The organism is Halobacillus faecis (assembly GCF_007991335.1).
Taxonomy (GTDB): domain Bacteria; phylum Bacillota; class Bacilli; order Bacillales; family Halobacillaceae; genus Halobacillus; species Halobacillus faecis.
The window spans coordinates 1-56,469 of the sequence record NZ_BJYD01000032.1; the positions used below are offsets into that span (position 1 = coordinate 1).

71 protein-coding genes and 2 other annotated features (1 of these 73 only partly in view) are annotated in these 56,469 nt (G+C 44.9%); of the genes, 2 read left to right on the forward strand and 69 right to left on the reverse strand.

The features are described 5' to 3' along the window. Positions 1-364: 364 nt before the first annotated feature. Entirely contained in the window at positions 365-586 is a 222-nt protein-coding gene (locus HFA01_RS16750) for a hypothetical protein (protein ID WP_146818428.1), read from the reverse strand. A 118-nt stretch (positions 587-704) separates the two neighbouring features. Here HFA01_RS16750 and pdaB point away from each other — a divergent pair, with 118 nt between their 5' ends. Continuing rightward, positions 705-1,463, forward strand: a complete 759-nt coding sequence (pdaB, locus tag HFA01_RS16755; protein WP_146818430.1) for a polysaccharide deacetylase family sporulation protein PdaB — start codon at positions 705-707, stop codon at positions 1,461-1,463. 43 nt (positions 1,464-1,506) lie between these two features. Here the strand turns inward: pdaB and HFA01_RS16760 are convergent, their stop codons facing one another. Next, positions 1,507-2,106: a KinB-signaling pathway activation protein gene (locus HFA01_RS16760; RefSeq protein WP_146818432.1), complete on the reverse strand. Its 600-nt coding sequence runs from the start codon at positions 2,104-2,106 to the stop codon at positions 1,507-1,509. A gap of 141 nt (positions 2,107-2,247) precedes the next feature. Between HFA01_RS16760 and gerD the strand changes: the two genes are divergently transcribed. Then, on the forward strand, positions 2,248-2,895 hold the full coding sequence (gene gerD / locus HFA01_RS16765; RefSeq protein ID WP_146818434.1) for a spore germination lipoprotein GerD: 648 nt from the start codon (positions 2,248-2,250) through the stop codon (positions 2,893-2,895). 55 nt (positions 2,896-2,950) lie between these two features. Here the strand turns inward: gerD and salA are convergent, their stop codons facing one another. The 67 genes from salA to clpC all read right to left on the reverse strand — a co-directional run. Further along, positions 2,951-4,003 (reverse strand): iron-sulfur carrier protein/transcriptional regulator SalA, encoded by a 1,053-nt coding sequence (gene salA, locus HFA01_RS16770; protein WP_146818436.1) that lies wholly within the window; start codon positions 4,001-4,003, stop codon positions 2,951-2,953. An 81-nt stretch (positions 4,004-4,084) separates the two neighbouring features. Continuing rightward, positions 4,085-4,810 (reverse strand): N-acetylmuramoyl-L-alanine amidase CwlD, encoded by a 726-nt coding sequence (gene cwlD, locus HFA01_RS16775; protein ID WP_146818438.1) that lies wholly within the window; start codon positions 4,808-4,810, stop codon positions 4,085-4,087. A 125-nt stretch (positions 4,811-4,935) separates the two neighbouring features. Next, a complete protein-coding gene (locus HFA01_RS16780) occupies positions 4,936-5,784 on the reverse strand; it encodes a VOC family protein (RefSeq protein WP_146818440.1) in 849 nt (282 codons plus the stop codon). A 257-nt stretch (positions 5,785-6,041) separates the two neighbouring features. Further along, a complete protein-coding gene (gene rpsI / locus HFA01_RS16785) occupies positions 6,042-6,434 on the reverse strand; it encodes a 30S ribosomal protein S9 (RefSeq protein ID WP_075038155.1) in 393 nt (130 codons plus the stop codon). Between the two features lie 18 nt (positions 6,435-6,452). Further along, positions 6,453-6,890, reverse strand: a complete 438-nt coding sequence (gene rplM / locus HFA01_RS16790) for a 50S ribosomal protein L13 (RefSeq protein ID WP_146818442.1) — start codon at positions 6,888-6,890, stop codon at positions 6,453-6,455. Between the two features lie 216 nt (positions 6,891-7,106). Then, positions 7,107-7,847, reverse strand: coding sequence for a tRNA pseudouridine(38-40) synthase TruA (truA, locus tag HFA01_RS16795; RefSeq protein ID WP_146818444.1), 741 nt, complete (start codon positions 7,845-7,847; stop codon positions 7,107-7,109). Between the two features lie 16 nt (positions 7,848-7,863). Continuing rightward, positions 7,864-8,661 carry an energy-coupling factor transporter transmembrane component T family protein gene (locus tag HFA01_RS16800; protein WP_146818447.1) on the reverse strand — a complete coding sequence of 266 codons (798 nt, stop codon included), beginning with the start codon at positions 8,659-8,661 and terminating at the stop codon, positions 7,864-7,866. Next, the gene (locus tag HFA01_RS16805; protein ID WP_146818449.1) at positions 8,654-9,526 is read right to left on the reverse strand and encodes an energy-coupling factor ABC transporter ATP-binding protein; all 873 of its coding nucleotides are present in this window, start codon (positions 9,524-9,526) and stop codon (positions 8,654-8,656) included. Before HFA01_RS16805 ends, HFA01_RS16800 begins: the two co-directional genes overlap by 8 nt. Further along, a complete protein-coding gene (locus HFA01_RS16810) occupies positions 9,502-10,341 on the reverse strand; it encodes an energy-coupling factor ABC transporter ATP-binding protein (RefSeq protein WP_146818451.1) in 840 nt (279 codons plus the stop codon). The genes HFA01_RS16805 and HFA01_RS16810 overlap by 25 nt, the downstream gene beginning before the upstream one ends. Positions 10,342-10,530: 189 nt before the next feature. Further along, positions 10,531-10,890, reverse strand: a complete 360-nt coding sequence (gene rplQ, locus HFA01_RS16815; protein WP_146818453.1) for a 50S ribosomal protein L17 — start codon at positions 10,888-10,890, stop codon at positions 10,531-10,533. A gap of 45 nt (positions 10,891-10,935) precedes the next feature. Further along, positions 10,936-11,880 carry a DNA-directed RNA polymerase subunit alpha gene (locus HFA01_RS16820; protein WP_089654419.1) on the reverse strand — a complete coding sequence of 315 codons (945 nt, stop codon included), beginning with the start codon at positions 11,878-11,880 and terminating at the stop codon, positions 10,936-10,938. Positions 11,881-12,060: 180 nt separating this feature from the next. Further along, complete coding sequence (gene rpsK / locus HFA01_RS16825) at positions 12,061-12,456, reverse strand: 30S ribosomal protein S11 (protein ID WP_146818455.1); 396 nt, start codon at positions 12,454-12,456, stop codon at positions 12,061-12,063. 30 nt (positions 12,457-12,486) lie between these two features. After that, complete coding sequence (rpsM, locus tag HFA01_RS16830; protein ID WP_146818457.1) at positions 12,487-12,852, reverse strand: 30S ribosomal protein S13; 366 nt, start codon at positions 12,850-12,852, stop codon at positions 12,487-12,489. A 24-nt stretch (positions 12,853-12,876) separates the two neighbouring features. Continuing rightward, on the reverse strand, positions 12,877-12,990 hold the full coding sequence (gene rpmJ, locus HFA01_RS16835) for a 50S ribosomal protein L36 (RefSeq protein ID WP_002509257.1): 114 nt from the start codon (positions 12,988-12,990) through the stop codon (positions 12,877-12,879). 28 nt (positions 12,991-13,018) lie between these two features. Then, on the reverse strand, positions 13,019-13,237 hold the full coding sequence (gene infA, locus HFA01_RS16840) for a translation initiation factor IF-1 (RefSeq protein ID WP_008636026.1): 219 nt from the start codon (positions 13,235-13,237) through the stop codon (positions 13,019-13,021). Then, positions 13,215-13,550 carry a KOW domain-containing RNA-binding protein gene (locus tag HFA01_RS16845; RefSeq protein ID WP_035511657.1) on the reverse strand — a complete coding sequence of 112 codons (336 nt, stop codon included), beginning with the start codon at positions 13,548-13,550 and terminating at the stop codon, positions 13,215-13,217. The genes infA and HFA01_RS16845 overlap by 23 nt, the downstream gene beginning before the upstream one ends. Positions 13,551-13,566: 16 nt before the next feature. Continuing rightward, the gene (map, locus tag HFA01_RS16850) at positions 13,567-14,313 is read right to left on the reverse strand and encodes a type I methionyl aminopeptidase (protein ID WP_146818459.1); all 747 of its coding nucleotides are present in this window, start codon (positions 14,311-14,313) and stop codon (positions 13,567-13,569) included. After that, complete coding sequence (locus HFA01_RS16855) at positions 14,310-14,963, reverse strand: adenylate kinase (RefSeq protein WP_146818461.1); 654 nt, start codon at positions 14,961-14,963, stop codon at positions 14,310-14,312. The genes map and HFA01_RS16855 overlap by 4 nt, the downstream gene beginning before the upstream one ends. Positions 14,964-15,006: 43 nt before the next feature. Further along, positions 15,007-16,299 carry a preprotein translocase subunit SecY gene (secY, locus tag HFA01_RS16860; RefSeq protein WP_146818463.1) on the reverse strand — a complete coding sequence of 431 codons (1,293 nt, stop codon included), beginning with the start codon at positions 16,297-16,299 and terminating at the stop codon, positions 15,007-15,009. Continuing rightward, entirely contained in the window at positions 16,299-16,739 is a 441-nt protein-coding gene (rplO, locus tag HFA01_RS16865; RefSeq protein ID WP_089654425.1) for a 50S ribosomal protein L15, read from the reverse strand. The genes secY and rplO overlap by 1 nt, the downstream gene beginning before the upstream one ends. A 30-nt stretch (positions 16,740-16,769) precedes the next feature. Then, positions 16,770-16,952 carry a 50S ribosomal protein L30 gene (gene rpmD / locus HFA01_RS16870; protein ID WP_089654426.1) on the reverse strand — a complete coding sequence of 61 codons (183 nt, stop codon included), beginning with the start codon at positions 16,950-16,952 and terminating at the stop codon, positions 16,770-16,772. 18 nt (positions 16,953-16,970) lie between these two features. Then, positions 16,971-17,465, reverse strand: coding sequence for a 30S ribosomal protein S5 (gene rpsE, locus HFA01_RS16875; protein ID WP_326315280.1), 495 nt, complete (start codon positions 17,463-17,465; stop codon positions 16,971-16,973). Positions 17,466-17,488: 23 nt separating this feature from the next. Continuing rightward, positions 17,489-17,851 carry a 50S ribosomal protein L18 gene (gene rplR / locus HFA01_RS16880; RefSeq protein ID WP_115895005.1) on the reverse strand — a complete coding sequence of 121 codons (363 nt, stop codon included), beginning with the start codon at positions 17,849-17,851 and terminating at the stop codon, positions 17,489-17,491. A gap of 35 nt (positions 17,852-17,886) precedes the next feature. Beyond that, positions 17,887-18,423: a 50S ribosomal protein L6 gene (gene rplF / locus HFA01_RS16885; protein ID WP_089654428.1), complete on the reverse strand. Its 537-nt coding sequence runs from the start codon at positions 18,421-18,423 to the stop codon at positions 17,887-17,889. A gap of 30 nt (positions 18,424-18,453) precedes the next feature. Further along, positions 18,454-18,852 (reverse strand): 30S ribosomal protein S8, encoded by a 399-nt coding sequence (gene rpsH, locus HFA01_RS16890; RefSeq protein WP_089654429.1) that lies wholly within the window; start codon positions 18,850-18,852, stop codon positions 18,454-18,456. A 30-nt stretch (positions 18,853-18,882) separates the two neighbouring features. Continuing rightward, positions 18,883-19,068 (reverse strand): type Z 30S ribosomal protein S14, encoded by a 186-nt coding sequence (locus tag HFA01_RS16895; protein ID WP_035511674.1) that lies wholly within the window; start codon positions 19,066-19,068, stop codon positions 18,883-18,885. 26 nt (positions 19,069-19,094) lie between these two features. Beyond that, positions 19,095-19,634: a 50S ribosomal protein L5 gene (gene rplE, locus HFA01_RS16900; protein ID WP_146818465.1), complete on the reverse strand. Its 540-nt coding sequence runs from the start codon at positions 19,632-19,634 to the stop codon at positions 19,095-19,097. 26 nt (positions 19,635-19,660) lie between these two features. After that, positions 19,661-19,972 carry a 50S ribosomal protein L24 gene (rplX, locus tag HFA01_RS16905; RefSeq protein WP_075038175.1) on the reverse strand — a complete coding sequence of 104 codons (312 nt, stop codon included), beginning with the start codon at positions 19,970-19,972 and terminating at the stop codon, positions 19,661-19,663. Positions 19,973-20,012: 40 nt separating this feature from the next. Continuing rightward, positions 20,013-20,381, reverse strand: coding sequence for a 50S ribosomal protein L14 (gene rplN / locus HFA01_RS16910; RefSeq protein WP_035511677.1), 369 nt, complete (start codon positions 20,379-20,381; stop codon positions 20,013-20,015). A gap of 42 nt (positions 20,382-20,423) precedes the next feature. Further along, positions 20,424-20,687 (reverse strand): 30S ribosomal protein S17, encoded by a 264-nt coding sequence (rpsQ, locus tag HFA01_RS16915; RefSeq protein WP_035511679.1) that lies wholly within the window; start codon positions 20,685-20,687, stop codon positions 20,424-20,426. 24 nt (positions 20,688-20,711) lie between these two features. Then, complete coding sequence (gene rpmC / locus HFA01_RS16920; RefSeq protein WP_008636054.1) at positions 20,712-20,912, reverse strand: 50S ribosomal protein L29; 201 nt, start codon at positions 20,910-20,912, stop codon at positions 20,712-20,714. Continuing rightward, positions 20,902-21,336: a 50S ribosomal protein L16 gene (gene rplP / locus HFA01_RS16925; protein WP_027953416.1), complete on the reverse strand. Its 435-nt coding sequence runs from the start codon at positions 21,334-21,336 to the stop codon at positions 20,902-20,904. Before rplP ends, rpmC begins: the two co-directional genes overlap by 11 nt. 18 nt (positions 21,337-21,354) lie before the next feature. Beyond that, positions 21,355-21,996, reverse strand: a complete 642-nt coding sequence (gene rpsC, locus HFA01_RS16930) for a 30S ribosomal protein S3 (protein ID WP_035511682.1) — start codon at positions 21,994-21,996, stop codon at positions 21,355-21,357. A 3-nt stretch (positions 21,997-21,999) separates the two neighbouring features. Next, complete coding sequence (gene rplV, locus HFA01_RS16935) at positions 22,000-22,341, reverse strand: 50S ribosomal protein L22 (protein ID WP_035511684.1); 342 nt, start codon at positions 22,339-22,341, stop codon at positions 22,000-22,002. Positions 22,342-22,361: 20 nt separating this feature from the next. Next, entirely contained in the window at positions 22,362-22,640 is a 279-nt protein-coding gene (gene rpsS / locus HFA01_RS16940; RefSeq protein WP_035511685.1) for a 30S ribosomal protein S19, read from the reverse strand. A gap of 57 nt (positions 22,641-22,697) precedes the next feature. Beyond that, positions 22,698-23,531, reverse strand: coding sequence for a 50S ribosomal protein L2 (gene rplB / locus HFA01_RS16945; RefSeq protein WP_146818467.1), 834 nt, complete (start codon positions 23,529-23,531; stop codon positions 22,698-22,700). Between the two features lie 36 nt (positions 23,532-23,567). Beyond that, on the reverse strand, positions 23,568-23,855 hold the full coding sequence (gene rplW / locus HFA01_RS16950; protein WP_146818469.1) for a 50S ribosomal protein L23: 288 nt from the start codon (positions 23,853-23,855) through the stop codon (positions 23,568-23,570). After that, complete coding sequence (rplD, locus tag HFA01_RS16955; protein ID WP_089654433.1) at positions 23,855-24,478, reverse strand: 50S ribosomal protein L4; 624 nt, start codon at positions 24,476-24,478, stop codon at positions 23,855-23,857. Before rplD ends, rplW begins: the two co-directional genes overlap by 1 nt. A gap of 21 nt (positions 24,479-24,499) precedes the next feature. Further along, complete coding sequence (gene rplC / locus HFA01_RS16960; protein WP_089654434.1) at positions 24,500-25,135, reverse strand: 50S ribosomal protein L3; 636 nt, start codon at positions 25,133-25,135, stop codon at positions 24,500-24,502. 32 nt (positions 25,136-25,167) lie between these two features. Then, positions 25,168-25,476 carry a 30S ribosomal protein S10 gene (gene rpsJ / locus HFA01_RS16965; RefSeq protein WP_089654435.1) on the reverse strand — a complete coding sequence of 103 codons (309 nt, stop codon included), beginning with the start codon at positions 25,474-25,476 and terminating at the stop codon, positions 25,168-25,170. A gap of 582 nt (positions 25,477-26,058) precedes the next feature. Further along, positions 26,059-27,249, reverse strand: a complete 1,191-nt coding sequence (gene tuf, locus HFA01_RS16975) for an elongation factor Tu (RefSeq protein ID WP_089654436.1) — start codon at positions 27,247-27,249, stop codon at positions 26,059-26,061. A 130-nt stretch (positions 27,250-27,379) separates the two neighbouring features. Next, positions 27,380-29,458 (reverse strand): elongation factor G, encoded by a 2,079-nt coding sequence (gene fusA / locus HFA01_RS16980; RefSeq protein ID WP_146818471.1) that lies wholly within the window; start codon positions 29,456-29,458, stop codon positions 27,380-27,382. A 42-nt stretch (positions 29,459-29,500) separates the two neighbouring features. Next, positions 29,501-29,971 carry a 30S ribosomal protein S7 gene (gene rpsG / locus HFA01_RS16985; RefSeq protein ID WP_146818473.1) on the reverse strand — a complete coding sequence of 157 codons (471 nt, stop codon included), beginning with the start codon at positions 29,969-29,971 and terminating at the stop codon, positions 29,501-29,503. A 52-nt stretch (positions 29,972-30,023) separates the two neighbouring features. Further along, entirely contained in the window at positions 30,024-30,443 is a 420-nt protein-coding gene (gene rpsL, locus HFA01_RS16990; protein WP_146818475.1) for a 30S ribosomal protein S12, read from the reverse strand. Between the two features lie 93 nt (positions 30,444-30,536). After that, on the reverse strand, positions 30,537-30,788 hold the full coding sequence (locus HFA01_RS16995) for a 50S ribosomal protein L7ae-like protein (RefSeq protein ID WP_146818477.1): 252 nt from the start codon (positions 30,786-30,788) through the stop codon (positions 30,537-30,539). Positions 30,789-30,931: 143 nt separating this feature from the next. Further along, on the reverse strand, positions 30,932-34,543 hold the full coding sequence (gene rpoC / locus HFA01_RS17000) for a DNA-directed RNA polymerase subunit beta' (RefSeq protein ID WP_146818479.1): 3,612 nt from the start codon (positions 34,541-34,543) through the stop codon (positions 30,932-30,934). Positions 34,544-34,619: 76 nt separating this feature from the next. After that, a complete protein-coding gene (gene rpoB, locus HFA01_RS17005; RefSeq protein WP_146818481.1) occupies positions 34,620-38,147 on the reverse strand; it encodes a DNA-directed RNA polymerase subunit beta in 3,528 nt (1,175 codons plus the stop codon). 311 nt (positions 38,148-38,458) lie between these two features. Continuing rightward, positions 38,459-39,133, reverse strand: a complete 675-nt coding sequence (locus HFA01_RS17010; RefSeq protein ID WP_371860347.1) for a class I SAM-dependent methyltransferase — start codon at positions 39,131-39,133, stop codon at positions 38,459-38,461. A gap of 83 nt (positions 39,134-39,216) precedes the next feature. After that, positions 39,217-39,582, reverse strand: a complete 366-nt coding sequence (rplL, locus tag HFA01_RS17015) for a 50S ribosomal protein L7/L12 (RefSeq protein ID WP_089654443.1) — start codon at positions 39,580-39,582, stop codon at positions 39,217-39,219. Positions 39,583-39,632: 50 nt separating this feature from the next. Beyond that, positions 39,633-40,133, reverse strand: a complete 501-nt coding sequence (gene rplJ, locus HFA01_RS17020) for a 50S ribosomal protein L10 (protein ID WP_089654444.1) — start codon at positions 40,131-40,133, stop codon at positions 39,633-39,635. A gap of 42 nt (positions 40,134-40,175) precedes the next feature. Then, positions 40,176-40,322, reverse strand: a sequence feature (ribosomal protein L10 leader region). 51 nt (positions 40,323-40,373) lie between these two features. Continuing rightward, positions 40,374-41,069, reverse strand: a complete 696-nt coding sequence (rplA, locus tag HFA01_RS17025; RefSeq protein ID WP_146818485.1) for a 50S ribosomal protein L1 — start codon at positions 41,067-41,069, stop codon at positions 40,374-40,376. A gap of 117 nt (positions 41,070-41,186) precedes the next feature. Next, positions 41,187-41,612, reverse strand: a complete 426-nt coding sequence (rplK, locus tag HFA01_RS17030; RefSeq protein ID WP_035511717.1) for a 50S ribosomal protein L11 — start codon at positions 41,610-41,612, stop codon at positions 41,187-41,189. Positions 41,613-41,765: 153 nt separating this feature from the next. Next, a complete protein-coding gene (gene nusG / locus HFA01_RS17035; RefSeq protein WP_146818487.1) occupies positions 41,766-42,302 on the reverse strand; it encodes a transcription termination/antitermination protein NusG in 537 nt (178 codons plus the stop codon). A 129-nt stretch (positions 42,303-42,431) separates the two neighbouring features. After that, on the reverse strand, positions 42,432-42,608 hold the full coding sequence (gene secE, locus HFA01_RS17040; RefSeq protein ID WP_146818489.1) for a preprotein translocase subunit SecE: 177 nt from the start codon (positions 42,606-42,608) through the stop codon (positions 42,432-42,434). Positions 42,609-42,648: 40 nt separating this feature from the next. Then, positions 42,649-42,798 (reverse strand): 50S ribosomal protein L33, encoded by a 150-nt coding sequence (gene rpmG, locus HFA01_RS17045; protein WP_074736204.1) that lies wholly within the window; start codon positions 42,796-42,798, stop codon positions 42,649-42,651. A gap of 79 nt (positions 42,799-42,877) precedes the next feature. Then, positions 42,878-43,534 (reverse strand): RNA polymerase sporulation sigma factor SigH, encoded by a 657-nt coding sequence (gene sigH, locus HFA01_RS17050; protein ID WP_146818491.1) that lies wholly within the window; start codon positions 43,532-43,534, stop codon positions 42,878-42,880. 81 nt (positions 43,535-43,615) lie between these two features. Beyond that, positions 43,616-44,125, reverse strand: coding sequence for an NYN domain-containing protein (locus tag HFA01_RS17055; protein WP_146818493.1), 510 nt, complete (start codon positions 44,123-44,125; stop codon positions 43,616-43,618). A 3-nt stretch (positions 44,126-44,128) separates the two neighbouring features. Further along, positions 44,129-44,872, reverse strand: a complete 744-nt coding sequence (gene rlmB / locus HFA01_RS17060; protein ID WP_146818495.1) for a 23S rRNA (guanosine(2251)-2'-O)-methyltransferase RlmB — start codon at positions 44,870-44,872, stop codon at positions 44,129-44,131. Then, positions 44,872-45,276: a Mini-ribonuclease 3 gene (locus HFA01_RS17065; RefSeq protein WP_146818497.1), complete on the reverse strand. Its 405-nt coding sequence runs from the start codon at positions 45,274-45,276 to the stop codon at positions 44,872-44,874. The genes rlmB and HFA01_RS17065 overlap by 1 nt, the downstream gene beginning before the upstream one ends. A 4-nt stretch (positions 45,277-45,280) precedes the next feature. Continuing rightward, positions 45,281-46,681, reverse strand: coding sequence for a cysteine--tRNA ligase (gene cysS / locus HFA01_RS17070; protein ID WP_146818499.1), 1,401 nt, complete (start codon positions 46,679-46,681; stop codon positions 45,281-45,283). After that, a complete protein-coding gene (gene cysE, locus HFA01_RS17075) occupies positions 46,671-47,327 on the reverse strand; it encodes a serine O-acetyltransferase (protein ID WP_146818519.1) in 657 nt (218 codons plus the stop codon). The genes cysS and cysE overlap by 11 nt, the downstream gene beginning before the upstream one ends. Before the next feature lie 77 nt (positions 47,328-47,404). After that, positions 47,405-47,624 (reverse strand) — a binding site (T-box leader). 44 nt (positions 47,625-47,668) lie between these two features. Further along, entirely contained in the window at positions 47,669-49,138 is a 1,470-nt protein-coding gene (gene gltX / locus HFA01_RS17080; RefSeq protein ID WP_146818501.1) for a glutamate--tRNA ligase, read from the reverse strand. A gap of 57 nt (positions 49,139-49,195) precedes the next feature. Next, positions 49,196-50,386: a bifunctional 2-C-methyl-D-erythritol 4-phosphate cytidylyltransferase/2-C-methyl-D-erythritol 2,4-cyclodiphosphate synthase gene (locus tag HFA01_RS17085; protein ID WP_146818503.1), complete on the reverse strand. Its 1,191-nt coding sequence runs from the start codon at positions 50,384-50,386 to the stop codon at positions 49,196-49,198. A 98-nt stretch (positions 50,387-50,484) separates the two neighbouring features. Then, on the reverse strand, positions 50,485-51,579 hold the full coding sequence (locus HFA01_RS17090; RefSeq protein ID WP_146818505.1) for a PIN/TRAM domain-containing protein: 1,095 nt from the start codon (positions 51,577-51,579) through the stop codon (positions 50,485-50,487). Between the two features lie 154 nt (positions 51,580-51,733). Next, positions 51,734-52,807 (reverse strand): DNA integrity scanning diadenylate cyclase DisA, encoded by a 1,074-nt coding sequence (gene disA, locus HFA01_RS17095; protein ID WP_146818507.1) that lies wholly within the window; start codon positions 52,805-52,807, stop codon positions 51,734-51,736. Continuing rightward, entirely contained in the window at positions 52,808-54,187 is a 1,380-nt protein-coding gene (gene radA / locus HFA01_RS17100) for a DNA repair protein RadA (protein WP_146818509.1), read from the reverse strand. A gap of 255 nt (positions 54,188-54,442) precedes the next feature. Next, positions 54,443-56,469: the 3' portion of an ATP-dependent protease ATP-binding subunit ClpC gene (gene clpC / locus HFA01_RS17105; protein WP_146818511.1), read on the reverse strand. The gene runs 433 nt beyond the window's last position; only the last 2,027 of its 2,460 coding nucleotides appear in the window; its start codon lies off the right edge, out of view; its stop codon occupies positions 54,443-54,445.

Sequence of the window (56,469 nt, forward strand, 5' to 3'; positions counted from 1 at the left end):
AAATGTCTTGCCCGCCGCTTTGTCAGCGACTTTATCAGTTTATCACTTTCAATTGTTTGTGTCAACAACTTTTTTGTGATGTTTTTTTCTGTGTCGTTTTGGCGACAAGTAATAATTTATCATGTCTGCCTTGCAGTGTCAACAACTTTTTTCGAAAGAAATTCTGTTGTTTCGCTGCGTTGTTTTGTTTTCCGACAACGTTTAATAATATATCACAGACTAAAAAAGAAATGCAATGCCTTTTTTGAAATTCTTTTTAAAAAGTTGGTTCAATAAGCAAATATGCATATGAAAAGCCCTGATCAACATTCAGGGCTTAATTTTTGACCTATAGCATTATTGATAAGCTGAAATGATTATAGCATTAATTTTGCTTCTTCTTCCTGGGCATATACTGTAGACATTCTTCTCTGGTTGCAAATCTGCGGAAGATTTGAAAAAGAACATCATACCTTTCTTCCATCGCTTTTTTCAGTCCTTGGTCGATTCTGTGGTCTCCGAGGTCAAACGTGATTTCTTCCATTTCTCTCTTTAGCAAGTATTCAATTTCACGACGTTCCTGTTCATTAATCATTAAACCATGCACCTTAAAGGACCTCCCTTGAACAACTCTCTATATTTTTACCCTAAATCTTGTGTTTTTAGCATAGGTTGTCCTTTTTTTCATATGTATAGAACATATTGGAAGGAAGGTGAACCGTGCAATGAGTTTCTACTCTTGGAAAGCTGAGCGGGTGAAACGCTATGGCGTGGTGGTGGCTTTGGCATTTTTTTGTGCCCTCTTCTTGTGGATCGGACAATGGAGTCAACTCCCCGTTTTTTCTAATGAAGGATCGCCCCGTGCGTTAACACAAGGAAGTGATAAAAACCCGAACGTTGCACTGACATTTAATATAAGCTGGGGAACAGAGAAGGTCCACGATGTGTTGAAACAGCTAGAGGCAAACAAGGCCCAGGCAACTTTTTTCGTAAGTGGAGAATGGGCGGAGCGTCACCCCGATATTATTAAGACGATTCATGAGGGAAAGCACGAAATTGGAATGATGGGTTATAAATACGAAAGTTACCTTGAACAGAAACCTGCACAAGTACAGCAAGACTTGAACAATGCAAAAGAAGCATTTGGGAAATTAGGGTTTGAAGAGATCAAATGGATCCGACCTCCTCATGGTCATATGGATAAAGAGGTCTTAAAAATCATTGAAAACGAGGGATTGCAAGCGGTGCAATGGAGTATCAACCCTAGAGACTGGGAGAATCCAGGAACCAATACCATCATAGATACCGTCCTAAATGAGGGTTCTGAAGGAGATATCATTTTGATGCACGCTTCTGACTCAGTAAAGCAGACAGCGAAAGCACTTGAGGTCATCTTACCCGGTTTGAAACAAAAAGGACTGAAATTTGTAAGTATTACAGAGCTGGTTAGTGGCACAGAATCAGAAACCACTCAAATTGAATAATGCTTAAAAAACAACCACCGCTTTTTTTGGCGGTGGTTGTTTTTTAAGCAGCTTTTTCAGATGGTTTTGTTATACGGTGGAGTAAAATGAGTTGATAGGCATTACAGATAAACAAAGGAATAATCATCAACCACACATAATCACTCCCCTGAGCCCTTAAAGCAGGGACCCATTCTACACTCGTGACTACGACCATAAAGAACAGTGCAGGAAGAAACGCGTGCCACTTCGTTTCCTTTGCTTTTATGTAAGCAACGACCATGGATAGACCAAGCAGACCTATGGCTGTCCATAAAAATGGCCAGATCGATGCGCCTTCTGCTGCTTGATATCTAAAGTACACAAGATCAAATAGTGTAAAGGCGATTAAGAAGATCTGGACAGGTACCCACAATGAACGGAAAATTCCCTTCCCGAACTGATTGACTGTCAGGTAGGCGAAGAAACCCATCTGACTAATGATACTGAATATAAATCCAAGGCCCGCAAAAAATAACAATAAGCCAAAGAGCTCAAAGAGTTGAAACGGCTTCAGCACTTCAGCATAAGAATCATATTTAAAAACAAAACTGATGATCAACGTTGTCAAACCGCCAATCCATAAGGTCGTTAAAAACAACCTGACCCATTTACGACTATTCACGGAATTTCCCCCTATATATACAAAAGACTTTTCCACCGTATTTTACCACGAAGTCGAGCTTTTTTCCTCCAGTCTTCGTATAAAATCTGCCGAATCGCAGATAGTAAACGTAAGGAGAACTTAAGAAAGGGGACATGCAAAATGTCCAAACTCCGATTCTTATGTCCCGTCCTGCTCCTTGTACTACTGGCTGCTTGCAGCGGCGCATCCAGTGCAAGTGAACAGACGGATTATGATACAACGAAAAAGATGATCGTTGATATTCTGAAATCGGACGACGGGAAGAAAGCAATGACTGAAGTCCTTTCTGATGAGAAAATGCAGCAACAGATGGCCCTTGAGTCAGAAGTTGTATCGCAGGCAGTCCAAAAGACACTGGTATCTGAAGAAGGAAAAGCTTTTTGGAGTAAATTGTTCTCCGATCCGAAGTTCGTCCAAGAGTTCAGCAAAGTCCTTGAAGATCAGCAGAAAAAGCTGATGAAAGGGTTAATGAAAGATGCCGAGTACCAAAAATTGATGATTGAGCTTTATAAAAACCCTGAAATGATGAAGGAAATGGTTACCGTCATGGAAGGGCAGCAATTCCGTGCGCATCTGCAAAAAACAATTGAAGAGACATTGAACAGCCCTGTTTTCCAAGCGAAAATGAGTGAGACCTTATTGAAAGCAGCGGAAAAAATGCAGAGTGGTGGCGGAGAGAAATCTGATTCTTCCGGTGAAGGTGGAGGAAGTAGCAGCGAAGAACAATCTGGCGGTGGCAGCAGTGGTGAAGGCGAAAAAAGTCAGTAAGGTTGACCACAAGTCAAAAAAACACGCACTTCTTTGAGAAGTGCGTGTTTTAGTATTAATACTTATCGATTACTTTTGCAGCCATATTACGGTAAATAACACCGATTGGATGATCTGCCTGATAGACGGATGGTGCGAAAACGTCCTCTTCTTCATACGGCTGTTGAAGCGGCACATGTCCAAGTACTCCTGTCTGCAGAGTTTCTGCGAGCTTCACGCCGCCTCCTCGACCGAAGACGAACTCTTTGTTCCCTGTCTCTCTACTTTCAAAATAAGCCATGTTTTCAACGACACCAAGAATTTCATGTTCCGTTTTCAGCGCCATTTGCCCAGCACGTGCAGCTACAAAAGCGGCCGTTGGGTGCGGAGTCGTGACGATGATTTCTTTAGAAGACGGAAGCATCGTGTGTACATCCAATGCCACATCCCCTGTTCCTGGCGGCAGATCAAGAAGCAGATAATCGAGGTCGCCCCATTCTACTTCTTTGAAAAAGCTCGTCAGCATTTTACCGAGCATAGGTCCACGCCAAATAATCGGAGAGTTATCTTCCACAAAGAAGCCCATCGATACGAGCTTGACCCCGAAACGTTCGACAGGAATGATCTTTTCCCCGCGAACGACTGGTCTTTCTTCCACACCCATCATATCCGGCACACTGAACCCATAAATATCTGCGTCGATAATTCCGACTTTCTTACCTAAACGTGTTAAAGCTACAGCAAGGTTGACCGTGACTGTAGATTTTCCTACGCCGCCCTTACCACTCGCAATGGAGATGAATTTCGTCCCTGAATTTCCACCTAGGAGAGAAGCTTCTTGCTCCTGCTCCGCTTCTGGTTGGAACCTTTGGATCACTTCATCTGGAAGCTGATCGAAACGTAAGCCGACCGTTGCCGCTCCACCGCTTTTCAGCGCATTGACAATTGTCTGCTGCAATTCCATTTGTTCAGCCGTGTTTGTCTTTCCGATCAAGATCTTTACGCTGACGTGATTTTTTTCTTCCTTGATTTTTATCTCTTCAACTCCACCGGTTTCTTCCAACGTTTTATGTAAAAACGGGTCTTCGATTGAATGGAGGATTTCTAGTACTTTTCCTTCTGTCAACAAGCCGGTTCACCATCCTTAGAAATATGTTTCACTATGGCTAGTATAACATATATGAAACGCTTTCTAAGTGATTTGCTTCAATCAGTCTTCAGAAGGCCGCTCTCTTTCTGTGACATAGCGGAGCACTCCTTGATAGATGGACGCTGACATTTTTCTTTGGTAGTCATTATCCTTTAACAATTCTCGCTCCCCTGGGTTTGATAAAAATCCGGCTTCCACTAAAACCCCCGGGGCTTTCGCGTGCTTTAGAATATAGATACTGGACAAACCAAAAGCTCCACGATCCGTGTTCCCTATATTCTCTTTGATTTCAGATTGAATAAACTTGGCCAAAGTTTTACTTTCTTCATTCTTTGGATAATAAAAGGTCTGGGCCCCACTCCATTTTTCAGAGGGAATTGCATTCAAATGTAAACTGATGTATAAATCCGCTTCTTTTTCTTCGATGTACTGTACCCTGTTCCTGACATCTTCCGCCTGCCTGCGCCGCGCTCTTTCCGCTTCATCTGATGCAAGGTCATTGTCATCATCACGTGTGAGATACACGAGTGCTCCTCCTTGCTGCAAATAATCACGAAGGTACTCAGCCATTTGCAAAGTAATAACTTTCTCTTCCGTACCATCTTTGCCAGAAGCACCAGCATCAGGCCCTCCATGCCCTGGGTCCAGTACAATCACTTTCCCGGACAGGGGAGACGACCATACCGTCCACGCATCCTTCGCTTCCTGAATCGGATAGGACACAGCGCACACCAGTACAATGATCCCTGCTAACCATAAAAATGTCTTCAGCCTAGGTTTTCGCATGCCTCACACTCCCTTATACTCCTCCCTTTTTCACTATATGGGACAAGGTGGACAAATATGAGAAAGCATGAGGAAGCTTTTTTCAGCAAGGGGAAGGGACTCGCAAACCCCGCTTTCATTTCATTTCAGACAAGCAGCCTGATGCGGTTTTTTGAAGGGTCTATGGTGTAAATCACCCTTTCATGTTCAGCGACATCACCCCCCATTCGTCGAATTCTATCCATCGCTTCTTTCCTAGAGTGGTCATGAGGAAAATGAATATCAAACCATTTCAACCCTGCTTCCTGACCCCCTGCAGGCGGGGCATCGGCACCCTTCCATGTGTTGAGGCCGATATGGTGATGATAGTTAGCCGTTGATATAAACAAGGCCTCATCGCCGAGCCTGCTTACTACATCGAATCCTAAACCTTCACAATAAAATTGCTTCGCTTTTTCAAGATCAGCGACATGAAGATGTATATGTCCCATCACCGTCCGATCCGGAACCCCCATCCACCCAGTGTTGGTTTCAAAGCGGAACAATACCTCAAAATCCAATGGGTCAACAGTCATCTTCACCTCACTCCCGGACCATTCCCATAATGACGAGGGACGATCGATATAGACTTCCATGCCATTACCATCAGGATCAGCAAAGTAGATCGCTTCACTAACGAGATGATCTGCGGATGCTACCTGGATGTTATTCCTGATCAAGTGTTTGACCAAATCGGCAAGGTCTGCCTTTTCCGGCAAAAGGAGAGCAAAGTGATACAGTCCTGTTGCTTTTCTGTTTGGGGGGTTAACATCCTTATCCTCCTCAAGGACGAGAAGCGGCTTTTCTTCCCCTGCACTTAAGTAAACAGTATCACTGGAGCGCTTCCATATCTGAAAACCGATGATGCTTGAGTAAAACTCCAACGATCGTTTCATGTCCACGACTTTTAAAGTGACCTGTGTGACATGGGTGTTTTCTTTTTCATGAAAAAGCATGTGAACCCCTCCATACGGATATCTTTCCCTCAGTATATCGGAATAGGAAACCTACAGGTATTCATATGCTTTTAAGCATGCCTGACCCCGGTTTTGCTTTCATTGGTGCCAGGCACCTGTCCGCGAGATTCAGTGCCTGGCACCAATGAAAGCAACCAGTTTATAGCATGGCATACTCGATGGAGACCACGCTGAGCAAAGAACATAAAAAAAGACTCCCAACCGAGTCGGTTGAGAGTCTTTTGTATAAGCATCGATTAACGCTTGGAGAATTGTGGAGCGCGACGTGCACCTTTAAGACCGTATTTCTTACGCTCTTTCATACGTGCGTCACGAGTCAATAGACCAGCGCGCTTCAATGGTGTACGGTATTCAGGATCCGCTTGTAACAATGCACGAGCGATTCCGTGACGGATTGCACCAGCTTGTCCTGTGAATCCACCGCCATCTACGTTTACATATACATCATAGTTACCTTCAGTTTCTGTAACAGCTAGAGGCTGTTTCAGAATCATACGAAGAGTTTCATATGGGAAAAAGTCTTCAGCATCACGTTTGTTTACTACTACACGACCAGTTCCTGGAACAAGACGTACACGAGCTGTTGAGCTCTTACGACGACCAGTACCTGAGTATTGTACTTGTGCCACTAAGATTACCTCCTTTGATTATCCGCGAAGTTCGTAAACTTCTGGTTTTTGTGCTTCATGCTTGTGGTCCGCACCAGCGTAAACATGAAGTTTCTTGCCCATCTTACGTCCAAGACTTCCTTTTGGAAGCATACCTTTAACAGCAAGCTCTAGCATTTGCTCAGGGTATTTCGTACGCATTTCGTTAGCCGTACGGGATTTCAAACCACCTACGTGGTTAGAGTGACGATAATAGATCTTATCGTTGATTTTGTTACCTGTAAGTTGGATCTCACCTGCATTGATGATGATGACGTGGTCACCTGTGTCAACGTGTGGTGTGTATGTTGGTTTATTTTTACCGCGAAGGATCGCAGCAACTTCGCTCGCTAAACGGCCGAGTGTTTGCCCTGCAGCATCCACAACATACCATTTACGTTCAACGTTGTTTTCATTTGCCATGAAAGTTGTGCGCATATCGGTTTCCCTCCTGAAATGTTTGATTTCTCATAGACTTCGTTACTACTTTATCATTTATCTCAAATACGATTAGTTTTCCGGGGCTAACCGTGGTACAGAAATAAAATGCCATAGAATATAATATAACACCTTGTAACTATATGTCAAGGGCATGCACACCTGGATTCGTTGTTTTTTTAAAAAGGCGTACATCTTTTTTTGGGTAGAATCCTCCTAGTAGAATACTTCCCATAAGAATAACCCTTGCGGTGGTGCCGTTTTCCCTGCTTCGTTACGGTTCTTCGCTTCGATGATCCTCTTAACATCTTCGGGCTTACGTTCGTGTCTGCCGATTTCCAACAAAGTTCCCACAAGAATCCGGACCATATTGTAGAGAAAACCTGAACCTCGGAAGACAAACACAAGGCTACTTCCCTCTTTTGTGACCTCGGCATGATGAATCGTCCGAACCTTGGTCCCTTTGATGTCTGTCTTTGGTGAGCAAAAAGAAGTGAAGTCATGCTCTCCCTTTAGATACCTGCACGCTTCCTGCATCCTTTCGACATCAAGTTCTGCCCGGACATGGTGCGTATAATGACGGCGGAAGAGATCGGGCTCATGAGCCTCATGCACATAATAGCGGTACTCTTTTCCCTTTGCATCATACCTTGCATGAAATTCTTCAGAAACCTGGTCCGCAGAAACGACTTGAATATCATCAGGAAGAAGCGAGCCTAACGCTCTTTTCCAATTAGCCATAGGAATGTGCAGGGGGGTATCGAAGTGGATCACCTGACCGAGCGCATGAACACGTGCATCCGTCCGTCCAGAAGCGACCACTTTTACCTGGTCCCCTTTATGCATTTTCCTTAATGCTTTTTCAAGCTCTGCCTGAATGGTGTTTCCATTGGGCTGAACTTGATAGCCGGCGTAATTCGTCCCATCATAACGGATGACCACACGAATTCTTTTCATAAAAAGTTCCTCCCCGTCAGCTTCTCGTCATGAATAGGGCGATGACTAATAGACCGAACAGGACATACAAAGAAATATCAAGCTTCGATATCCTCAGTTCCCTGAGCTTTGTACGACCTTCCCCTCCTTGATAACCACGTGCTTCCATGGCCATAGCAAGCTCCTCCGCGCGTTTGAAGGCGCTCACGAACAACGGGACTAAGAGAGGGACAATCGCCTTCACACGGTCCTTTAACGCGCCTGTGCGGAAATCTACCCCTCTGGAGGCCTGGGCTTTGGAAATCTTCTCTGTCTCCTGCATCAATGTTGGGATGAAGCGGAGAGAGATCGACATCATCAACGCCAGTTCATGGACAGGGAACTTCACTTTTTTCAAGGGGCCTAACAACTCCTCGATGGCATCTGTAATTTCAATCGGCGTTGTTGTCAATGTTAGCAGCGAGGTCACAAGGATCAGCAGGAAGAACCGTAATGAAATAGCTCCCCCCTGGACAAGACCTTCTCTGTAGACATCCCAACCCAATATAGAAAACATGACGTCTCCTTCCCTCGTGACAATCAAGTGGAGAAGGAACGTAAACACAATAAGGAACCATACCGGTTTCAAACCTTTCATGATGTACCGGAATGGCACCCGGGAAAGCAACGCACTTCCAACAGCAAAGAGTGCAAGTACCCCGTAGCTCATAACAGAGTTAGCAAAAAATACGATCACAACATAAAAGAAAATGATAGCGATTTTTGAACGAGGGTCAAGGCGGTGGATCACGGAATCTGTCGGTATATATTGGCCGATAATCAAAGAACTACTCATGATCGCTGCCCCCTCTCACTTTGCGGGCTAATTCTTTTGCTAACTCAGCTATGGTCTGTCCTTTATATTCAAGTTCAATCCCATACTCTTTCTCCGCTTTACTCAAGAAAGCAATGACTTCCGGAACATCCAACTGTACATTTTCAAGTTCTTCCTTCTGGCGAAAGATCTCCAATGGTGTCCCTTCTTTGTAAAGTTCCCCTTGGTTCATAATTAAAATATAATCCGCATAGGCAAGGGCATCTTCCATACTGTGAGTGACTAAGATGGTCGTCAGTCCCTTTTCATGATGAAGGTCATGAAACATGTCCATCACTTCTCTCTGCCCGCTAGGATCCAGGCCTGCGGTCGGTTCATCCAAAACAAGAACCTTGGGATCCATCGCCAGCACCCCTGATATAGCTACCCGGCGCATCTGGCCACCACTCAAGTCGAATGGTGAACGTTCGAGCAAATCTTCAGGCAGCTTTGTCGCTTTAACCGCAGCTTTCGTACGTCTCTCAATTTCTTCTTGGGGAACCCCGAAATTTTGCGGACCGAAGGCAATGTCTTTGGCGACTGTTTCTTCAAACAATTGATGCTCAGGATATTGAAAAACAACCCCGACTTTTTCACGCAGGTCTCTCAGGTTCTTGTTTTTCACTCCAGCCTCAATAGAATAATCACCCAGTTGTATTTTTCCTTCGGTTGGCTGCAGCAGTCCGTTTAAGTGCTGGATCAATGTCGACTTTCCTGAACCTGTGTGGCCGATGACAGCTACAAAAGATCCAGATTCTATCGCAAACGTCAAATCATTCAGTGCTTTGTGTTCGAATGGGCTGTTCGGTTGATAGGTATAGCTTACGTGGTCAAACGAGATGTGCATAAGTCCTCCAACAACTCCTGGTGATTGAGTGGCTCACGAGATAGGCTTAAACCTTCTTCTTTAAGGTGATCAGCCATTTTACTTACAAACGGAGTATCCAAGCCAATTTCAGTCAACTGTTCTTTTCTTGAGAATACGTCTCTGGGTGGCCCTTCCATCCAAACCTCTCCACCATTCATGACGATCACTCTTGAAGCCATCGTCACTTCTTGAAGGTCATGGGTGATGGTCACTAATGAAAGATCTCTTTCCCGCTGGACGTCGCTTACGGTCTGCATGATTTCTTTTCTACCCTTTGGATCAAGCATGGCGGTTGCTTCATCAAGAATAATGAATTCAGGTGATACAGCTAGGACGCTGGCGATTGCAACCCGCTGTTTTTGACCTCCGGATAATCGGTGGGGTTCATGTCTCTCGTATGCTTCCATACGGACAGAGTCCAGGCTTTCTTTGATGCGCTCAACCATAAGTTCCCGGGGCATGCCGTGGTTTTCCATTCCGAACGCAACGTCATCTCTAACCGTGGTCCCTACAAACTGGTTATCAGGATTTTGAAAAACCATCCCGACCTGTTTTCTGACTTCCCACACCGTCTCAGGTGTCACCTTCATTCCATCGACAATAATTTCCCCTTCCTGAGGAAACAAAAGTCCATTCATTAATTTAGCAATCGTCGACTTGCCTGAACCATTGTGACCGATGATGGCTACCCACTCGTCCGGACCTATGGTAAAGCTCACGTCCTTTAATACCCAGGGCATGTCTTCCTGGTATTTAAAAGACACATGACGAAACTCGACTTGTCTCTCTCCCATCTGTGTTCCTCCTCTGCTCATCTGACTATTTCCCAGGAAATATGACATCATTTCCTATCAACCGAAGGATGGGTCATCTAAAGATCGACGCCATCCACATGGTATTTCCATCGATTTGGATATAAAAAAAGGGCTGGATGTAACCTCGCGATGAGATTCAGTCCTGCCCTTTAACCCTCATGCTATTCATTAAACTAGTTCAATGATCGCCATTTTCGCTCCATCACCTTTACGCTCGCCTAGCTTAAGTACGCGAGTGTAACCACCTTGACGGTCTTCATAGCGTGGGCCGATGTCAGAGAATAGCTTTTGCAAAGCTGTTTGCTCTCCTTCTTCGTCCGCTTGCGCATTGTAAAGGAATGATTCAGCTTGACGACGGGCATGTAGATCGCCGCGTTTCCCTAGTGTAATCATTTTTTCTACAACAGATTTAAGCTCTTTCGCTTTAGCTTCTGTTGTTTCCAAACGTTCGTGAATGATCAAGTCTGTCGCTAAGTTACGAAGTAGCGCCATACGTTGATCCGTTGTACGTCCTAGTTTTCTAGCCATTGATAATCCCTCCCTTATCTGAATCTCTTAGATGTGTTCTATCAATCAATCGTCTTTTCTTAGACCTAATCCAAGTTCGTCCAACTTGTGCTTCACTTCTTCAAGTGACTTGCGACCAAGGTTACGTACCTTCATCATGTCTTCTTCCGACTTATTCGCAAGTTCCTGCACTGTATTAATGCCAGCGCGTTTCAAGCAGTTGTAAGAACGTACAGATAGATCAAGTTCTTCGATCGTCATTTCTAGAACTTTTTCTTTTTGGTCCTCTTCTTTTTCAACCATGATTTCAGCTTTTTGAGCTTCATCTGTAAGGCCTACAAAGATATTGAGGTGTTCCATATAGATTTTAGCCCCAAGAGAGATCGCTTCTTCCGGACGAATGCTGCCATCCGTCCATACATCCAACGTCAACTTATCAAAGTTAGATGTTTGACCGATTCTAGTGTTCTCTACTTGATACGTTACACGGGATACCGGTGTAAAAATAGAGTCAACTGGAATAACGCCAATTGGTTGATCCTCATGGTTGTTTCCTTCAGCCGGACGATATCCTCGGCCGCGTTCTGCTGTAATACGTGCACGGAAGCTGGAGTTGCTATCTAATGTCGCGATGTGAAGATCTGGATTAAGAACTTCTACATCACTGTCGTGCGTAATGTCAGCCGCTGTAACTTTTCCTTCACCCTGTACATCAATCTCCAAAGTCTTCTCTTCGTCGGAATAAACCTTCAAAGCTAGTTTCTTCAGATTAAGAATGACTGTGGTTACGTCTTCGACGACACCTTCAATGGTTGAGAACTCATGAAGGACCCCGTCAATTTGAACTGATGTGACAGCAGAGCCGGGAAGTGAGGATAATAGGATACGACGCAAGGAGTTCCCTAGAGTTGTACCATACCCACGCTCAAGCGGTTCTACGACGAACTTACCAAAAGTAGACTCATCGCTGATCTCGACCGTTTCAATCTTTGGCTTTTCAATTTCGATCATTTACACTAAACCCTCCTTCAAAACGTCGAAACCCCGGTTAGACAATAGGTCTAACCGAAATTCCTCAGGTAGGCAGTCCCGATAAAAAGACAACTGCATATTTTCTCTGTCTACGGCGGTGATGATATAAAAGCTATCATAACCCATTATAGACAGGGTGACAAATTCTATTCAGAACTATTATACGCGACGACGTTTTGGTGGGCGGCAACCATTGTGTGGTACTGGAGTTACGTCACGGATTGCCGTAATTTCAAGACCTGCTGCTTGTAGAGAGCGGATTGCTGCTTCACGACCAGCGCCAGGGCCTTTAACTGTTACTTCAAGAGTTTTCATACCGTTGTCCATAGCGTCTTTCGCTGCAGCTTCAGAAGCCATTTGAGCAGCGAATGGAGTAGATTTACGGGAACCTTTGAAACCAAGGGATCCGGCACTGCTCCATGCGATAACGTTACCTTGAACATCAGTGATCGTTACGATTGTGTTGTTGAAAGTAGAGCGGATGTGTGCCACACCGGTCTCTATATTCTTTTTCACGCGACGTTTACGACTACGAGTGTTTCCTTTACGTGCCATATAGTTAGCTTACCTCCTTTGTGTTGCTTATTATTTACGTTTGTTAGCCACGGTACGACGTGGGCCTTTACGTGTACGAGAGTTGTTTTTCGTCTTCTGTCCGCGAAGTGGAAGTCCACGACGGTGACGGATTCCGCGATAAGAACCGATCTCAATCAAACGCTTGATGTTAAGAGAGTTCTCACGACGAAGGTCACCTTCCGTGTTGTGTTGTTCCACTGCTTTACGGATTTTACCTAGTTCGTCTTCTGTAAGATCGCGAACGCGAGTGCTTTCAGAAACGCCAGCTTCAGCTAGTACGTCTTTGGCAAGGGATTTACCGATACCGTAAACGTAAGTTAGGGATACGACTACTCGCTTGTCACGAGGAATATCTACACCTGCAATACGTGCCATAAGTTACGTGCACCTCCTTCAGTTTTAGCCTTGTTTTTGTTTATGCTTAGGGTTTTCACAGATAACCATGACTTTACCTTTACGTTTGATGACTTTGCATTTTTCGCAAATTGGTTTTACAGAAGGCCTTACCTTCATCATCCATACCTCCTTTAAGATCGGAGTTTTATTTATAACGGTACGTAATACGTCCTTTAGTTAAGTCATAAGGGGAAAGTTCTACCGTTACCTTGTCTCCTGGTAAGATTCGAATGAAGTGCATGCGAATTTTACCGGAAACGTGAGCTAAAACGGAGTGACCGTTCTCGAGTTCAACCTTGAACTGTGCGTTCGGTAAGGTTTCAACGACGGTCCCTTCTACTTCAATTACATCGTCTTTCGCCATCGAGTTGATCTCCCTTCTTCAAATCAGTCACTGCTTCATTGACATATTTTGATACGGCAAATCGAAGCTTGCCATTTGTGACACGACCAGTTTCCAGAAGGCTGTCCTGGACTTCCGGAGAGATGAAATCCATAAGCTCAACATGTTGCAAATTCTTTTTCTTTGGTCGATCATACTTACGTTTCTCTCCGTCGGCAAGCAGCACAAAGCGGCCATCCAGTACATCGATTACTACCGCGTACTGTCCTGCCTCACGCCCCTGCACAATACGAACAATTTGACCTATTCGCGGACTCGACTCAGATTCGTTCAAAAACGATCACCTTCATTTAGGATTTTGTAAGGATTTCATATCCTTCATCCGTAATTGCTATCGTGTGCTCAAAGTGAGCGCACTTTTTACCATCTTGAGTGACTACCGTCCAATGATCTCCGAGCGTTTTTACGTAACGAGAGCCTGCGTTCACCATCGGTTCTACAGCCAATACCATACCAGGTTTTAGGCGTGGACCTTTGTTTGGCGGGCCGTAATGAGGAATTTGAGGGTCCTCATGCAGCTCCTGCCCTACTCCGTGTCCCACATACTCTCTTACGATTGAAAAGCCTTCAGGCTCAACAAAGCTCTGGATTGCATGGGATATATTTGAAAGGCGTACACCTGGTTTTGCTTCATCAAGTCCTTTAAACAATGATTGCTCAGTAACTTTCAACAATTCCATGGTTTCGTCATCTACGGTACCGACCGGATACGTCCAGGCCGAATCTCCGTGATAACCTTTATATTTGGCACCAATATCGATGCTGATGATATCACCTTCGTTCAACACCCTGTCTCCAGGAATGCCATGAACGAGTTCTTCGTTGACAGATGCACAGATACTTCCACGGAATCCATTATAACCTTTAAAAGATGGGATTGCATCCATACTGCGTATGAATTCATCTGCAATCTTATCCAATTCCCCGGTTGTTATACCTGGTTGGATCTTTTGTTCCAACTTTTGGTGCGTCAAGGCGACGATCCGCCCTGCTTCTCGCATAATATCTAATTCCCGTGAAGTCTTACAAATAATCATTCAGCCAGTTCTCCCAGCTTTTGATCGATGTCTTGGAATACTTCGTTGATATCTTTGTCACCTTCGAATGATACCAAGTACCCTTTCTCTTGGTAGAAATCAAGCAGAGGTTGTGATTGCTCAACATTGACCTCCAGGCGCTTTCTTACGGTGTCAGGCTGATCGTCTTCGCGCTGAATCAACTCAGAGCCATCGTGATCACATTTGCCGTCTTCTTTCGGTGGGTTGAAGACCACGTGATAGGTAGCACCGCACGTCGGGCAGATGCGTCGTCCAGTAAGACGCTCGATGAGTTGCTCCTTAGGAACATCAATATGAAGAACATAGTCCAAGGACTCTTCCATATCAGTCAAGAGGTTCTCAAGGGCTTCTGCTTGGGCGATTGTCCTTGGGAAACCATCTAACAAGAATCCTTTTTGACAATCGGGTTTACTTAGACGCTCACGAACGATTCCGATGGTCACTTCATCGGGAACCAATTCGCCTTTGTCCATATAGGATTTGGCTTCTTTGCCCAGTGCTGTTCCTTCTTTGATAGCTAATCGGAACATATCTCCAGTTGAGATATGAGGGATGTCATATTTTTCGACTATCTTCTCAGCCTGAGTACCTTTACCGGCACCAGGGAGACCCATCAGAATTAAATTCAACGTGTTCCCCTCGCTCTCATTTATTCATTAGCTTTCACACTAATTATTTAATGAATCCTTGATAATGGCGTTTTACAAGCTGACTTTCCAGCTGCTTCATAATCTGAAGGGCAACCCCTACAACGATTAGAAGACCGGTTCCTCCGATTTGAATACTTGGCGGCAACTGCGCAGCAGAGCCCAAGATGATCGGTAGGATAGAGACAGCTGCAAGGAAGATGGATCCTACGAACGTTAATCGGTACATCACACGAGTCAAGTACGTTTCCGTATTAGCTCCAGGACGTATCCCCGGGATATACCCGCCTTGCTTCTTCAAGTTTTCAGCCATTTGTTCCGGATTGACCTGAACAAAGGTATAGAAATAAGTGAAGGCAATGATCAACGCAACATAGATAATCATTCCAGGCCAGTTTTGATAATCAAATATATATTGAATGACGGAGGCGACTTCACTGTTCTCAAAAAGACCAGCGACGGTTCTTGGTGCGATAATGAAAGATATCGCAAAGATGACCGGGATGACTCCTGCAGCATTCACTTTTAGTGGTAAGTGAGTGGAATGCCCACCTACTGGCGAACGGTTAACCAAACGCTTTGCATATTGAATAGGAATTTTACGAAGGGCTTGTTGGATGAAGATGACTCCCACAACCACCGCAATAATAACAAGTACAATCAGAGCGATGATGACCAAGTTAATGAACAACTCTTCTCCGGCACCGGAGATGTATTGATCATACAACTGGTTCACACCGGTCGGGATTGCAGCAACAATTCCTGCAAAGATTAGAATGGATATACCATTTCCAACGCCGTGTTCAGTGATTTGCTCACCAAGCCACATTAGAAACGCTGTACCGCCTGTCAAGACAAGAGCAATGATTAAGAATTTCGCAAACCCTGGATCAGCGATCAATTGACCACCCGCCAGAGCGTTAAAACCTATAGACATGCCGATGGCTTGAATGAAAGCGAGCACGATCGTTCCATAGCGGGTAAACTGAGCTAATTTTCGACGGCCGACTTCACCTTGCTTCTTCCATTCCGCAAACTTAGGAACGACGTCCATCTGCAACAATTGCATGATGATGGAGGCAGTAATGTAGGGCATGATCCCCATAGCGAAGATGGAGAAGTTTTGCAATGCCCCGCCTCCGAATGTGTTCAGGAAACCGAACGCATTCTGTTCATCCATGAAATTGATGGCTTCTCTATTTGTAAAAGGAACCGGGATGAATGTTCCCAGGCGAAAAACAATGAGCATCAACAAAGTGAAAATAATCTTCCGTCGAATATCACCCACGCGCATAAAATTGGAGATTGTCCGGAACATTAAATCACCTCAGTTTGACCGCCCGCTGCTTCAATTGCTTCTTTCGCGGAAGCAGAGAACTTGTGAGCTTTCACTGTAAGTTTCTTTTCGATTGAACCTTTAGCTAGTACTTTGATTCCGGCTTTTTGGTTGCTTACCACACCAGACTCAAGCAATAGCTCAGGAGTAACCTCTGTGCCTTCTTCGAAGCGATTCAGTGCATCAAGGTTGATAATCGCAAATTCCTTACGGTGAACGTTAGTGAAACCACGCTTAGGCAGGCGTTGGAAAAGTGGCATTTGACCACCCTCGAAACCTGGGCGAGTTTTGCTTCCTGAACGCTGGCCTTGACCTTTGTGTCCACGGCCGGAAGTTTTACCGTTACCAGATGCCATACCACGACCTACGCGGTTACGTTCTTTACGAGTACCTTTAGCAGGTTTTAGTTCATGCAGTTTCATGCGTTGCACCTCCTTATATCTTTTGTAGAATTAAACTTCTTTAACCGAAACTAGGTGAGACACCTTATTAGCCATACCTCGGATCGCTGGGTTATCTTCAAGTACGACAGTTTGACGGATCTTGTTCAGACCTAGCGCCTTGACAGTAGAGCGCTGATCTTGCGGTCTACCAATAACACTGCGCGTGAGGGTAATTTCTAACTGTTTAGCCATTTTATTTCCCTCCTTATCCTACAGTTCTTCTACTGATTTACCACGAAGTTTAGCGACGTCTTCTGCACGCTTAAGCTCGCTAAGTCCAGTGATTGTAGCACGTACCATGTTGATTGGCGTGTTAGAACCAAGTGACTTAGATAGGATGTCTTGAACACCTGCAAGCTCAAGTACCGCACGGACAGGTCCACCAGCAATAACTCCGGTACCTTCTGCTGCTGGTTTCATAAGAATGTTACCTGCACCAAAACGTCCGTTGATTTCGTGTGGAATTGTCGTGTTCTTCACTGGTACTGTGATTAGATTTTTCTTAGCATCATCAATGGCTTTTTTGATCGCTTCCGGTACCTCTTGGGCTTTTCCTGTACCGAATCCGACATGACCATTTTTATCTCCTACTACTACCAAAGCAGCAAAACGGAAACGACGTCCACCTTTAACTACCTTAGCTACACGGTTGATGGTAACTACGCGTTCTTCAAGATCAAGTTTGTTAGGGTCGATGTTTGTAATCATTTATGTCCCTCCTTTAACTATTAAAATTCTAGGCCGGCTTCGCGAGCGGCTTCAGCTAGTGCTTTCACACGTCCATGATACAAGTAACCTCCACGGTCGAATACAACAACTTTAAAACCGTTGTCGATCGCACGCTTAGCCACTAATTCACCGACTTTTTGAGCAGCCTCGACATTGCCTGTAGCATCAAGGTTGAAGTCATTGTCGACAGTAGACGCACTTGCTACTGTTACTTGGCTTTCATCGTTGATTAGCTGAGCATAAATGTGTTTGTTAGAGCGATATACGTTCAAGCGTGGGCGTTCAGCGGTACCAAAGACATTCTTACGAACGCGTGCATGACGCTTTTTACGTACGACATTTTTATCTGCCTTCGTGATCATCAGGGTCACTCCTTTCTATACGTTAGCTACGAAACTTACTTAGCTGTTTTACCTTCTTTTCTGCGTACATATTCGCCTTCGTAGCGAATTCCTTTACCTTTATAAGGCTCTGGAGGACGGATCGCACGGATTTTCGCAGCTACAGCACCTACAAGTTCTTTGTCGATCCCTTTAACTGTTACTTTCGTGTTGGATGGTACTTCGATTTCGATACCTTCGTGGTTATCGACTTCAACAGGGTGAGAGTAACCAGCGTTGATTACAACATTTTGACCCTGTTTTTGCGCACGGTAACCTACACCGATGATTTCAAGACTCTTCTCATAGCCTTTAGAAACACCTTCAACCATGTTACCGATCAGGCTGCGTGTAGTACCGTGAAGAGCACGGTGTTCTTTGTGGTCGCTCGGACGAGCTACAGTAAGAACGTTGTCCTCAACTTTAACTGTGATGTCCTTGTGGAATGTACGAGTCAATTCCCCTTTAGGACCTTTAACTGTAATCGTGTTGTTATCCTGGATGATTTCTACACCTTCAGGAATTTCAAGTGATTTTAAACCTACGCGAGACATATTTTTGCACCTCCTGTCTGATCTGTTTTTTTACCAGATGTAAGCTAGAACTTCGCCACCGATGGCTTGTTCGCGAGCTTCTTTATCTGTCAATACACCTTTTGAAGTGGATACAACGGCTACACCTAGACCGTTAAGAACTTTTGGAAGTTCTTCAGCGTTAGCGTAAACACGTAGACCTGGCTTACTGATACGCTTCACACCAGTAATTACACGCTCATTGTTTTGACCGTACTTAAGGAAGATGCGAAGAACTCCTTGCTTGTTGTCTTCAACAAATTCGTAGTCACGTACAAAACCTTCACGCTTAAGGATATCAGCGATTTCTTTTTTAACGTTAGAAGCTGGAAGCTCAAGCTTCTCGTGACGCACCATGTTGGCGTTACGAATACGCGTCAGCATATCTGCAATTGGATCTGTCATTGTCATAACTCATTAACCTCCTTCCCTGTTTCGGGTTTACCAGCTGGCTTTTTTGACACCAGGGATTTGACCTTTATATGCAAGTTCACGGAAACAAATACGGCAAAGCTTAAACTTACGAAGTACGGAGTGCGGACGTCCGCAGCGTTCACAACGCGTGTATTCGCGCACTTGGTACTTCTGTTTACGCTGTTGCTTCGCGACCATTGATTTTTTAGCCACTATTTTCCCTCCTTATAGTTAGCTCATTATTTTTGGAACGGCATACCGAACTGAGCTAGAAGTTCACGTGCTTCTTCGTCAGAGTCAGCTGTAGTGACAATAACGATATCCATACCACGCACTTTGTTTACTTTATCGTAATCGATTTCTGGGAAAATCAATTGCTCTTTAACACCAAGTGTGTAGTTTCCACGACCGTCGAAAGCTTTCTTAGAAATACCACGGAAGTCACGCACACGTGGAAGAGATACGGCAATCAGCTTTTGGAGGAATTCGTACATGCGCTCTCCACGAAGTGTTACCTTCGCACCGATTGGCATACCTTCACGTAGGCGGAATCCTGCAATTGATTTCTTCGCTTTCGTGATAACTGGCTTCTGACCAGTGATCAATGTTAGTTCTTCTACAGCTGTATCAAGTGCTTTTGCGTTTTGAACAGCGTCACCTACACCCATGTTGATAACGATTTTCTCAACTTTTGGTGTTTGCATGATGGAATCATATTCAAATTTGTTCATCAAAGATGAGACAACTTCTTCTTGATATTGTTTCTTTAGTTCGTTCATCGTGTGGCCCTCCTTTCTTCTATGGCTTATTTATCTAGTGCTTCACCAGATTTTTTCGCGATACGAACTTTCTTACCGTCCTCGACTTTGTAACCAACACGTGTCGGTTCACCAGTCTTAGGGTCGATCGGCATTACGTTGGATACGTGGATCGCAGCTTCTTGTGTTAGGATTCCACCTTGTGGATTTTCCTGAGAAGGCTTCGCGTGCTTTTTCACTTCGTTCACACCTTCAACAAGGACACGATCTTTCTTCGGATAAGCTTCAAGGACTGTACCTTGTTTGCCTTTATCCTTACCAGTAATCACCATTACTTTGTCACCTTTTTTTACGTGCATTCTTCGCGCACCTCCTTAACAAGGCATTTCATTCAGGCTTTTATAATACTTCTGGAGCTAGAGATACAATCTTCATGAATTTAGCATCACGAAGTTCACGAGCTACCGGTCCAAAGATACGAGTACCGCGTGGTCCTTTGTCATCACGCACGATTACTGCTGCGTTTTCATCAAAACGGATGTAAGAACCATCTTTACGGCGCACTCCACTCTTAGAACGTACGATAACAGCTTTTACAACTTCACCTTTTTTAACAACGCCTCCTGGTGTTGCCTGCTTCACAGTAGCAGTGATGATATCACCAATGTTAGCTGTTTTGCGGCCGGATCCACCCAATACTTTAATGGTTTGGATTTCACGAGCACCAGAGTTATCTGCGACTTTCAGACGAGATTCCTGTTGAATCATAACATGTAACCTCCCTTCGGATTAACTCCGAGCGAACTTTATTTAGATAATGACAGACTCTTCAACAACTTCTAGAAGACGGAAACGCTTAGAAGCAGACAATGGACGAGTTTCCATGATGCTTACGATGTCGCCGTTTTTCGCTTGGTTGTTTTCGTCATGCGCTTTGAACTTTTTGGAATACTTTACGCGCTTGCCGTAAAGTTTGTGGAACTTATAAGTTTCTACTAGTACGGTGATGGTTTTATCCATCTTGTCAGAAACGACACGGCCAGTATAAACTTTACGATTATTACGTTCAGTCATGTGAGGGTGACCTCCTCTCATCTATTAGTTATTTACGCCTAGCTCACGTTCACGAGCAACAGTCTTCATACGTGCAATGGACTTGCGAACTTCACGGATACGTGCAGTGTTCTCAAGTTGACCTGTTGCCAATTGGAAGCGTAGGTTGAAAAGTTCTTCTTTAAGAGACTTAACTTTTTGTTCAATTTCGGCAGTGGTTAATTCACGGATCTCATTAGCCTTCATTGATTTCACCACCAATTTCTTCACGTTTTACGAATTTCGTACGGATCGGCAGTTTGTGTGAAGCAAGACGCAACGCTTCGCGTGCAACCTCTTCAGATACACCTGCGATCTCGAACATGATTTTCCCTGGCTTCACGACAGCTACGAAACCTTCTGGAGCACCTTTACCGGAACCCATACGTACTTCTAGGGGCTTAGCAGTATAAGGCTTATCAGGGAAGATTTTAATCCAAACTTTACCGCCACGCTTCATGTAACGAGTCATCGCGATACGCGCTGCCTCGATCTGGCGGGCTGTGATCCATGCAGGATCAATTGCTTGCAAACCATATTCACCGAAAGCTACTTCAGTACCGCCTTTTGCACGGCCTTTTAAGCTAGTACGGTGTTGACGACGATATTTAACACGTTTAGGCATTAACATAATGCTTTTCCCCCTTCCTTACTTGTCAGTTTTAGTTGGAAGGACTTCTCCACGATAAATCCACACTTTAACACCAAGCTTACCGTAAGTGGTGTCAGCTTCTGCAGTTCCGTAATCGATGTCTGCACGAAGTGTGTGTAGTGGTACTGTTCCTTCACTGTAATATTCAGCACGAGCGATATCCGCGCCACCTAGACGACCAGATACTTGGGTACGAATACCTTTAGCTCCTGCACGCATAGCGCGTTGGATTGTTTGTTTCTGAGCACGACGGAAAGATACGCGGTTTTCCAATTGACGTGCGATATTGTCAGCTACAAGAGTAGCGTCAAGATCTGGCTTTTTCACTTCAACGATGTTGATGTGAACGCGTTTACCAGTAAGTTGGTTTAGAGCTTTACGAAGTGCTTCTACTTCAGAACCGCCTTTACCGATAACCATTCCTGGCTTAGCTGTGTGCACAGTAATGTTTACACGGTTTGCTGCGCGTTCGATTTCTACCGTAGAAAGAGCAGCATCTTTAAGACGATTTTCAACATATTCACGAATCTTAATGTCTTCATGTAACAAGTCTGCATAGTCTTTGCCAGCGTACCACTTGGATTCCCAATCGCGGATGACGCCGATACGAAGACCTACCGGATTAATTTTTTGACCCACTGATTATCCCTCCTTTTTTTCTGATACGACCACTGTGATGTGGCTTGTGCGTTTGTTGATTTGGCTTGCGCGGCCCATTGCGCGAGGGCGGAAACGTTTAAGAGTTACGCCTTCGTTTACAAACGCTTCGGAAACGTATAGGTTTTCCGGGTCCATTTCATAGTTGTGTTCTGCGTTAGCGATCGCGGAGTTAAGAAGTTTCTCAACTACTGGAGATGCGCCACGCTGCGTTAGACGTAGTGTAGCTAGAGCTTCACCAACATTTTTTCCTCGAATTAAATCAATTACCAAACGAGCTTTACGAGGAGCGATACGAACGGTTTTAGCAACTGCTTTAGCTTGCATTAGAGTGCCTCCTCTCTATATTAACGTTTTGTTTTCTTATCGTCGCCAGAGTGTCCCTTGAACGTACGGGATGGCGCGAATTCACCTAGTTTGTGACCAACCATGTCTTCAGTCACATAAACTGGTACGTGCTTACGACCGTCATAAACGGCAATTGTGTGTCCGACGAAGTTAGGGAAGATCGTAGAACGGCGAGACCAAGTCTTTACGACCTGCTGTTTATTATCTTCGTTCAACTTCTCGACTTTTTTCATTAAGTGATCATCTACAAAAGGTCCTTTTTTCAGGCTGCGGCCCATGAATAAACCTCCCTTCGCGATTGAGAGACGGGTTTTACTGCCCGCCCGACAATCCCGTTATTTTTTACCGCGTCTACGCACGATATATTTATCAGACGGCTTGTTGCGTTTTCTCGTTTTGTATCCAAGAGTTGGTTTACCCCATGGAGATACTGGAGATGGCATACCGATTGGTGCGCGTCCTTCACCACCACCGTGTGGGTGATCACTAGGGTTCATTACGGAACCACGTACTGTAGGGCGCTTACCTTTCCAACGAGAACGTCCAGCTTTACCTACGCTGATTAGTTCGTGCTCAAGGTTACCAACTTGACCGATTGTTGCACGGCAAGAACTTAGTACCAAACGAACTTCACCAGAAGTTAGACGTACAAGCGTGTATTTCTCTTCACGACCAAGGATTTGTGCAGAAGCACCTGCAGAACGGACAAGCTGTCCTCCGCGTCCTGGCTTAAGTTCTACGTTGTGTACGATTGTACCAACTGGAATGTCTTTCAACTGAAGAGCATTACCTGGTTTGATATCTGCACCTTCACCAGAAATAATTTCCGTTCCAACCTTCACACCTTTTGGAGCTAGGATGTAACGTTTTTCACCATCAACATAATTGATTAGTGCAATGTTAGCGGAGCGGTTCGGATCATATTCGACTGTAGCAACGCGTCCAGGTATTCCATCTTTGTCACGCTTGAAGTCGATAATACGATACTGACGCTTGTGGCCTCCGCCCTGATGACGAACTGTCAGCTTACCCTGGTTGTTACGTCCACCTTTTTTATGAAGTGGAGTGACAAGGGAGCGTTCAGGTTTGTCAGTTGTGATTTCAGCGAAATCAGATACTGACATGTGTCGACGACCGTTAGTAATTGGTCTGAACTTTTTAATCGCCATCTTTATTTCCCTCCTTCATATTTCAATTCGTGTATTTTATGCTTCGAAGATTTCTAGTTCTTCGCTGTCCTGAGTCAATGTGATGACTGCTTTCTTACGATCGGAGCGGTAGCCGCCGTAACGACCCATACGCTTGAACTTACCTTTAAGGTTCATTGTGTTGACTTGTGCAACTTGAACGCCAAAGATTTCTTCAACTGCTTTTTTAATTTCAGTTTTGTTAGCTTTCGGGCTAACTTCAAACGTATATTTCTTTTCTCCCATAAGATCAGCAGAATGTTCAGTAATGACAGGGCGCTTGATAATATCGCGTGGTTCTTTCATTATGAGAGCACCTCCCCTGCTTTTTCAGCTGCTTCCTTAGTAAGGATCAGCTTGTCATGCGTTAGCAAGTCTAACACACTTACTTGCTCTACAGGAAGACTCTTCACTGTAGGGATGTTGTTAGATGAAAGAGTTACATTTTCGTCTGCTTCAGCAGTAACGATCAATGCTTTCTCGTTAACATCTAGTGCTTTTAGAATGTTTGCTACTTCTTTTGTTTTTGGAGCATCAAGAGATAGGCTCTCAAGAACAATGATGTTTTCTTCTTTCACTTTAGAAGAGAAAGCAGATTGAAGTGCCAAACGACGTACTTTTCTTGGCATCGTGTAGCTGTAGCTGCGTGGTGTAGGACCGAAAACAGTTCCGCCACCTACCCATTGTGGTGAACGGATAGATCCTTGACGCGCACGGCCTGTACCTTTTTGGCGCCATGGTTTGCGTCCGCCGCCACTAACTTCAGAACGTCCTTTTACTTTGTGTGTGCCTTGGCGAAGATTCGCACGCTGCATCAACACAGTTTCGTGTAAAACGTGAGTATTAGGTTCAATTCCAAATACAGATTCATTTAGTTCGATTTCACCAACATTAGAACCGCTTTGGTTTAATAGTGCTACTTTAGGCATGACATATCCTCCCTTCGTTTATTATTTGCTAGCCTTAATTGCACTTGTAATCTTAACGTAAGATTTTTTCGCGCCTGGTACATTACCTTTGATAAGTAGTAGATTACGCTCAGCGTCCACTTTTACTACTTCAAGGTTTTGTAGAGTTACTGTTTCGCCACCCATTTGTCCTGCAAGGCCTTTGCCTTTGAAGACTTTGGACGGGTCAGCACCTTGCCCCATTGAACCGGAACGACGGTGGAAACGGGAACCGTGAGTTTTAGGTCCAGTAGATTGGTTGTGGCGCTTGATTGCACCCTGGAAACCTTTACCTTTAGAAGTTCCTGTAACGTCAATTGCGTCACCAGCTTCGAAAATATCAACTTTAACCTCTTGACCTAGTTCAAAGTCATCAAGGTTTGTATTACGGAATTCACGAACGTAGCGCTTAGGTGTTGTGCTTGCTTTATCAGCGTGCCCTTGAGCAGCTTTCTTCAAGCGGTTTGACTTTTCATCAGCAAAACCAAGTTGGATCGCTTCATAACCGTCATTTTCTGTTGTTTTCTTTTGAAGAACAACGTTTGGCTCAGCCTGAACAACTGTTACTGGGATCAACTCGCCATTTTCAGAGAAAATTTGAGTCATGCCGACTTTTCGTCCTAAGATTCCTTTCGTCATCCGTTACACCTCCTATTATCTTTACGATTTATTTATAGTTTGATTTCGATATCCACACCAGATGGTAGATCCAAACGCATGAGTGAATCAACAGTCTGTGGTGTTGGATTAACAATGTCGATTAGACGTTTATGCGTGCGCATCTCGAACTGCTCACGAGAGTCTTTATACTTGTGAGTCGCACGAAGTACAGTATAAACAGAACGCTCTGTTGGAAGCGGGATCGGACCAGATACATTAGCTCCGGAACGCTTCGCAGTGTCTACGATCTTTTCTGCGGACTGATCAAGTACTCTGTGATCATACGCCTTTAAACGAATACGAATTTTCTCTTTTGCCATTATTTTCCCTCCTTCTTCGCCCATTTTTGAAATAGACATTCTCCGCGAAAAAAACTTGACCACTAGCCATGGCAAAGGGGCCGGGTGTGTCAACAACCTTTCGCTTCATCGCCTTTTATGACCAACATTACTTATTATATAGAAGAAATGCGGTCAATGCAAGGATAAATCCATAATTATTTTCATTACGGACACTTAAAATATTATACTAGCGTTCAGCACTTTTTTCAAGGGGATAGCAAGCATTCATGGGCTTTCCGTTGAATGCTTTCGACTCCTTCTCTGAAATCCATTGTCCATTAAAACAAATATGCAAGAGGATATCAACCATCTCTGTGTAAAGAATAATATTCTAAACATTCGATAAGATCCATTTGTTCCTTATCAGCATATCCTTGGTGGAATGATAAAAGACCTACGATCGATAAAACCAATAGTCTTCTTATTGTATTATAGGCCAGTAAGATAAAGGAAAAAGAAATCCATAATTTCAGGATAGGATTCAATGGTAGTGTTGTATTTCTTCATTAAAAAAGAGCAACAGCCAGAAGCTGTTGCTCTCTATATAGGATAGAACTGAAATTACTTAGTGATTTCAGAAACTACGCCAGAACCTACTGTACGTCCACCTTCACGGATAGAGAAACGAGTTCCGTCCTCGATCGCGATTGGGGAGATAAGTTCTACAGTCATTTCAACGTTGTCCCCAGGCATAACCATTTCTACGCCTTCAGGAAGTTGAATAACACCAGTTACGTCCGTAGTACGGAAGTAGAACTGTGGGCGGTAGTTAGAGAAGAATGGAGTGTGACGTCCACCTTCGTCTTTAGCTAGTACATAAACTTCAGCTTTGAAGTTTGTGTGTGGAGTGATAGAACCAGGCTTAGCTAGTACTTGACCACGGTTGATGTCTTCACGCTTAACACCACGAAGAAGTGCACCGATGTTGTCTCCAGCTTCAGCGTAATCTAGAAGCTTACGGAACATTTCAACACCAGTTACTGCAGTTTTGCTGGACTCTTCAGCCATACCGATGATTTCAACTTCGTCACCGACTTTAACTGTTCCACGCTCAACACGACCAGTTGCAACTGTACCACGACCAGTGATAGAGAATACGTCCTCAACTGGCATCATGAATGGCTTGTCAGTGTCACGGTCTGGAGTTGGAACATACTCGTCAACTGCGTCCATTAGATCGTAGATTGCTTGCTCATACTTCTCTTCACCTTCAAGAGCTTTAAGAGCAGAACCGCTGATTACTGGTACGTCATCACCATCGAAGTCGTACTCAGAAAGTAGATCGCGAACTTCCATTTCTACTAGTTCAAGAAGTTCTTCGTCGTCTACCATGTCAACTTTGTTCAAGAATACAACGATAGCTGGTACACCTACGTTTTTAGAAAGTAGGATGTGCTCACGAGTTTGTGGCATTGGACCGTCAGCTGCAGATACAACTAGGATCGCGCCGTCCATTTGAGCAGCACCAGTGATCATGTTCTTAACGTAGTCAGCGTGACCTGGGCAGTCAACGTGTGCATAGTGACGAGTTTCAGTTTCGTACTCAACGTGTGCAGTGGAGATTGTGATTCCACGCTCACGCTCTTCAGGAGCACCGTCGATCATGTCATATGCCATTGCTTCACCAGAACCAGAACGCTTGTGAAGTACAGTCGTGATCGCTGCAGTTAGAGTTGTTTTACCGTGGTCAACGTGTCCAATTGTACCAATGTTAACGTGGGACTTGGACCGGTCAAATTTTTCTTTACCCATTGTATATTTCCTCCTTTAGATAAGTAGCAAGTTTTTTGGTTTTAAAGATTTATGATGCAGCTTAGGAGTAAGCATGAGTCACTCCTAAGCTTACAATACAAGTTATACTTTAACTCGTCTAAAAAATCAATTATTCACCAGCATTTTTCTTGATGATTTCCTCAGAGATGCTCTTCGGAACTTCTTCATAGTGGTCGAAGTGCATTGTGTACGTACCACGGCCTTGAGTGTTGGAACGCAACGCAGTTGCATAACCGAACATCTCGGATAGTGGAACGAATGCTTTAACCACTTGTGCATTACCACGAGTTTCCATACCTTCTACACGTCCACGACGGGAAGTTACGTCACCCATGATGTCGCCCATGTATTCCTCTGGAATAACAACTTCTACTTTCATCATTGGTTCAAGTAGAACAGGCTTACACTTGTTTTTCGCCTCTTTAAGTGCCATGGATGCGGCTACTTTAAAGGCCATTTCGTTGGAGTCGACATCGTGGTATGAACCGTCATATAGAGTCGCTTTGATGTCTACCATAGGGTAACCAGCCAATACACCGTTTTCCATAGACTCTTTAATACCTTGTTCTACAGATGGAATGTATTCACGTGGTACAACACCACCAACGATCTTGTTAACGAATTCGAAACCAGCGCCTTCTTCGTTCGGTTCGAACTCAACCCATACGTGACCGAATTGTCCACGACCACCAGATTGACGTACGAACTTACCTTCCACTTGTGCACTTCCGCGGAATGTTTCGCGGTAAGCAACTTGTGGAGCACCAATGTTCGCTTCAACTTTGAACTCACGCTTCAGACGGTCAACGATGATGTCTAGGTGAAGTTCACCCATACCTGCGATGATCGTTTGACCAGTTTCAACGTTTGTTTCAGTTTGGAATGTTGGGTCCTCTTCAGCTAGTTTACCAAGAGCGATAGACATCTTATCTTGGTCAGCTTTAGATTTAGGCTCGATAGCAACAGAGATTACCGGATCAGGGAATTCCATGGACTCAAGAATTACAAGACTCTTCTCGTCACATAGCGTATCACCTGTACCTGTATCTTTAAGACCTACCGCACCTGCGATATCCCCTGCATAAACAGTGGAGATCTCTTCACGAGAGTTTGCGTGCATTTGTAGGATACGACCTACACGCTCACGCTTGTCTTTCGTGGAGTTTTTCACGTATGAACCAGCACTCAATGTACCAGAGTACACGCGGAAGAAAGTCAATTTACCTACATAAGGGTCTGTAGCAACTTTAAATGCCAATGCAGAGAATGGCTCGTTGTCGTCAGGCTTACGTACGACTTCTTCATCTGTTTGTGGTACGTGACCTTCAATTGGAGGTACATCTAATGGAGATGGAAGATAGTCAAGAACACCATCAATTAGAAGTTGAACACCTTTGTTTTTGAAGGCAGAACCACAGAAGACAGGATAGAATTCAACACTTAGAGTCGCTGTACGGATCGCCGCTTTCAGCTGGTCGTTCGTGATTTCTTCTCCCTCTAGATACTGCATCATCAAGTCTTCATCAAGTTCTGCAACAGCTTCTACAAGCTTGCCGCGGTACTCTTCAGCTTGATCTTGGTACTCATCAGGAATCGGGCGAGCTTCCGCACGTGTTCCCAAATCGTCCATGTAGTAGTATGCTTCCATCGTTACTAGGTCGATGATTCCTTCGAATTCATCTTCTGCTCCGATAGGAAGTTGAACGGCTGCTGCATTTGCTCCAAGGCGGTCTTGCAATGTACCTAGGGAGTAGATGAAGTCAGCTCCGATTTTATCCATTTTGTTAATGAATACGATACGTGGAACACCGTATGTTGTAGCTTGGCGCCAAACAGTTTCTGTTTGAGGCTCAACACCAGATTGTGCGTCAAGGACAGCTACGGAACCATCAAGTACACGCAGGGAACGTTCAACTTCAACAGTGAAGTCTACGTGACCTGGTGTGTCAATGATGTTGATACGGTGACCTTTCCACTGAGCAGTCGTAGCGGCGGAAGTAATTGTAATTCCGCGCTCTTGTTCCTGCTCCATCCAGTCCATTTGGGAAGCTCCTTCGTGAGTTTCGCCAATTTTGTGGATACGTCCTGTGTAGAAAAGAATACGCTCTGTCGCCGTTGTTTTACCAGCGTCGATGTGAGCCATGATCCCGATATTCCGGGTCTTTTCCAAGGAGAACTCTCTAGCCATGCATCTTTCTCCTTCCTGTTTGAACCTTTATTTTTTTGGTGATTACCAGCGATAGTGAGCGAATGCTTTGTTCGCTTCCGCCATCTTGTGCATTTCTTCGCGACGCTTCACAGATGCACCTGTGTTGTTAGCTGCATCTAGAATTTCGTTAGCCAAGCGCTCTTCCATCGTTTTCTCCCCGCGTAGACGAGCATAGTTTACGATGAAACGCAAGCCTAGAGCCTGACGACGTTCTGGACGAACCTCAACAGGTACCTGATAGTTGGAACCACCTACACGACGAGCGCGTACTTCCAATACAGGCATTACGTTCTTCATTGCTTGGTCAAAAGTTTCCATAGCGTCATTACCGCTACGCTCTTGAACTAGTTCAAAAGCTTTGTAAAGAATCTTTTGTGCTTTACCGCGCTGACCATTGACCATGATTTGGTTGATCAAGCGAGTAACAAGCTTAGAGTTATACATCGGATCTGGTAACACATCACGTTTAGCTACTGGACCTTTACGTGGCATATGTTCCCCTCCCTTCTTGGGTGTTTTTATTTAAGCGATATTTGCATATCGATTATTTTTTAGCTTTTGGCTTTTTCGTACCGTATTTGGAACGACCTTGCATACGGCCATCAACACTTGCTGTGTCAAGAGCACCACGTACAACAGTGTAACGTACACCTGGCAAGTCTTTAACTTTACCGCCACGGATAAGAACAACACTGTGCTCTTGTAGGTTGTGGCCTTCACCAGGGATATACGCGTTAACCTCAAGCTGGTTAGTTAGACGAACACGTGCATACTTACGTAAGGCAGAGTTCGGTTTCTTAGGTGTCATTGTCCCAACACGTGTGCAAACCCCACGCTTTTGTGGAGAAGAAAGATCAGTCATACGCTTCCTATAGCTGTTGTAACCTTTGTTCAAAGCTGGAGAGTTAGACTGCTTTGTTTTGCTCACGCGTCCTTTGCGTACCAATTGGTTAATTGTTGGCATGTTTGTATCCTCCCTTCATACTTTTTAATACCACACATCCAGGTGGTTCATAAAAAGGCAAAAAACAAAGCTTTCGCGTAGAACGCCAAAACTTTATTGCTTTATCGCCACTGTAGCCGCACCAACATCAATACCACATGCATTCCCGAGTTCCTCCATCGAAGATACCCGTGTGTGAGGAATGTTCAGTTGTTGGGCTAATTTAGCTACTTTAAGTGTCATCGACTGATCAGCATCGTCAGCCGTTATGACTTCAACCACTTCACCATTTTTCATGGCTTTCAGTGTTTGTTTGGTTCCAATGATTATATCGGATTTAGCCTGTGCTACTTTTTCATAAGACATCTTCATATCCTCCAAAGCAACAAGGATAAATGGAAGCACCTTGATTATATTATCACTCACCCAAATGCATGTCAACTGCATCCGGGTGAGTTTTTTTGGTGCTTCCTTTAATTTTACACCTTGTTAACATCTACTTCTTTATTTTAAGAATGGGTGACTTCTTCCGTCACTTCTGGAACCTCTTGTCTTTGTTGCTCGGATTGCGCTTGAATCTTGCGGTAACGAGTCATACCCGTACCAGCAGGAACAAGCTTACCGATAATAACATTCTCTTTCAATCCTAGCAACTCATCGCGCTTACCTTTAATAGCTGCGTCTGTCAGGACACGTGTTGTTTCCTGGAAGGATGCAGCGGAAAGGAAGCTGTCTGTTTCAAGAGACGCTTTGGTAATACCAAGGATGACTGGACGGCCGACTGCCGGCTGGCCACCTTCCATAAGCGCTTTTTGGTTCGCTTCTTTGAATTGGTGAATTTCAAGTAGAGAACCTGGAAGTACATCGGTATCACCAGAATCAAGAACACGTACTTTACGAAGCATCTGGCGTACCATAACCTCGACGTGCTTATCGGAGATTTCAACCCCTTGCATTCGGTAAACTTTCTGTACTTCTTTGAGAAGGTATTCTTGAACGCCGTCAAGTCCTTGTACGGTCAGCAATTCTTTAGGATCAATAGAACCTTCAGTCAGAGGTTCGCCTGCTTTGACCTCATCACCAACGGCCACTTTCATACGTGCGCCATACGGAGCCGTGTAAGAACGTGACTCTACAGCACCTTGGACGACGATTTCCTGCTTCTCTTTAACTTCATTGATTTCGTGCACCGTACCATCAATTTCTGTGATAACGGCTTGACCTTTCGGATTACGTGCTTCCACGATCTCCTGGATACGCGGAAGACCCTGCGTGATATCGTCTCCGGCTACACCACCTGTGTGGAAGGTACGCATTGTAAGCTGTGTACCTGGCTCACCGATGGACTGTGCAGCGATAATTCCGACTGCTTCACCGACTTCAACTTCATCACCTGTTGCAAGGTTACGGCCATAACACTTCTTACAAACACCATGTTTCGTATTACATGTGAATGCCGTACGGATGACGATCTCTTCAATGCCGGCATCAACAATTTGACGTGCGACATCTTCAGAAATGACTTCATTTCTTTCCAGCATGACAACGCCAGTTTCAGGGTGCTTCACTGTCTGGAATGCTGTACGTCCGATGAGGCGGTCGATCAATGGTTCGACCACTTCGGTCCCCTCTGTCAATGCAGCTACTGGAAGACCTCGGTCTGTTCCACAGTCATCCTCACGAACAATGACATCCTGCGCTACGTCTACTAGACGACGAGTCAAGTAACCGGAGTCGGCTGTCTTAAGGGCCGTATCGGCAAGACCTTTACGTGCACCGTGTGTAGAGATGAAGTACTCGAGTACCGTCAGACCTTCACGGAAGCTTGACTTGATCGGAAGTTCGATGATTCGTCCAGCCGGGTTGGCCATTAGACCACGCATACCAGCAAGCTGCGTAAAGTTAGAGGCGTTACCACGGGCTCCGGAATCACTCATCATGAAGATTGGGTTACGCGGGTTCAAGGACTTCATCAGACGGTTCTGAATATCGTCTTTAGCCGCAGACCATATTTCGATGACGCGATCGTAACGTTCTTCTTCTGTGATTAGACCACGACGGAACTGTTTCAAGACTTTATCCACTTTCTCCTGTGCTTCATCAAGGATTTCCTGCTTCTCTGGAAGTACGACAACGTCGGATACACCGACAGTGATACCGGCCTTCGTGGAGTAAGCAAACCCAAGGTCCTTCATGCGGTCAAGCATCTTGGACGTTTCACTGATAGAGAAACGCTTAAACACTTCTGCGATGATATCACCAAGGATTCCTTTCTTGAATGGAGATACTTCTTCACGCTTCGAAAGCTCTTCGCGGATATCAGCACCTTTTTCAATAAAGTAATGATCAGGTGTCTTGATTTCCAAGTTCTCTTTCGTCGGTTCATTGATATATGGGAATGAATTCGGCAGCATTTCGTTGAAAATCAACTTACCTACTGAAGTCAGTAGAAGCTGCTGATTCTGTTTTTCAGTAAATGTTTCGTTATTCAAAGAGCTGGCCTGAACCGCTACACGTGTGTGCAAGTGAGCGTAGCCATTTTGATAAGCCATTAGAGCTTCGTTCAAGTCTTTGAAGAACATGCCTTCTCCGATGGCACCTTTTCTCTCAAGAGTCAGGTAGTAGTTACCTAGTACCATATCCTGGGAAGGTGTAACGACCGGCTTACCATCCTTAGGGTTAAGGATGTTTTGAGCAGCAAGCATCAAGATACGCGCTTCCGCCTGAGCTTCAGAAGATAGTGGCACGTGTACGGCCATTTGGTCTCCGTCAAAGTCGGCGTTGTATGCGGTACATACAAGTGGGTGCAGACGAATGGCACGACCTTCAACAAGAGTCGGTTCAAAGGCCTGGATACCCAAGCGGTGCAATGTTGGTGCACGGTTGAGTAGAACCGGGTGTTCTTTGATGACATCTTCAAGGACATCCCATACTTCGTGATGCACGCGCTCGATCTTACGCTTGGCTGATTTGATGTTATGCGCAAGACCTCGGGATACGAGCTCTTTCATAACGAATGGTTTAAACAATTCAAGGGCCATTTCTTTCGGAAGACCACATTGGTACATCTTCAAGGATGGTCCTACGACGATAACAGAACGACCGGAATAGTCGACACGCTTACCTAGCAAGTTCTGACGGAAACGTCCTTGCTTACCTTTCAACATGTGAGAAAGGGATTTAAGCGGTCGGTTCCCTGGTCCTGTAACAGGACGGCCGCGACGGCCATTGTCGATCAATGCATCGACAGCTTCCTGTAGCATACGCTTCTCGTTCTGAACGATGATTGTCGGTGCACCAAGATCCAACAAACGCTTCAAGCGATTGTTACGGTTGATTACACGACGATACAAGTCGTTCAAATCGGAAGTTGCAAAACGTCCACCGTCAAGCTGGACCATTGGACGAAGTTCCGGTGGGATGACCGGAAGAACGTCAAGAATCATCCATGATGGATCGTTTCCTGAGTTACGGAAGGATTCTAATACTTCAAGACGCTTGATGGCACGAGTACGACGTTGTCCTTGAGCTGTCTTCAGCTCTTCTTTCAACGTATCCACTTCACCATCAAGGTCGATATCGAATAGAAGCTTACGGATTGCTTCCGCACCCATAGCTGCCTGAAACCCTTGTCCGAACTTCTCACGGTAAGAACGGTACTCTTTTTCAGAAAGCAATTGCTTCTTCTCAAGAGCCGTCTCCCCTGGGTCCGTAACGATATAGGCTGCGAAATAAATGACTTCCTCCAAAGCTCTCGGAGACATATCTAACACAAGACCCATACGGCTTGGGATTCCTTTGAAGTACCAAATGTGAGAGACAGGGGCAGCTAGTTCAAGGTGCCCCATACGCTCACGGCGGACTTTCGCCTTTGTTACTTCTACGCCACAGCGGTCACAAACGACACCTTTATAACGGACGCGCTTATATTTTCCGCAGTGACATTCCCAGTCTTTCTGCGGGCCGAAGATTCGCTCGCAGAAAAGACCGTCTTTTTCTGGTTTCAACGTACGATAGTTGATGGTTTCTGGCTTCTTAACCTCACCGTAGGACCAAGAACGAATCTTATCCGGTGAAGCCAGGCCTATTTTCATATACTCAAAGTTGTTTACATCTAGCAAGGGGCCTACCTCCCTTTCAGTATCCGGGTTTTACCCTAAGCTTAGAACACGAGCAGCAGCAGTGTTTCTATCTTACTTAGTCGTCTAAGTTCAAATTCTCGGATTCTTTGGTTTGCTCTTCTTCGATATCGCGCATTTCGATCTCTTGTTCATCACCAGAAAGGATCTTCACATCCATACCTAAACTCTGAAGCTCTTTAATCAGAACCTTGAATGATTCAGGAACGCCAGGTTCAGGAACGTTGTCACCTTTAACGATGGCTTCGTACGTTTTCACACGTCCGACGACATCATCTGATTTAACAGTCAAGATTTCTTGAAGAGTATAAGCAGCACCATATGCTTCAAGTGCCCATACCTCCATCTCACCGAAACGCTGTCCACCGAATTGTGCTTTACCACCAAGCGGTTGTTGCGTAACCAATGAATACGGTCCAGTTGAACGGGCGTGCAATTTATCGTCAACCATGTGCGCAAGTTTGATCATATACATGACACCGACAGATACTCGGTTATCAAACGGATCACCTGTACGTCCGTCATATAGGATCGTCTTCGCATCACGAGCCATACCGGCTTCTTGCAATGTTTCCCAAACGTCTTCCTCGCGTGCACCATCAAATACTGGTGTGGCAATTCTTTCACCCATCAAACGAGCAGCCATACCCATGTGCAGCTCCAGTACCTGTCCGATGTTCATACGCGACGGAACACCTAGTGGGTTCAACATGATGTCAACCGGTGTACCATCTGGAAGGAAAGGCATATCTTCTTCTGGAAGAATCTTAGAGATAACACCTTTGTTTCCGTGACGACCGGCCATTTTATCCCCTTCAGAAATCTTACGTTTCTGAACGATATAGACACGGATCAACTGGTTCACACCTGGAGGAAGCTCGTCACCGTCTTCACGGTTGAATATCTTCACATCTAGGACAATTCCGCCTGCACCGTGAGGCACACGCAAGGACGTGTCACGAACTTCGCGAGCTTTTTCACCGAAGATTGCATGAAGAAGTCGTTCTTCTGCAGATAGTTCCGTCACACCTTTTGGCGTAACTTTACCAACAAGCAGGTCTCCATCACTTACTTCAGCACCCACGCGGATAATTCCACGATCATCCAAGTCACGAAGAGCATCTTCACCAACGTTTGGAATGTCGCGGGTGATTTCTTCCGGTCCAAGCTTCGTGTCACGAGCTTCGGACTCATATTCTTCAATATGAATGGACGTGTACACATCATCTTTAACGAGACGTTCACTCATGATGATGGCATCCTCATAGTTGTAACCGTCCCATGTCATGAAGGCAACAAGCGGGTTTTGACCCAGTGCCAGTTCACCCATATCCATGGAAGGTCCGTCAGCCAGGATTTCACCTTGCTTAACGCGATCTCCTTTAGAAACGATCGGGCGCTGGTTGTAACAGCTTCCCTGGTTAGATCGAATGAATTTCTGCAAACGGTAACGATCAAGGTCTCCTTCGACCTCTTTGCCATCCACTTCAGAAATGCGGCGCACACGAACTTCTTTCGCTTCTACACGCTCAACAATTCCTTCGTGTCTACAAATGACTGCAGCACCAGAGTCTTTACCAGACACATACTCCATACCTGTCCCAACAAGCGGTGCATCAGGTTTGAGCAATGGTACTGCTTGACGCTGCATGTTCGCACCCATCAGGGAACGGTTGGAGTCATCGTTCTCTAGGAAAGGAATACATGCGGTCGCTGCAGATACAACCTGCTTCGGTGATACGTCCATGTAGTCGATACGGTCACGACTAACAACGGTGTTCTCACCACGGAAACGGGCGATAACTTCTTCATCTGTAAAAGCTCCATCTTCTTCAAGCTTAGCGTTCGCCTGAGCGACAACGTAATTGTCTTCCTCATCAGCTGTAAGGTAATCGATTTGAGCTGTTACTTTGTTCGTATCAGGGTCAACACGACGGTAAGGGGTTTCGATGAAACCAAACTCATTCACTTTCGCATAAGAGGAAAGGGAGTTGATCAAACCGATGTTTGGTCCTTCCGGCGTTTCGATTGGACACATACGACCATAGTGGGAGTAGTGTACGTCACGAACTTCAAACCCTGCACGCTCACGAGTCAGACCACCAGGTCCTAATGCTGAAAGACGGCGCTTGTGTGTCAGTTCTGCTAACGGGTTCGTTTGGTCCATGAACTGAGACAATTGCGAGCTTCCGAAGAACTCTTTGATGGATGCAATAACAGGACGAATGTTAATCAATTGTTGTGGCGTGATGGATGACGTATCTTGGATAGACATACGCTCACGAACCACACGCTCCATACGGGAGAGACCAATACGGAATTGGTTCTGCAGCAATTCGCCAACAGAACGCAGACGGCGGTTTCCGAGGTGGTCGATGTCATCTGTTCCACCCACATCGTGCAACAAGTTGAAGAAGTAACTGATAGAAGAAAGGATATCCGCAGGAGTAATGTTCTTCACATCACGGTCAATGTTTGCATTGCCGATGACATTGATGGAACGTTCACCTTCTGGGTCCGTCGGGTCAACAATTTTGACAGACTGAACCTGGATAGGATCTTCAAGGACACCGTCAACCGGCTCCAGGGTTTCTTCACTCAATGTGCCTTCTTCGTCATCAAAGTGAGGGATCAGCTTATTCAATAGACGACGATCAATCTTGTCCCCTTTTTCAGCGATCACTTCGCCTGTTTCTTCATCCACCAGCGTTTCTGCTAGCGTCTGGTTGAACAAACGATCTTTGATGTGAAGCTTTTTATTCATTTTATAACGACCCACACGGGCTAGATCATAGCGTTTCGGGTCGAAGAAACGGGAAACAAGCAAGCTTTTCGCATTTTCTACCGTTGGCGGCTCGCCAGGGCGTAGACGCTCGTAGATCTCAAGCAACGCTTTCTCTGTGTTTTCCGTATTGTCTTTTTCCAACGTGTTCTTCAAGTATTCATTGTCACCAATAAGATCAATGATCTCCTGGTCCGTTCCGAATCCTAAAGCACGTAAAAGCACGGTGATCGGTAACTTACGAGTACGATCGATACGGACGTGCACCACGTCTTTTGCATCGGTTTCAAACTCAAGCCACGCTCCGCGGTTCGGGATGACGGTAGCTGTGTAACCTCTCTTACCATTCTTATCAATCTTCTTGTTAAAGTACACGCTAGGAGAACGTACAAGCTGAGAAACGATAACACGCTCAGCACCATTTATTACAAAGGTACCTGTGTCTGTCATAAGCGGGAAATCACCCATGAATACTTCTTGCTCTTTCACTTCTCCTGTCTCATTATTTAAGAGACGTACTTTCACACGAAGTGGTGCGTTATATGTTACATCGCGATCCTTTGACTCATCGACTGGATACTTTGGTTCGCCAAGGCTGTAGTCCACAAACTCCAGTGACAAATTACCTGTGAAATCTTCGATTGGGGAAATATCCTGGAACATTTCCTTCAAACCTTCTTCTAAGAACCAATCGTAAGAAGCGGTTTGAATTTCAATCAAGTTCGGTAATTCTAATACCTCACTGATGCGTGCATAACTTCTGCGCTGGCGGTGTCGTCCATACTGAACTAGTTGACCTGTCAACTGATTCACCCCTCAAATCAAGCATTTTAATAACGAAAAAAGGGTCCGGCAAGACATGCCGAACAGGCTTGCGGTTGATCTTGCCACAAGCACTATTTAAACATCCGCTTTAGAACGAATGGTGATTCTTCATTTCTCTCTAACGTTAGACAAAAAAGAAAAAGGCTTTTCATACATAAAAACCTCATTTACTTTCAGTGTTCGATTTTACCATTCTGACCATCTATCAACTTTTTATACATATTTGTAAAAAAAGACTTGACAGACTTCAGATATATTGGCATTTTTCAATACTAGCACAACTAGTAGGGCTAGTCAAACTTTTTAGCTTTAAGGATGTAATACCCCTTTTGCTTTACCATGACCTCTGCATTTCCGAACAATTCTTCAAGTTTCTTCTTTGCAGAAGGCGCCCCCTGTTTCTTTTGAATCACGACCCACAACTCTCCTTCAGCAAGTAGAGCTTCCTTCGCTTCTTCAAACATCTTGTGGACGACTTGTTTTCCGGCACGGATAGGCGGGTTTGTTAGGATAGCAGCAAACCTCTGATCTTCTAACCCTTGCAAACGATCACTTTCTTGAATCGTGACGTTCACAACTTCATTGCGAGCGGCATTCTTTTCCGCAAGCCCAAGAGCTCTCTCATTGACGTCGACCATGAATACGTGGCGGCCTGCGTAAGCTTTAGCTAGAGACAAACCAATCGGCCCATACCCACACCCAAGGTCAAGAATGTCACCATGAACATCTGGTTCTTGAAAGGTTTCGATCAACAAGCGCGATCCGAAATCCACTTCTTTTTTAGAAAAGACAGCATGATCCGTCGTAAATGTGAAGACATGACCGAGCAACTCAAAGTGCCACGTCTTTTCTTCACTGCCCGTCGTTGTTTTCTTTGAATAGTAATGCTCCGACATAATCCGAACACCTTCTTTTTCATCTATTGAAATGGAAAGGTTTATTCCTGATTCCAGCAAGTCTAGCAAATCATGAGCACACTTGCTAAATTTGCCTGTTAAGAAAAAGAAAGCCCGCCGATAAATCAGCGAGCTTTACTTTAAACATTCTCTTACTTAACTTCGACAGAAGCGCCTGCTTCTTCAAGCTTAGACTTGATTTCTTCAGCTTCTTCTTTAGAGATAGCTTCTTTAATTGTTGCTGGAGCACCATCAACCATTTCTTTCGCGTCTTTAAGACCAGCACCAGTGATTTCACGTACTGCTTTAACTACTTTGATCTTAGAAGATCCAGCAGATTCTAGTACTACATCAAATTCAGTTTGCTCTTCAGCAGCTTCGCCACCTGCAGCAGGCGCGCCAGCAGCAACTGGAGCTGCAGCAGATACACCAAATTCTTCTTCAATTGCTTTAACTAGGTCGTTAAGCTCAAGAACAGACATTTCCTTAATCGCTTCGATAATTTGTTCGTTAGACATGAGAAATTTCCTCCTTAGTTTTTGTTGTTATAGTTTAAACGAACGCTAACTTACGCGCTTTCTTCTTCTTTTTGATCCGCGATCGCTTTTGTAGCGTAAGCGAAGTTGCGGATAGGTGCTTGTAGTACGCTTAGGAACATAGATACAAGACCTTCGTAGTTTGGAAGGTTTGCAAGTTCTTTGATTTGCTCAAGAGTTGCAACTTGTCCTTCAACTACCCCACCTTTGATCTCAAGGCTATCGTGATCTTTAGCGAAGTTGTTCAATACTTTAGCCGCAGCTACAGCATCGTCTTCATGGAAAGCGACAGCTGTCGGTCCTTGAAGGACTTCGTTAAGTTCAGATAGTTCGACTTCGTCAGCAGCACGACGGACCATTGTGTTTTTGTACACTTTGAAATCTACGCCTGCTTCACGAAGCTGGGTACGAAGTTCAGTAACTTCTGCTACATCAAGTCCGCGGTAGTCTACAACGACTGCAGATTTACTGTTGCGGAACTTGTCAGCCAAGTCAGATACAATCTGTTTCTTCTGTTCGATAACACTGCTCATTGTTCCACCTCCTATTGACTTTTCATCATACCGTTCGAAGGTTTTACTCATAAAAGAACACCCCCACATAGACATGGAGGTGTTTCATAGAGCAGGGCAGACCGCGCTGCTCTATTTATATCACACACCTCGGCAGGACTTTAAGCGGAAAGCCGCACCTGCTGTCTACGGTATAACGTATTTATTTATACAACGCTACCTAGTATATATCGTAGATAACGGAAAGTCAACACTTTTTTATTACTTCGTGTAACCAGAAACGTCTACTTTGATTCCAGGCCCCATCGTAGATGAAACAGCAGCGTTACGCATATAAGTTCCCTTAGATGCTTGAGGCTTCGCTTTAACAAGTGTTTCAGTGATTGCTGCGAAGTTTTCAGCCAGCTTGTTCTCATCGAAAGAAGCTTTTCCGATTGGAACGTGGATGTTTGCTGCTTTATCAACGCGGTATTCTACTTTACCAGCTTTGATTTCGTTAACAGCTTTTTCTACTTCGAATGTCACTGTACCTGTTTTAGGGTTCGGCATAAGACCTTTTGGTCCTAGTACTCGACCTAGCTTACCAACTTCAGCCATCATGTCAGGAGTTGCTACTACGACATCAAAATCGAACCAACCTTGGTTGATCTTGTTGATTAGGTCTTGTTCACCTACGTAGTCAGCACCTGCTGCTTCTGCTTCTTTCGCTTTATCACCTTTAGCGAAAACAAGCACACGCTGAGATTTACCTGTACCGTGCGGAAGCACCATCGCGCCACGGATCTGTTGGTCCGCTTTCTTAGGATCTACACCTAGACGGAATGCTGCTTCGACAGTTTCGTCAAAGTTCGCTTTTGAAGTTTCTTTTACAAGCTTGATGGCTTCTTGCACATCGTAAGCTTTTGTACGGTCAACAAGTTTTGCTAGCTCTTGTTGCTTTTTTGATTTCTTAGCCATTATTAATTTCCTCCTCGTTGTGGTTTTAACGGATTTTCCTCCCACGAATAAAGGTTGCGAAAGAGTCACATGCTCCATTTCCGCAACCTTTTCCTATCTCCATGTGACGCTACGGGATTAATCTTCGATCGTGATTCCCATGCTGCGCGCTGTACCTTCAACCATGCGCATAGCAGCTTCAACGTCAGCAGCGTTCAAATCAGGCATTTTCGTTTCTGCGATTTCGCGTACTTGGTCGCGTTTAACAGAAGCTACTTTGTTACGGTTCGGTTCACCGGAACCTGACTCAACTCCTGCCGCTTTCTTAAGAAGAACAGCAGCTGGTGGAGTTTTTGTAACGAATGTAAAGGAACGGTCCTCATAAACCGTAATTTCTACTGGAATGATCGTACCTGCTTGTTCCTGTGTACGAGCGTTAAATTCCTTACAGAATCCCATGATGTTAATACCTGCTTGACCTAGTGCTGGTCCAACTGGCGGTGCTGGGTTCGCTTTACCTGCAGGAATCTGAAGCTTTACAACATTAATAACTTTTTTAGCCACGAGACACACCTCCTTAAAGTCCGTGATGTGGTAATAGGGTTCAACCCCTCCCACTCATTGCGATATCTACGCAATCGCCCTCTTTTTGGGGCGCATATAGAACATAAAAATTCTAGCATCTTTATTTCTAATATGCAAGGGGAGAGATGAATTTTATAATTTTTCGATTTGGGTAAAGTCTAACTCTACCGGGGTTTCACGCCCGAACATATTGACGTGGACTTTCACTTTTTGTTTGTCCGTATCAATATATTCAATGGATCCTGTGAAGTTAGCGAAAGGTCCGTCTGTCACTTTAACACTTTCCTTCACCTCGAAGTCAACCTCCGCTTTAGGCTGTTCGTTCATACCCATGCGCTTAAGAACCGTTTCTACTTCTTCAGGCAGGAGAGGGATCGGCTTGGATCCAGAACCGGTGGATCCTACGAAACCAGTCACACCTGGTGTATTACGTACTACGTACCAGGAATCGTCTGTCATGACCATTTCAGCCAATACATACCCAGGGAACACCTTTTTCTTGGCTACTTTCCTTTTGCCATTTTTAATTTCTGCTTCTTCGTCCTCGGGAACAAGAACACGGAAGATCTTGTCTTCCATTCCCATTGATTCCACACGCTTTTCCAGGTTTGTTTTTACCTTGTTCTCATATCCTGAATAGGTGTGCACTACATACCATCTTTTTTCCATATTCGCAGGACAAGTGCTTGCCCTTCCCTCCCTTATACTAGAGTTGATGAATATTACTCCAACATGAAAAAACCCGCTGGACGGGTTTTTTGTAAGTCTATCTCCTATTATAGCATAAAATCCACTCTACTATTCTTGAGCAATGAGTTCAAGCACCTGGGAAATCCCAAGATCTACAATAGCGAAGAATACAGCTACGAAAGCGACAGTTAATATAACCGTAACCGTGTACTTATACAGTTCCTGACCTTTAGGCCAGCTCACCTTTTTCATCTCTCGTGCTACATTCTTGAAGAACTTAAACATGCTGTAATACCCCCAAACTTGCGCCAACTGGCTTCCTTCTCTATTTCGTCTCGCGATGTAAAGTATGCGTTCCGCACTTTTTACAAAACTTGCGGACTTCAAGACGTTCGGATTGGTTGGATCGATTTATATATGAACTATAATTCCGACTTAAACATTCTGTACAAGCTAAAATGACTTTTTTTCTCATTATCCGTCACCTCAATCTAGAGAGGTTTACACATACTCACTAAATGTAGCACTCTTACCGATTACTGTCAATGCAGCTCTTATAGAGTGATTTCGTTGATTTCCAAGTATTTTTCGAGCTTTCTCTTCACACGTTGTAAAGCGTTATCAATAGATTTCACGTGTCGATCAAGCTCGACCGAAATCTCCTGGTAGGAACGTCCGTCCAAGTAGAGGGTCAGCACTTTTTTCTCTAAGTCACTTAATAACTCCGACATTTTCTCTTCCATATCAGAGAACTTTTCTTTATTAACAATCAATTCTTGTGGGTCGATAGCTTTTGAACCAGCGATGACATCCAGTAATGTCCGATCTGATTCCTCATCATAAATAGGCTTGTCCAAAGAGACGTAGGAATTCAATGGGATATGCTTCTGTCTTGTGGCGGTTTTAATTGCGGTGATAATTTGACGGGTGACACATAACTCTGCAAAGGCTTTGAAGGAAGATAGTTTGCCTTCTCTGTAATCGCGGATGGCTTTGTAAAGACCGATCATCCCTTCCTGGACGATATCCTCCCGATCTGCGCCAATTAGAAAGTAAGTCCGAGCTTTCGCGCGCACAAAATTCTTGTACTTATTGATCAAGTAATCCAGCGCCTGGACTTGTCCTTGATTGATTCGTTCAACGACTTCTTCGTCATCAAGCTTGCTAAGATCCAAATCGTTGATGCTTTTCTCCGTTTGTAAGATGCTCACACAGGATCCCTCCGACCGTGCTACCTCAATATAGCAATATTATACAGTACGATTCTGAAAAGCGTCAACAAGTTGTCAGAATTATTTATCTCCTCGCCGCCATTTCTCAAAGAGTTCCCTCACCTCTTTATTGATGGGAATCTTAGATTGATAAGGATATTGATTCTGGCTTTCGACATCTTTCTCTATTTGGTTTTCAATATTCTTCACTTCAATATACAGCTCTCTTGCTGACTTCCTGAAGGCTCCCTGCCCGAAAATGGTGCGTTGTTCCGCATAATCTGACGTCGCTACATAAACTTGAGTACGAACATCATTCAATTCTCCAGCCAGCTTTTCAATTCGTTCATCAGCGGTTTCATTTTCTTTTGTAAAGATGACTTCTACTTTGTAATTTTTTTGTTTTTTTTCAACCCCCCGGACATGATAAGCATCAAAAACAATCATGATCCGGTCCCCGGTATAAGATTGATACTCCGCCATCATTTCTATAAGGAGATCCCGGGCCTGCCCGAGATCTTTTTCCTTTAAACTTTTCAATTCCGGCCAAGCGCCAATCATGTTATATCCATCGACGATTAAGACGTTCATGCCTTACTCCCCTAACGGATGACGCTTCCTATAGACTTCGTACATCAAAAGAGAAGCCGCTACGGACGCATTCAAGGAAGTCACTTCTCCAGCCATCGGCAGGCTGACGGTCCAATCGCATTTATCTTTCGTTAATCGGCTCATGCCGCGGCCTTCACTTCCAATGACGAGGGCAATTGGCATGTTCCCGTCAAGCTCGCGGTAATCCTCCGTGCCTACAGCATCAGTTCCGACGACCCAGACAAACCTTTCTTTCAACTCATCAATCGTGCGGGCAAGGTTCGTTACTCGAGCAACCGGAATATATTCGATCGCACCTGTTGACGTTTTCGCAACAGTTGCCGTTAAAGACACCGAACGCCTCTTCGGAATGATGACCCCATGTGCTCCTGCCGCGTCTGCCGTCCGTAGAATGGAACCGAGATTATGAGGGTCTTCAATTTCATCACAAATAATGAAAAATGGAGGCTCGTCCTTTTCTTCCGCTTTCGCAAATAAATCTTCCAAATCACTGTATTCATACGCAGCTACAGAAGCTATGACCCCCTGGTGGTTTCCATCAACAAGCTGATCTATTTTCTTCTTCGGAACTTTTTGGACAATGAGTCCCTGTTCTTTGGCCAGCTGTTCAAGCTTTTTATATGCCTGGTGCTGCAGCTGATCCGATACCATCACTTTATTGATCGGTCTGCCTGACCGAATGGCTTCCTGAACTGAATTCTTTCCGATAATCCATTCTCCATTCATTACGCTTCACTCCTTTCTTCAACAATTTGAATGGCATGTTGTATCAATGTTTCCAGCCGCTCCGTTTGTCCGGATAAATATAAATACCCCAATACCGCTTCGAATGCGGTCGAGTAACGATAGGTCTGCACGTTGGTGTTCTTAGGGACGGATCCTGATTTTGCGTTCCGCCCCCTTCTAAGCACACCTTCCTCTTCTTCCGTGAGCTTTCCTTCTTCCTGCCATACACGGACAACATCCGCCTGAGACACAGCCGACACGAACTGGATCGCTGTCTGATGAAGGTGTTGAGGCATAACCTCTCCTTTTTCAAGCAGATGCTGCCTGACGTAAAGTTCATAAACAGAGTCGCCCATATAGGCGAGGGCAAGACTCTTCATCTGTTTCGCATTGGCGATCGTCATAACTTTACCCCCGCTTCCATCTCGTGCCCTGAGAGGTATCTTCAAGGATGATGTTGCGATCTTTCAACTCATCACGAATTTCATCGGCACGCGCGAAATCACGGTTCTTTCTAGCTTGCTTACGCTCTTCGATCAGAGCATCCACTTCCTCATCAAGCAACTCTTCCTGCGCCTGAAGCGGAATGCCGAGGACCCCGGTCAATTCTTCCAACAACTCTTCAAAAGCCGTTAAGACCTTTTCATGAGTCTGGTCCTCTTGCAAATAAAGGTTCGCAGCTTTAGTTAAATCGAACAAGACGGAAATCGCATTCGCTGTGTTAAAGTCATCATCCATTTCCTTAATGAATTGCTCTTTAAAACCAGCGACTTTATCGAGCCACTCGCTTTGATCCTCCTCCAAACTCATCGTTGAATTCTTCCGGTGCTGGATGTTCTCATACGCATTCTTAATGCGGTCAAAGCTGCTTTTCGCCCCTTTCAACAACTCATCACTGAAGTTGATCGGATGACGATATTGCACACTCAGCATGAAAAAGCGGATCACTTGAGGATCATGCTTTTTCACAAGATCATGGGCAAGGATGAAGTTTCCGAGAGACTTCGACATTTTTTCATTATCAATATTAATGTACCCGTTATGCATCCAGTAACGGGCAAAAGATTCCCCGTTATGTGCTTCAGATTGTGCAATCTCATTTTCGTGGTGCGGGAACGTTAAATCCTGCCCGCCTGCGTGAATATCAATTGTTTCACCAAGGTATTTCTTCGCCATCGCTGAGCACTCGATATGCCAGCCCGGGCGGCCGCTTCCCCAAGGACTATCCCAAGTAATTTCGCCTGCCTTTGCATCTTTCCAAAGGGTGAAGTCAAGCGGATCTTCTTTTTTATCCCCAACTTCAATGCGGGAACCAGATCTTAACTCATCAATGGATTGATGGGAAAGCTTTCCGTATTGATCGAAGGAACGGGTACGGAAATACACGTCTCCTCCCGCTTCATAAGCGAACCCTTTATCGATTAACCCCTGGATAAAGCTGATAATCTCATCCATGTTTTCAGTCACACGTGGATGATCTACTGCTTCTTTGACGCCTAGTGCACCAACGTCCTCTTTGTAAGCGGTAATGAAACGATCGGCGATATCTGTAACTCCTTCACCCATTTCATTCGCTGCTTTAATCAATTTATCATCAACATCTGTAAAGTTGAGCACATAGTGCACATCGTAACCTCTGTATTCAAAGTACCTTCTCACTGTATCGAATACGATCGCCGGCCTTGCATTCCCGATATGAATGTAGTTGTAAACCGTCGGTCCGCAAACGTACATTTTCACTTTTCCTTCTTCGAGCGGTTGGAATGGTTCTTTTTTTCTTGTCAGTGTGTTGTATATGTTAATTGCCATGTTGGTTCACTCCTTTGGTTTCCTCCAATTGTTTACGCAGTTCCGCCATTTCCTTCTCAATCTCGTTCAGCCGGTCGTACACAGGGTCTGGAAGTTTATGATGGTCCAGGTCCTTCTTCTGAACTTTCTTTCCATCTTGAATGACGACGTGACCAGGGATGCCGACCACGGTCGAGTTGTTCGGAACATCGTGGAGTACAACAGAACCAGCCCCCACTTTAGAGTTTTCCCCAATCGTGATCGACCCCAGTACCTTTGCTCCCGTAGCCACTAATGAGTTGTCAAGAAGAGTCGGGTGTCTCTTTCCTTTTTCTTTCCCTGTCCCTCCAAGCGTTACCCCTTGAAAAATCGTTACGTTATCTCCAATCTCACACGTTTCCCCAATGACAACACCCATGCCATGGTCGATGAAGAAGCGACGTCCGATTTTGGCTCCGGGATGGATTTCAATGCCTGTCAGGAAGCGGCTCCACTGAGAAATGAGCCGGGCCAGGAAGAAAAACTTCCGTTTGTGACAAGCATGGGCCACCCGATGTGCCCATATCGCATGTAGTCCTGAATAAGTCAGAATCACTTCAATATAAGAACGAGCAGCAGGATCTTGATCGAACACCACATCGACATCTTCTTTAAACATTTTGAACAGCCCCATACTTGCTCCCCTCCTTGTACTGAAACAGAAGCGTTCCCATAAAAATAAAAAACGCGTCTCTGTGCCAATGGCACAGAGACGCGTCGAACGTGGTTCCACTCTGTTTGGGAACGGCTAATCCGCCTTTCCCCGCTTCACCCTTGATAACGGAAGGTGCCCGCTTCAGCGTACTTCGTTCAGCTGAAGACTCCGAGGTGCATTTCAAAGGCTTCTCTACGAATCACTTCCAGCCGTGGTGATTCTCTCTGTAGAAGAGAGGAACCTTTTACTTCTCCTCATCAACGTTTCGTATAGGTAACTCTACTATATGATATTCTTTCCCACTTGTGAACGAATTAAGCTTGCAACTTGCTTAATACATCATTCAGACGGACGGTTACCGTTTCTAGTCCAAGCAAGTGAATCGCATTTGGAAGTTCAGGACCATGGGTTTGACCTGTGGTCGCTACACGGACAGGCATAAACAACTTCTTCCCTTTATGGCCAGTCTCTTTCTGAACCGCTTTGATTTGCTTTTTGATGTTTTCAGGTGTGAACTCTTCCAGCTCATGAAGGTTCTTCTTGAACGTTTCCAATACTTCCGGTACTTGTTCCCCTTCAAGGACTTCCATCGCAGCTTCATCATACTGAATTTCCTGTTTGAAGAACAAATCAGTGAGCTCAACGATTTCCGCTCCATAGCTCAGTTGTTCCTGATAAAGGCTGATCAGTTCACGCGCCCACTTACGATCTTCCTCGTTCATATCTTGAGACAAACGTCCAGCCTCAACTAAGTGAGGAAGGGCAAGATCGACAACGCGGTCCAAATCAGACGCTTTGATGTACTGGTTGTTCATCCATTTCAGTTTCGCTGGATCGAAAACCGCTGGTGAAGTAGAAAGTCGATCTGCATCAAAGATTTCAACAAGCTTGTCCTGAGTGAAAATTTCTTCTTCCCCGACGGGTGACCAGCCTAGTAAAGTGATGAAGTTGAAGAGAGCTTCTGGAAGATATCCAAGGTTTTTATATTGTTCAATAAACTGAAGAATGTGCTGATCACGCTTACTCAGTTTTTTGCGTTCTTCGTTTAGAATCAAAGTCATATGACCGAACTTCGGAGGTTCCCAATCGAAAGCTTCATACACCATCATTTGTTTCGGTGTATTGGAAATATGCTCTTCCCCACGAAGGACGTGTGTAATTTTCATTAAGTAATCATCAATTGCAACAGCGAAATTATACGTTGGTGTTCCGTTCTGCTTAACGATGACCCAATCACCAAAATCGCTGGATTCAAAAGTAATGTCACCACGGACGATATCATTGAACGTGTACGTATGATTTTCAGGGACGCGGATACGAATACTAGGCTTACGGCCCTCCGCTTCAAATGCTGCGATTTGTTCCTCTGTAAGGTCGCGGTGCGCACCAGAGTATTTCGGCGCTTCCCCTCGTGCCATTTGTGCTTCACGTTCAGCTTCAAGCTCTTCTGATGTCATATAGCATTTGTAAGCAAGCCCGCGTTCCATCAGTTCATCGACATATTTCTTATAAATATTCAAACGTTCCATCTGACGGTAGGGACCATATTCGCCCCCTTTTTCTGAACTCTCGTCCCATTCGATTCCCAACCACTTCAAGTAGTCGAGCTGGCTCTTTTCTCCACCCTCGACGTTTCGCTTTTCATCCGTATCCTCAATACGAATGATTACCTTTCCACCTGCATTTTTCGCATAAAGGTAGTTGAATAGAGCCGTCCTTGCATTACCAATGTGAAGGTGCCCTGTTGGACTTGGTGCATAACGCACCCGTACTTCGTTAGACATAATTGTTCTCCTTTCCTATTCCGGTCTATATCCTTGACTTATTTTATCATTTTTTGTTTAGGAATGCTGATTATTTTGCAAAAGGACGACTGCCTGTGCAGCAATGCCTTCTTTCCGTCCCGTAAAACCGAGTTTTTCTGTAGTTGTTGCTTTCACGTTGATCCGTCCCGGTTCCACTCTAAGGAGGGAAGCGATATTTTCACGGATTTGCTCAATATAAGGAGCCATTTTAGGGGCTTGGGCAATGACCGTACAATCCATATTTCCAAGTTCATACCCATGTTCTGTGACGATATCCCACACGTGCTGAAGCAATTTTCCGGAGTCTGCATCTTTAAATGCAGGATCCGTGTCTGGAAAATGTTTACCGATGTCTCCTTCGCCTATTGCCCCAAGACAGGCATCTGCAATGGTGTGAAGCAGAACATCTGCGTCTGAATGGCCGAGCAGGCCTTTCTCATGTGGGATTTCAATACCTCCAATAATACATGGACGTCCTTCCGTCAACTGGTGTACATCAAATCCTTGGCCGACACGAAACATAGGGCCATTCTCCACCTTTCCTTTTGTTTGATTACTCAAGTAAGCTTGGGCTTTATGTAAATCCTCCGGAGTCGTAAGCTTGATATTGTCATAGCTTCCCTTTACGATAGCCACTTCTTTGTCCAACCGCTCCACGAGGGAAGCATCATCTGTGCCATAGTATCTGCTTTTCCTCGCTTGTTCATGCGCTTTATAAATCAAATCATAAGAGAAGGCTTGAGGCGTCTGAGCTGCCCATAGCGTACTTCTATCCAGTGTGTTCAAACCATGAACTGACTTCTGCTTAATGGTATCCGTCACAGGTACGGCAAGAAGAGCGGCCTCTTTTTCGTATGCTGTCACAGACAGTTCGTGTAATAGCTCTTGAGGTACGAACGGGCGCGCCCCGTCATGAATAAACACAGGAAGCTCTCTGTTCCAAACGGCCTGGAGCCCTGCAAATACACTATCCTGCCGTTCTGCTCCACCATCGACGAGATGAACCGGGTGACGGAGCGGATATTCTTTTAGAAGTTCTTCCATCTGTGACCGTTCGCGTTCATTGGTTACTAGGATCAACTCTTCACACCACTCATCTTGATCAAAGACGGAAAGAGTATGACAGATCAACGGCTGGTCCCCAATTTTTAAGAACTGTTTATTGCGGCCAGCGAGCATCCGTTTGCCCTGGCCTGCCGCAAGTATAATGGCTGTATATTTTCTCATGCGTATCCATCCTACGTTTGTTTAGACGTTCATAAAACAACAAAAGCGATAACACGCATGTTATCACTTTTGTCATTCTCTATTTGTTTATACCGTTTTTATAAGGCTTTTTCAAGTGATTTCGGCTTTGCAAAGATCATACGGCCAGCCGATGTCTGCAGCACGCTGGTGACTACGACTTCAATCGTCTTTCCGATAAAGTCTTTCCCTTCTTCGACCACGATCATCGTGCCGTCATCCAAGTAAGCGACCCCTTGATTTTGTTCTTTCCCATCTTTGATCACTTGAATCGTCATCTCTTCTCCAGGGAGCACGACCGGCTTGACAGCATTCGCAAGATCATTAATGTTCAAGACTTGGACATTTTGAAACTCACAGACTTTGTTCAAGTTGAAATCGTTCGTTACGACAATTCCGTCCATCACTTTTGCAAGCTTCACAAGCTTACTGTCTACTTCCTGAATATCTTCAAAGTCCCCTTCGTAAATTTCAACATTCACCGGAAGATCTTTTTGAAGACGGTTCAAGACATCCAGTCCACGACGACCACGATTTCTTTTCAAACCATCAGATGAATCGGCGATGTGTTGCAATTCTTCCAATACGAATTGCGGAATCACAATGGTTCCTTCAAGGAAATGTGTGTCACATATGTCCGCAATACGGCCATCAATAATCACACTTGTATCCAAAATTTTCCGTTTCGGAATCAGATCAGGATCCACAGCAGCACCTTCCTGAAGTTCCTCGTCCAGCTTCTTATCTTTCTTTGAAACCAAGTTCAAGAATTCATCCTTACGCTTAAAACCGACCTGAAAACCAAAGTAACCTAATAAGAATGTTAAAAAGATCGGAACAACCTGGTTAACCACTTGAATCTGGATATCTTGTACAGGGATATTGATCAAGTAGGCGATGATCAGCCCAACAATCAAACCGAGACTTCCGAACAGCAAATCTGCTACCGGTGCCCGGACGAGGGTATCCTCGACCCACCTTAAAAAATCGACAATATAATCCACAATCCAAAAAGTAAATAAAAATAATATAAGTGCTCCTAGTACGGCCCCTAGGACAGACTGAATCCAATTCTGCCAAGTCAGACCCATGGTTGTAAATAGCTCTGGAAAATAGAGGTAACCGATCGTTCCACCGGTTATGACAATAAACAACTGTACGATACGTTTAAGCACTTGTATTCACCTCCTCAAACACAGTATGACCAAACCTAACAACCATTAACCATATAAAAAAGGAATGATGGTTTTTAACTTAGCACAACTTCCAAATTAAGTCAATGAGTAAACAAATTATCATATCACATTGTTCACAAATAAGTCAATATTCTTATATATGACGATCTACGAACAACTGTTCTTGTATGCGGTCAAGGCCATCTCTAATTTTCATCGCACGGATCTCTCCGACACCATCAACTTCTACAAGCTCTTTTGGAGAAGCCTGAATCAGCTCTTCCAACGTACCAAATCTTTCAACCAAATGTTCAATGATGAGAACGGGAAGCCTGGGAATCCTGCTTAAAATCCGGTATCCTCTTGGAACGATTGGATCCGTCAACTTCGTATTCGGTGAATACCCCATAAGTTTCAGTACCTGCTCATCGGAAAGAAGTTCTGTATTGGTAATTTCCTGCATTTTTCTCAGTATATAATAGGGTTCATAATCAGGACGCTTACTGTAATCGCGCAGGAGCAACGTTGCTTCATCTTCAATATTTGAAACTAATTCCGTTAATTGCAACTGAATCAAACGGCCCTCTGTACCAAGCTCATTCACATAGTTTAAAATCTCCGTCTTCGTCCGAAGGACCATTTCAACCCGGTGGACGACCTGTACGACTTCAGAAAAGGATACCATGTTTTCAAACTCCATCGCACCGAGGTTTGTCACGCTTTGATCGAGCACATTTTTATACTTTTCCAGCGTCTGAATCGCTTGATTCGCCTTCGTCAAAATGACACCAATATCTTTCAGTGAGTAACGCAGCGACCCTTTATACAGGGTGATCACGTTTCGGCGTTGAGATATAGCGATGACAAGAGCGCCTGTTTGTTTAGCCACACGCTCTGCCGTCCGGTGCCTCATCCCCGTTTCCGTGGATAGGATATCCGGGTCCGGCATCAATTGCGCATTGGCATAAAGAATCCGCGTCCCTTCATCATTCAAAATTAACGCCCCATCCATTTTCGCCAGTTCGTAAAGATGGGCGGGAGTGAAATCAGACTGGATATGAAAACCACCATCTACCAGGTCCCGCATATGATCCCCGTATCCAAGCACAATCAATCCTCCTGTTTTTGCACGGAGGACGTTATCAATTCCATCTCTCAGAGGTGTGCCAGGGGCCACCAGCTGAAGAATTTCTCCAATTCCATTTTCTTTGATTTCATGCCATTCCATTTATGAATCCCCCAGTGTAACCTTCATCGCCTCCTGAACGGTACTGACACCGATCACTTCGATTTGAGAAGGAGGCGTCCAGCCATCCATGTTCTTCTTCGGAATGATGACCCTTTTGAAGCCTAACTTCGCTGCTTCCTGGACTCTTTGTTCAATTCTGGCCACTCTTCGTATTTCACCCGTCAAGCCAACCTCCCCAACGACGACATCGTCTCCGTTTGAAGACTGATCCCGGAAACTTGAGGCAATGCTGATCGCAACGGCTAAGTCAATCGCCGGCTCATCCAGCTTCACCCCACCAGCGACTTTCACATAGGCATCCTGGTTCTGAAGAAGAAGTCCCGCTCTCTTCTCCAAGACCGCCATTAAAAGTGGCACACGGCTGTTATCAAGGCCTGTGGCCATGCGTCTCGGGTTGCCATAGGCCGTAGGTGAGATCAGAGCCTGGATTTCTACAAGGACGGGTCTTGTCCCTTCCATGGAAGCCACGACAATCGAACCTGCAGCCCCTTGCGAGCGTTCCTCAAGAAAAATCTCGGAAGGGTTTAGAACCTCCTCCAAACCTTTTTCCTTCATTTCGAAGATCCCCATTTCATGAGTGCTTCCGAAACGGTTCTTCACACTTCTTAAAATTCTAAATGTGTGATGCCGCTCTCCTTCAAAATAAAGGACCGCATCAACCATGTGTTCAAGCAGGCGTGGGCCAGCAATCGAACCTTCTTTAGTAACATGCCCCACGATAAAAATAGGAATACCTTTGCTTTTAGCGATTCTCATCAAATGACTTGTACACTCACGAACTTGAGAAACGCTTCCTGGAGCAGAGGTGACATCTTCTTTGAAAATCGTCTGAATTGAGTCTATGACCACAAACTTTGGTTCAATGTTTTCGATTTGATTGATGACATCCTGTAAATTCGTTTCTGATAAAACATAGAGTTCATCAGATGTTATATCCAAACGTTCCGCTCGAAGCTTCGTTTGTCTCGATGATTCCTCACCGGATATGTAGAGGACAGGAAAGTCTTTTTTCGCGATCTGCGCAGAGACTTGGAGTAAAAGAGTGGATTTACCGATCCCCGGATCTCCGCCGATCAAAACTAAAGACCCCGCTACGATTCCTCCACCTAAAACCCGGTTGAACTCGGGCATATCCGTTGGCATACGCGGTTCTTTTTGAGACTTAATTTGAGTGATTTTTTCTGGTTTCGTTGTTGCGGAAGTGGAGCTTGTCTGAAACACATGTCTGGAATTCGCCGGAGCAGCCGTCATTTCTTCGACCAGCGTGTTCCATTGATTACACCCTGGGCATTTCCCCATCCATTTAGGTGTCTCATACCCACATTCCTGGCAAACAAACTTCGTCTTCCTTTTTGCCAAGATTATCTCGCTCCTTATTCTTATTATTGTATACGTAAAAGATTGTGAATGCGTTTCACAACCTTATCAATTGTATTAAATCATTCATAGTAAAATCATAGCGGAAGATGAAAAAAATCGGAAGGCAAACCCTTCCGATTTTTCTTAGGCTCTGTTCACTTTATGATGGATTTCTTTGAAATAGAAGAAGGGGAGCAGCCCTTTCTTCGTGTTCATTCAATCACCCGTGAGTCTAGCCTTACTTTAAGAATCTATTTAATTTGTAGACTCTTGCTGTGTGTGGACGACAAAGTTCTTATCATCATCAAGATCAATTTTCACACTTTGCCCTTTGGCAATATTCTCTTTCAAGAGTTCTTCTGAGAGCAGGTCTTCAACATTCTTCTGAATAGAGCGGCGCAATGGACGTGCTCCGTATTCAGGATCAAACCCTGATTCTGCAATATGCTGAATAGCGGCATCAGACAAGACGAAGTCGATTTCTTGCTCTTTCAGACGTTTACGCAGTTCTTCTACCATCAAGGTTACGATATCTTTCATGTGTTTTCTCTCCAGGGAGTGGAACACAATCGTTTCATCGATACGGTTCAGGAATTCTGGACGGAACGCTTTCTTCAACGCATCCGTAACTTTAGACTTCATGTCTTTGTAGTCCTGGTCCGTATCACCCATGGAGAAGCCAACATATTTGTTCTGCTTCAATTCTTGAGCTCCTACGTTGGAGGTCATGATCAACACTGTGTTACGGAAGTCAACAACGCGTCCTTTGGAATCGGTCAGACGACCATCTTCAAGAACCTGGAGTAAAATGTTGAATACTTCCGGGTGCGCTTTTTCAATTTCATCAAGCAGGACGACAGAGTATGGCTTGTTACGTACTTTCTCTGTCAATTGTCCACCTTCATCATAACCGACGTAACCTGGAGGTGAACCGACAAGGCGGGACGTGCTGTGTTTTTCCATGTACTCGGACATGTCGATCCGAATCATTGCATCTTCTTCGCCGAACATGCTTTCCGCTAACGCACGGGCAAGCTCTGTTTTACCCACACCTGTTGGTCCAAGGAAGATGAAGGAACCGATTGGACGTTTCGGATCTTTAAGTCCAGCACGAGCGCGGCGAATCGCTTTGGAAATTGCTTTGACCGCTTCTTCCTGACCGATCACACGGTTGTGAAGCGTATCTTCAAGATGAAGGAGGCGTTCGCTCTCATCTTTCGTCATCTTGGATACAGGCACTCCTGTCCATGTGGACACGACAGAAGCAATGTCTTCGACTGTAACTTCGGAGTCTTCCTGGCCTTGTTTTTCTTTCCACTCATCTTTCGTTTGTTCCAACTCATCTCTCAAGCGCTGTTCACTATCTCTTAAGGAAGCAGCCTTTTCAAATTCCTGACTTTGGACAGCGGCATCCTTCTCTTTTCGCACTTCCTCAAGTTTCTGCTCTAACTCTTTCAAGTTTGGTGGAGCTGTGTAGGAGCGAAGACGAACTTTGGATGCAGCCTCATCAATCAAGTCAATCGCTTTATCCGGTAAGAAGCGGTCTGTGATGTAACGATCAGAGAAACGAACCGCAGATTCGATGGAATCGTCTGTAATCGTTACACGGTGGTGCGCTTCATAACGGTCGCGAAGACCCTGCAAAATTTGGATGGATTCATCAAGGTTCGGCTCATCCACTTGAATAGGCTGGAACCTGCGCTCAAGTGCCGCATCCTTTTCAATATATTTACGGTACTCATCAAGCGTTGTCGCACCGATACATTGCAATTCACCACGGGCAAGAGACGGCTTAAGAATATTGGATGCATCAATGGCACCCTCTGCGCCACCAGCACCGATCAATGTGTGAAGCTCGTCAATGAACAGGATGATGTTCCCCGCCTGGCGGATCTCTTCCATCACTTTTTTCAAACGGTCTTCAAATTCACCGCGATACTTGGTACCCGCAACGACAGTACCCATATCAAGGGTCATTACGCGCTTATCGCGAAGGATTTCCGGAACTTCATTATTCATGATCTGCTGAGCCAAACCTTCGGCGATGGCTGTTTTACCAACACCAGGCTCACCGACAAGAACCGGGTTATTTTTCGTACGACGGCTCAATACTTGAATGACACGCTCGATTTCTTTACTTCGACCGATGACAGGATCAATGTTACCCTCTTTCGCAATCGCTGTAAGGTCACGGGCAAGGGAATCGAGGGTCGGTGTATTCGCATTCGCAGCCTGAGCACCTGATCCGCCACCACGACGGTTTTGACCACCTGTGGACTCAT

Excerpts from the sequence above, each read along its gene's own strand:
- rpmJ (WP_002509257.1), bottom strand. The coding sequence starts at position 12,990 with ATGAAGGTAAGGCCTTCTGTAAAACCAATTTGCGAAAAATGCAAAGTC.
- rplN (WP_035511677.1), bottom strand. The coding sequence starts at position 20,381 with ATGATTCAACAGGAATCTCGTCTGAAAGTCGCAGATAACTCTGGTGCT.
- rplL (WP_089654443.1), bottom strand. The coding sequence starts at position 39,582 with ATGTCTAACGAACAAATTATCGAAGCGATTAAGGAAATGTCTGTTCTT.
- truA (WP_146818444.1), bottom strand. The coding sequence starts at position 7,847 with ATGAAAAGAATTCGTGTGGTCATCCGTTATGATGGGACGAATTACGCC.
- rplJ (WP_089654444.1), bottom strand. The coding sequence starts at position 40,133 with ATGAGCAGTGTTATCGAACAGAAGAAACAGATTGTATCTGACTTGGCT.
- rplA (WP_146818485.1), bottom strand. The coding sequence starts at position 41,069 with ATGGCTAAGAAATCAAAAAAGCAACAAGAGCTAGCAAAACTTGTTGAC.
- rpsJ (WP_089654435.1), bottom strand. The coding sequence starts at position 25,476 with ATGGCAAAAGAGAAAATTCGTATTCGTTTAAAGGCGTATGATCACAGA.
- rplM (WP_146818442.1), bottom strand. The coding sequence starts at position 6,890 with ATGCGCACAACTTTCATGGCAAATGAAAACAACGTTGAACGTAAATGG.
- gltX (WP_146818501.1), bottom strand. The coding sequence starts at position 49,138 with ATGTCTAACGAAGTACGGGTGCGTTATGCACCAAGTCCAACAGGGCAC.
- rlmB (WP_146818495.1), bottom strand. The coding sequence starts at position 44,872 with ATGAATGGAGAATGGATTATCGGAAAGAATTCAGTTCAGGAAGCCATT.
- rplW (WP_146818469.1), bottom strand. The coding sequence starts at position 23,855 with ATGAAAGAACCACGCGATATTATCAAGCGCCCTGTCATTACTGAACAT.
- secY (WP_146818463.1), bottom strand. The coding sequence starts at position 16,299 with ATGTTCCGGACAATCTCCAATTTTATGCGCGTGGGTGATATTCGACGG.
- rplV (WP_035511684.1), bottom strand. The coding sequence starts at position 22,341 with ATGCAAGCTAAAGCAGTTGCTAAAACCGTTCGTATCGCTCCTCGTAAA.
- HFA01_RS16780 (WP_146818440.1), bottom strand. The coding sequence starts at position 5,784 with ATGCTTTTTCATGAAAAAGAAAACACCCATGTCACACAGGTCACTTTA.
- HFA01_RS16820 (WP_089654419.1), bottom strand. The coding sequence starts at position 11,880 with ATGATCGAAATTGAAAAGCCAAAGATTGAAACGGTCGAGATCAGCGAT.
- HFA01_RS16810 (WP_146818451.1), bottom strand. The coding sequence starts at position 10,341 with ATGGGAGAGAGACAAGTCGAGTTTCGTCATGTGTCTTTTAAATACCAG.
- rpsG (WP_146818473.1), bottom strand. The coding sequence starts at position 29,971 with ATGCCACGTAAAGGTCCAGTAGCTAAACGTGATGTGTTACCAGATCCG.
- rplF (WP_089654428.1), bottom strand. The coding sequence starts at position 18,423 with ATGTCTCGCGTAGGTTTAAAATCACTTGAAATTCCTGAAGGTGTAGAA.
- HFA01_RS17065 (WP_146818497.1), bottom strand. The coding sequence starts at position 45,276 with ATGACGATCGCCAATGCGAAACAGATGAAGAGTCTTGCCCTCGCCTAT.
- HFA01_RS17055 (WP_146818493.1), bottom strand. The coding sequence starts at position 44,125 with ATGAACGTCTTAATCGTCGATGGATATAACATGATTGGCGCTTGGCCG.
- disA (WP_146818507.1), bottom strand. The coding sequence starts at position 52,807 with ATGGAATGGCATGAAATCAAAGAAAATGGAATTGGAGAAATTCTTCAG.
- HFA01_RS16805 (WP_146818449.1), bottom strand. The coding sequence starts at position 9,526 with ATGCACATCTCGTTTGACCACGTAAGCTATACCTATCAACCGAACAGC.
- rplX (WP_075038175.1), bottom strand. The coding sequence starts at position 19,972 with ATGCACGTAAAAAAAGGTGACAAAGTAATGGTGATTACTGGTAAGGAT.
- rpsQ (WP_035511679.1), bottom strand. The coding sequence starts at position 20,687 with ATGACTGAACGTAATAATCGTAAAGTTTATACTGGCCGTGTCGTTTCT.
- rpmC (WP_008636054.1), bottom strand. The coding sequence starts at position 20,912 with ATGAAGGCTAATGAGATCCGTGAATTAACCACTGCCGAAATTGAACAA.
- pdaB (WP_146818430.1), top strand. The coding sequence starts at position 705 with ATGAGTTTCTACTCTTGGAAAGCTGAGCGGGTGAAACGCTATGGCGTG.
- rplD (WP_089654433.1), bottom strand. The coding sequence starts at position 24,478 with ATGCCTAAAGTAGCACTATTAAACCAAAGCGGTTCTAATGTTGGTGAA.
- gerD (WP_146818434.1), top strand. The coding sequence starts at position 2,248 with ATGTCCAAACTCCGATTCTTATGTCCCGTCCTGCTCCTTGTACTACTG.
- rplO (WP_089654425.1), bottom strand. The coding sequence starts at position 16,739 with ATGAAACTGCATGAACTAAAACCTGCTAAAGGTACTCGTAAAGAACGT.
- HFA01_RS16995 (WP_146818477.1), bottom strand. The coding sequence starts at position 30,788 with ATGTCTTATGAAAAAGTAGCACAGGCTAAATCCGATATAATCATTGGA.
- rplB (WP_146818467.1), bottom strand. The coding sequence starts at position 23,531 with ATGGCGATTAAAAAGTTCAGACCAATTACTAACGGTCGTCGACACATG.
- rpsK (WP_146818455.1), bottom strand. The coding sequence starts at position 12,456 with ATGGCACGTAAAGGAAACACTCGTAGTCGTAAACGTCGCGTGAAAAAG.
- secE (WP_146818489.1), bottom strand. The coding sequence starts at position 42,608 with ATGTTTAAGTTCTTCAAGAATGTAGCACGAGAGATGAAAAAGGTGAGC.
- map (WP_146818459.1), bottom strand. The coding sequence starts at position 14,313 with ATGATTATTTGTAAGACTTCACGGGAATTAGATATTATGCGAGAAGCA.
- tuf (WP_089654436.1), bottom strand. The coding sequence starts at position 27,249 with ATGGGTAAAGAAAAATTTGACCGGTCCAAGTCCCACGTTAACATTGGT.
- infA (WP_008636026.1), bottom strand. The coding sequence starts at position 13,237 with ATGGCGAAAGACGATGTAATTGAAGTAGAAGGGACCGTCGTTGAAACC.
- nusG (WP_146818487.1), bottom strand. The coding sequence starts at position 42,302 with ATGGAAAAAAGATGGTATGTAGTGCACACCTATTCAGGATATGAGAAC.
- rplC (WP_089654434.1), bottom strand. The coding sequence starts at position 25,135 with ATGACGAAAGGAATCTTAGGACGAAAAGTCGGCATGACTCAAATTTTC.
- HFA01_RS17085 (WP_146818503.1), bottom strand. The coding sequence starts at position 50,386 with ATGAGAAAATATACAGCCATTATACTTGCGGCAGGCCAGGGCAAACGG.
- rplQ (WP_146818453.1), bottom strand. The coding sequence starts at position 10,890 with ATGGCTAGAAAACTAGGACGTACAACGGATCAACGTATGGCGCTACTT.
- rpmD (WP_089654426.1), bottom strand. The coding sequence starts at position 16,952 with ATGGCTAAACAGTTAGAAATTACCCTCACGCGCAGTGTTATTGGTAGA.
- HFA01_RS16800 (WP_146818447.1), bottom strand. The coding sequence starts at position 8,661 with ATGAGTAGTTCTTTGATTATCGGCCAATATATACCGACAGATTCCGTG.
- rpsL (WP_146818475.1), bottom strand. The coding sequence starts at position 30,443 with ATGCCAACAATTAACCAATTGGTACGCAAAGGACGCGTGAGCAAAACA.
- rpsS (WP_035511685.1), bottom strand. The coding sequence starts at position 22,640 with ATGGGCCGCAGCCTGAAAAAAGGACCTTTTGTAGATGATCACTTAATG.
- rpsM (WP_146818457.1), bottom strand. The coding sequence starts at position 12,852 with ATGGCACGTATTGCAGGTGTAGATATTCCTCGTGACAAGCGAGTAGTC.
- rpsH (WP_089654429.1), bottom strand. The coding sequence starts at position 18,852 with ATGACAATGACAGATCCAATTGCAGATATGCTGACGCGTATTCGTAAC.
- rplP (WP_027953416.1), bottom strand. The coding sequence starts at position 21,336 with ATGTTAATGCCTAAACGTGTTAAATATCGTCGTCAACACCGTACTAGC.
- rplE (WP_146818465.1), bottom strand. The coding sequence starts at position 19,634 with ATGAACGAACTAAAGAAACAATATCAAGAAGAAGTTGTCTCATCTTTG.
- rpmG (WP_074736204.1), bottom strand. The coding sequence starts at position 42,798 with ATGAGAAAAAAAGTCATTTTAGCTTGTACAGAATGTTTAAGTCGGAAT.
- fusA (WP_146818471.1), bottom strand. The coding sequence starts at position 29,458 with ATGGCTAGAGAGTTCTCCTTGGAAAAGACCCGGAATATCGGGATCATG.
- rplR (WP_115895005.1), bottom strand. The coding sequence starts at position 17,851 with ATGATCACGAAGGCAGATAAAAATGTCGTACGTAAAAAGCGTCATGCA.
- cysS (WP_146818499.1), bottom strand. The coding sequence starts at position 46,681 with ATGGCAATTAACATATACAACACACTGACAAGAAAAAAAGAACCATTC.
- cwlD (WP_146818438.1), bottom strand. The coding sequence starts at position 4,810 with ATGCGAAAACCTAGGCTGAAGACATTTTTATGGTTAGCAGGGATCATT.